This is a genomic window from Stenotrophomonas sp. CFBP8980 (assembly GCF_034046095.1).
In the GTDB taxonomy this organism is placed as follows: Bacteria; Pseudomonadota; Gammaproteobacteria; order Xanthomonadales; family Xanthomonadaceae; genus Stenotrophomonas; species Stenotrophomonas lacuserhaii.
In genome coordinates this window covers 1-56955 of record NZ_JAXCXF010000003.1, presented here as the reverse complement: position 1 = coordinate 56955, position 56955 = coordinate 1, and the positions used below count along the sequence as shown (strand labels likewise).

The 56955-nt window shown below is 66.4% G+C and carries 51 protein-coding genes and 1 rRNA gene (1 of these 52 only partly in view); 22 read left to right on the top strand and 30 right to left on the bottom strand.

Going from position 1 to position 56955, the window contains the following annotated elements; translation table 11 throughout:
- The 3 genes from scpC to SOM47_RS08720 all read left to right on the top strand — a co-directional run.
- Positions 1-477, top strand: partial view of a succinyl-CoA:acetate CoA-transferase ScpC gene (gene scpC / locus SOM47_RS08730; protein WP_320505351.1) — the 3' end only. 1038 nt of this gene lie to the left of the window's left edge; only the last 477 of its 1515 coding nucleotides appear in the window; the start codon falls outside the window, past its left edge; it ends in the stop codon at positions 475-477.
- 271 nt (positions 478-748) lie between these two features.
- The gene (locus SOM47_RS08725) at positions 749-1621 is read left to right on the top strand and encodes a hypothetical protein (RefSeq protein ID WP_320505350.1); all 873 of its coding nucleotides are present in this window, start codon (positions 749-751) and stop codon (positions 1619-1621) included.
- 128 nt (positions 1622-1749) lie between these two features.
- Positions 1750-2709 (top strand): hypothetical protein, encoded by a 960-nt coding sequence (locus tag SOM47_RS08720; protein WP_320505349.1) that lies wholly within the window; start codon positions 1750-1752, stop codon positions 2707-2709.
- Between the two features lie 241 nt (positions 2710-2950).
- On the opposite strand, the gene hglS is transcribed toward SOM47_RS08720, so the two are convergent.
- The 9 genes from hglS to SOM47_RS08675 all read right to left on the bottom strand — a co-directional run bounded on the left by hglS (position 2951) and on the right by SOM47_RS08675 (position 14008).
- Positions 2951-4315, bottom strand: a complete 1365-nt coding sequence (hglS, locus tag SOM47_RS08715; protein WP_320505348.1) for a 2-oxoadipate dioxygenase/decarboxylase HglS — start codon at positions 4313-4315, stop codon at positions 2951-2953.
- Positions 4316-4438: 123 nt separating this feature from the next.
- Positions 4439-4930: a hypothetical protein gene (locus tag SOM47_RS08710; RefSeq protein ID WP_320505347.1), complete on the bottom strand. Its 492-nt coding sequence runs from the start codon at positions 4928-4930 to the stop codon at positions 4439-4441.
- Between the two features lie 36 nt (positions 4931-4966).
- Positions 4967-5725: an HAD family hydrolase gene (locus SOM47_RS08705; RefSeq protein WP_320505346.1), complete on the bottom strand. Its 759-nt coding sequence runs from the start codon at positions 5723-5725 to the stop codon at positions 4967-4969.
- A 262-nt stretch (positions 5726-5987) separates the two neighbouring features.
- Positions 5988-6413, bottom strand: a complete 426-nt coding sequence (locus tag SOM47_RS08700) for an EF-hand domain-containing protein (protein ID WP_192084231.1) — start codon at positions 6411-6413, stop codon at positions 5988-5990.
- A gap of 219 nt (positions 6414-6632) precedes the next feature.
- A complete protein-coding gene (locus SOM47_RS08695) occupies positions 6633-7010 on the bottom strand; it encodes a hypothetical protein (protein ID WP_042613550.1) in 378 nt (125 codons plus the stop codon).
- Positions 7011-7044: 34 nt separating this feature from the next.
- A complete protein-coding gene (locus tag SOM47_RS08690) occupies positions 7045-7758 on the bottom strand; it encodes a M15 family metallopeptidase (protein WP_320505345.1) in 714 nt (237 codons plus the stop codon).
- Positions 7691-9223 (bottom strand): serine hydrolase, encoded by a 1533-nt coding sequence (locus SOM47_RS08685; RefSeq protein ID WP_414715783.1) that lies wholly within the window; start codon positions 9221-9223, stop codon positions 7691-7693. The genes SOM47_RS08690 and SOM47_RS08685 overlap by 68 nt, the downstream gene beginning before the upstream one ends.
- A gap of 216 nt (positions 9224-9439) precedes the next feature.
- Positions 9440-12466 carry a TonB-dependent receptor gene (locus SOM47_RS08680; RefSeq protein WP_320505344.1) on the bottom strand — a complete coding sequence of 1009 codons (3027 nt, stop codon included), beginning with the start codon at positions 12464-12466 and terminating at the stop codon, positions 9440-9442.
- 39 nt (positions 12467-12505) lie between these two features.
- Positions 12506-14008: a transglutaminase-like domain-containing protein gene (locus tag SOM47_RS08675; RefSeq protein ID WP_320505343.1), complete on the bottom strand. Its 1503-nt coding sequence runs from the start codon at positions 14006-14008 to the stop codon at positions 12506-12508.
- Between the two features lie 131 nt (positions 14009-14139).
- Here SOM47_RS08675 and SOM47_RS08670 point away from each other — a divergent pair, with 131 nt between their 5' ends.
- The 7 genes from SOM47_RS08670 to SOM47_RS08640 all read left to right on the top strand — a co-directional run bounded on the left by SOM47_RS08670 (position 14140) and on the right by SOM47_RS08640 (position 21617).
- Positions 14140-15591, top strand: a complete 1452-nt coding sequence (locus SOM47_RS08670; protein WP_320505342.1) for a C40 family peptidase — start codon at positions 14140-14142, stop codon at positions 15589-15591.
- On the top strand, positions 15591-16685 hold the full coding sequence (locus SOM47_RS08665) for a dipeptide epimerase (RefSeq protein ID WP_320505341.1): 1095 nt from the start codon (positions 15591-15593) through the stop codon (positions 16683-16685). Before SOM47_RS08670 ends, SOM47_RS08665 begins: the two co-directional genes overlap by 1 nt.
- 112 nt (positions 16686-16797) lie before the next feature.
- Positions 16798-17646, top strand: coding sequence for a MurR/RpiR family transcriptional regulator (locus SOM47_RS08660; protein WP_042613544.1), 849 nt, complete (start codon positions 16798-16800; stop codon positions 17644-17646).
- A gap of 12 nt (positions 17647-17658) precedes the next feature.
- Positions 17659-18522 carry a L,D-transpeptidase family protein gene (locus SOM47_RS08655; RefSeq protein ID WP_320505340.1) on the top strand — a complete coding sequence of 288 codons (864 nt, stop codon included), beginning with the start codon at positions 17659-17661 and terminating at the stop codon, positions 18520-18522.
- Complete coding sequence (locus tag SOM47_RS08650) at positions 18477-19820, top strand: APC family permease (RefSeq protein ID WP_414715782.1); 1344 nt, start codon at positions 18477-18479, stop codon at positions 19818-19820. Before SOM47_RS08655 ends, SOM47_RS08650 begins: the two co-directional genes overlap by 46 nt.
- 179 nt (positions 19821-19999) lie before the next feature.
- Positions 20000-20344: a hypothetical protein gene (locus SOM47_RS08645; RefSeq protein WP_320505339.1), complete on the top strand. Its 345-nt coding sequence runs from the start codon at positions 20000-20002 to the stop codon at positions 20342-20344.
- Between the two features lie 109 nt (positions 20345-20453).
- Positions 20454-21617, top strand: a complete 1164-nt coding sequence (locus tag SOM47_RS08640; protein WP_320505338.1) for a PQQ-dependent sugar dehydrogenase — start codon at positions 20454-20456, stop codon at positions 21615-21617.
- Positions 21618-21699: 82 nt separating this feature from the next.
- On the opposite strand, the gene SOM47_RS08635 is transcribed toward SOM47_RS08640, so the two are convergent.
- The 4 genes from SOM47_RS08635 to folB all read right to left on the bottom strand — a co-directional run bounded on the left by SOM47_RS08635 (position 21700) and on the right by folB (position 26493).
- The gene (locus tag SOM47_RS08635; RefSeq protein ID WP_042613551.1) at positions 21700-22341 is read right to left on the bottom strand and encodes a hypothetical protein; all 642 of its coding nucleotides are present in this window, start codon (positions 22339-22341) and stop codon (positions 21700-21702) included.
- 139 nt (positions 22342-22480) lie between these two features.
- Positions 22481-24655, bottom strand: a complete 2175-nt coding sequence (locus tag SOM47_RS08630) for a glycoside hydrolase family 3 N-terminal domain-containing protein (RefSeq protein ID WP_320505337.1) — start codon at positions 24653-24655, stop codon at positions 22481-22483.
- Between the two features lie 122 nt (positions 24656-24777).
- A complete protein-coding gene (locus SOM47_RS08625) occupies positions 24778-26073 on the bottom strand; it encodes a mechanosensitive ion channel family protein (protein ID WP_320505336.1) in 1296 nt (431 codons plus the stop codon).
- A gap of 63 nt (positions 26074-26136) precedes the next feature.
- Positions 26137-26493 (bottom strand): dihydroneopterin aldolase, encoded by a 357-nt coding sequence (folB, locus tag SOM47_RS08620; protein ID WP_042613538.1) that lies wholly within the window; start codon positions 26491-26493, stop codon positions 26137-26139.
- Positions 26494-26795: 302 nt separating this feature from the next.
- Between folB and SOM47_RS08615 the strand changes: the two genes are divergently transcribed.
- Positions 26796-27506: a hypothetical protein gene (locus SOM47_RS08615; RefSeq protein ID WP_320505335.1), complete on the top strand. Its 711-nt coding sequence runs from the start codon at positions 26796-26798 to the stop codon at positions 27504-27506.
- A gap of 7 nt (positions 27507-27513) precedes the next feature.
- Here the strand turns inward: SOM47_RS08615 and tsaD are convergent, their stop codons facing one another.
- The gene (tsaD, locus tag SOM47_RS08610) at positions 27514-28539 is read right to left on the bottom strand and encodes a tRNA (adenosine(37)-N6)-threonylcarbamoyltransferase complex transferase subunit TsaD (RefSeq protein WP_042613537.1); all 1026 of its coding nucleotides are present in this window, start codon (positions 28537-28539) and stop codon (positions 27514-27516) included.
- Between the two features lie 168 nt (positions 28540-28707).
- On the opposite strand from tsaD, the gene rpsU reads away from it, so the two are divergent.
- From rpsU to SOM47_RS08585, 5 genes are all read left to right on the top strand, one after another.
- Complete coding sequence (gene rpsU / locus SOM47_RS08605; protein WP_002808376.1) at positions 28708-28923, top strand: 30S ribosomal protein S21; 216 nt, start codon at positions 28708-28710, stop codon at positions 28921-28923.
- Between the two features lie 142 nt (positions 28924-29065).
- The gene (locus tag SOM47_RS08600) at positions 29066-29512 is read left to right on the top strand and encodes a GatB/YqeY domain-containing protein (RefSeq protein WP_042613536.1); all 447 of its coding nucleotides are present in this window, start codon (positions 29066-29068) and stop codon (positions 29510-29512) included.
- Between the two features lie 144 nt (positions 29513-29656).
- Positions 29657-30601, top strand: a complete 945-nt coding sequence (locus tag SOM47_RS08595) for a YihY/virulence factor BrkB family protein (RefSeq protein WP_042613535.1) — start codon at positions 29657-29659, stop codon at positions 30599-30601.
- A 57-nt stretch (positions 30602-30658) separates the two neighbouring features.
- A complete protein-coding gene (gene dnaG / locus SOM47_RS08590) occupies positions 30659-32398 on the top strand; it encodes a DNA primase (protein ID WP_320505334.1) in 1740 nt (579 codons plus the stop codon).
- A gap of 33 nt (positions 32399-32431) precedes the next feature.
- Entirely contained in the window at positions 32432-33403 is a 972-nt protein-coding gene (locus SOM47_RS08585) for a bile acid:sodium symporter family protein (protein WP_192084220.1), read from the top strand.
- A gap of 138 nt (positions 33404-33541) precedes the next feature.
- Here the strand turns inward: SOM47_RS08585 and SOM47_RS08580 are convergent, their stop codons facing one another.
- From SOM47_RS08580 to SOM47_RS08560, 5 genes are all read right to left on the bottom strand, one after another.
- Complete coding sequence (locus SOM47_RS08580; RefSeq protein ID WP_320505333.1) at positions 33542-34342, bottom strand: TraB/GumN family protein; 801 nt, start codon at positions 34340-34342, stop codon at positions 33542-33544.
- Positions 34343-34632: 290 nt separating this feature from the next.
- Positions 34633-35523, bottom strand: a complete 891-nt coding sequence (gene cyoE / locus SOM47_RS08575) for a heme o synthase (protein ID WP_192084219.1) — start codon at positions 35521-35523, stop codon at positions 34633-34635.
- Between the two features lie 4 nt (positions 35524-35527).
- Positions 35528-36691, bottom strand: coding sequence for a COX15/CtaA family protein (locus SOM47_RS08570; RefSeq protein WP_042611975.1), 1164 nt, complete (start codon positions 36689-36691; stop codon positions 35528-35530).
- 10 nt (positions 36692-36701) lie between these two features.
- Positions 36702-37277, bottom strand: a complete 576-nt coding sequence (locus tag SOM47_RS08565) for a redox-active disulfide-containing membrane protein (protein WP_320505332.1) — start codon at positions 37275-37277, stop codon at positions 36702-36704.
- A 173-nt stretch (positions 37278-37450) separates the two neighbouring features.
- Positions 37451-38158 (bottom strand): SURF1 family protein, encoded by a 708-nt coding sequence (locus SOM47_RS08560; RefSeq protein ID WP_320505331.1) that lies wholly within the window; start codon positions 38156-38158, stop codon positions 37451-37453.
- A gap of 57 nt (positions 38159-38215) precedes the next feature.
- Between SOM47_RS08560 and SOM47_RS08555 the strand changes: the two genes are divergently transcribed.
- Complete coding sequence (locus SOM47_RS08555; protein WP_042611977.1) at positions 38216-38434, top strand: twin transmembrane helix small protein; 219 nt, start codon at positions 38216-38218, stop codon at positions 38432-38434.
- Positions 38435-38451: 17 nt separating this feature from the next.
- On the opposite strand, the gene SOM47_RS08550 is transcribed toward SOM47_RS08555, so the two are convergent.
- The 5 genes from SOM47_RS08550 to coxB form a co-directional block, all read right to left on the bottom strand.
- Positions 38452-39327, bottom strand: coding sequence for a cytochrome c oxidase subunit 3 (locus SOM47_RS08550; protein ID WP_042611978.1), 876 nt, complete (start codon positions 39325-39327; stop codon positions 38452-38454).
- Between the two features lie 26 nt (positions 39328-39353).
- Positions 39354-39944, bottom strand: coding sequence for a cytochrome c oxidase assembly protein (locus tag SOM47_RS08545; protein ID WP_042611979.1), 591 nt, complete (start codon positions 39942-39944; stop codon positions 39354-39356).
- On the bottom strand, positions 39941-40075 hold the full coding sequence (locus SOM47_RS08540) for a hypothetical protein (RefSeq protein ID WP_265182981.1): 135 nt from the start codon (positions 40073-40075) through the stop codon (positions 39941-39943). Before SOM47_RS08540 ends, SOM47_RS08545 begins: the two co-directional genes overlap by 4 nt.
- 8 nt (positions 40076-40083) lie before the next feature.
- Positions 40084-41694: a cytochrome c oxidase subunit I gene (ctaD, locus tag SOM47_RS08535; protein ID WP_320505330.1), complete on the bottom strand. Its 1611-nt coding sequence runs from the start codon at positions 41692-41694 to the stop codon at positions 40084-40086.
- Between the two features lie 61 nt (positions 41695-41755).
- Positions 41756-42718, bottom strand: coding sequence for a cytochrome c oxidase subunit II (coxB, locus tag SOM47_RS08530; RefSeq protein ID WP_042611981.1), 963 nt, complete (start codon positions 42716-42718; stop codon positions 41756-41758).
- A 23-nt stretch (positions 42719-42741) separates the two neighbouring features.
- Between coxB and SOM47_RS08525 the strand changes: the two genes are divergently transcribed.
- Positions 42742-43101 (top strand): hypothetical protein, encoded by a 360-nt coding sequence (locus SOM47_RS08525; RefSeq protein WP_320505329.1) that lies wholly within the window; start codon positions 42742-42744, stop codon positions 43099-43101.
- Between the two features lie 35 nt (positions 43102-43136).
- On the top strand, positions 43137-46358 hold the full coding sequence (gene putA, locus SOM47_RS08520; protein WP_320505328.1) for a bifunctional proline dehydrogenase/L-glutamate gamma-semialdehyde dehydrogenase PutA: 3222 nt from the start codon (positions 43137-43139) through the stop codon (positions 46356-46358).
- 500 nt (positions 46359-46858) lie between these two features.
- Here the strand turns inward: putA and pnuC are convergent, their stop codons facing one another.
- The 3 genes from pnuC to SOM47_RS08505 form a co-directional block, all read right to left on the bottom strand.
- A complete protein-coding gene (pnuC, locus tag SOM47_RS08515) occupies positions 46859-47437 on the bottom strand; it encodes a nicotinamide riboside transporter PnuC (protein ID WP_320505327.1) in 579 nt (192 codons plus the stop codon).
- Positions 47438-47504: 67 nt separating this feature from the next.
- Positions 47505-48739, bottom strand: a protein-coding gene (locus tag SOM47_RS08510; RefSeq protein ID WP_320505326.1) for an IS3 family transposase whose coding sequence is annotated in 2 segments (ribosomal slippage) — positions 47505-48388 and positions 48388-48739 — 1236 coding nt in all. Because the reading frame shifts where the segments join, the coding sequence is not laid out codon by codon here.
- Between the two features lie 120 nt (positions 48740-48859).
- Entirely contained in the window at positions 48860-50203 is a 1344-nt protein-coding gene (locus tag SOM47_RS08505) for an outer membrane protein transport protein (protein ID WP_042615362.1), read from the bottom strand.
- 221 nt (positions 50204-50424) lie between these two features.
- Between SOM47_RS08505 and SOM47_RS08500 the strand changes: the two genes are divergently transcribed.
- Entirely contained in the window at positions 50425-51117 is a 693-nt protein-coding gene (locus SOM47_RS08500; protein ID WP_042615361.1) for a rhomboid family intramembrane serine protease, read from the top strand.
- Between the two features lie 161 nt (positions 51118-51278).
- On the opposite strand, the gene SOM47_RS08495 is transcribed toward SOM47_RS08500, so the two are convergent.
- The gene (locus SOM47_RS08495; RefSeq protein WP_320505325.1) at positions 51279-52724 is read right to left on the bottom strand and encodes a S41 family peptidase; all 1446 of its coding nucleotides are present in this window, start codon (positions 52722-52724) and stop codon (positions 51279-51281) included.
- Between the two features lie 125 nt (positions 52725-52849).
- Positions 52850-54169 carry a murein hydrolase activator EnvC family protein gene (locus tag SOM47_RS08490; protein WP_320505324.1) on the bottom strand — a complete coding sequence of 440 codons (1320 nt, stop codon included), beginning with the start codon at positions 54167-54169 and terminating at the stop codon, positions 52850-52852.
- 101 nt (positions 54170-54270) lie between these two features.
- Here SOM47_RS08490 and SOM47_RS08485 point away from each other — a divergent pair, with 101 nt between their 5' ends.
- Entirely contained in the window at positions 54271-54939 is a 669-nt protein-coding gene (locus SOM47_RS08485; protein ID WP_320505323.1) for a DUF4097 family beta strand repeat-containing protein, read from the top strand.
- A gap of 54 nt (positions 54940-54993) precedes the next feature.
- Positions 54994-56721, top strand: a complete 1728-nt coding sequence (locus SOM47_RS08480) for a M28 family metallopeptidase (protein WP_042615357.1) — start codon at positions 54994-54996, stop codon at positions 56719-56721.
- Between the two features lie 146 nt (positions 56722-56867).
- Here SOM47_RS08480 and rrf read toward each other — a convergent pair.
- A 5S ribosomal RNA gene (gene rrf, locus SOM47_RS08475) occupies positions 56868-56955 on the bottom strand; the annotation flags it as partial.

Here is a 56955-nt window from a genome sequence, read left to right as displayed (position 1 = left end):
AACCATCCGGAACTTGTGCGCCGCCTCGGCTGCATCGGCATGAACGGAATGATCGAAGCGGACCTGTACGGCAACGTCAATTCGACCCACGTGATGGGCACGCGGATCATGAACGGCATCGGCGGTTCCGGTGACTTCGCGCGCAACGGTTTCCTGTCGGCCTTCCTCAGCCCGTCCACTGCGAAGAACGGCAGCATTTCGGCCATCGTGCCGATGGTCAGCCATGTCGACCACACCGAGCACGATGTATCGGTGATCGTCACCGAACAGGGCCTGGCCGACCTGCGTGGGCTGACTCCGCGCAAGCGCGCGCAGGTGGTGATCGACAACTGCGCGCATCCGGATTTCCGTGCACAGCTGCAGGATTACTTCGACCGCGCCAGCCGGGACAGTTACGGCAAGCACACCCCACACCTGCTGCCCGAGGCGCTGAGCTGGCATCAGCGCTGGCTGGATACCGGCACGATGAAGGCCTGACGGCAGCACGGTGGGGCGAGCCTTTTCTGAAGGCGCGTCGCTGCGCGACCGGGTGGAATGAGGGTTTCCCCTCGTGGTCGCGCATCCCATGCATCCTGTCTGGTCAACCACTCTTCCGCACGCTCCGCCCGCCGTCGCCCTGGCCCAGGCCGCCCTACCTCATCGTCCGGCTGCGCCGTGTTCGGTGGTCAACCAGGAGGGGCCGGCGCGTCCTGCGGACGTAGCCGCGCATGCGGAACACCTGTGTGTCTACCAAGGCTTGCCGGCGGCCATGGACTGGCTTGCCCGGGCTCCTGGGCCGTACGACGCATGCGTGCGCGACACCGCGCTGCAGAGGCTGATCCTCAACATGGGCAGGGACTGGCAGTGGCGGGCGCTGGTGGTCAGGGACCTCCCTGCTGGGGCCGCGGCGCAGTGGGAGGTCCTGCGAGCGTATCGATGCGCGCTGGAATCCCTGGCCGAAGCAGTCAGTGCCACTGGATCAGATCGGCCCGGGATGCAGGGTTTCATCGAGCGAAGCCGGCAGCTGCGCAGCGCACTTGGCGACCTCGATGGCCCGTCACCGCCGAAGCGGCCGAGGGAGACCGCCAGCGATGGCGGCCCGGCGGGCCGCGCGATGCACGCAAGCGAGCTGCAGAGCACGCTCGACGAGTGGATGCATTGGCAACAACGCGCCTTCGGGGACGTTGTCCATGCTCTGCAACGCCAGGATACCGATGCGCTGCGGCCGTTATGGTCCGCCTACGCGTTGGATGATCACGCGCGTCATTCCCGCGAGCTGGCGCGTCGCATCCGGGCGTTGTTGATCATCGGCGACGCCGTGCGGCGCGATCCGGGCCAGCACTATCCCTTCCCACCCGCGTGCCACTACGACGGCGCCGTGGTCAACGCGCTGCGCGATGGAATGGACCCCGACGAAGTGCTCGCACGTTACCCGCTGGACCATCCCAGCCTGCGAACCTGGGTGCAGGCGAACGCAGGCAAACTGCGCGCTGGCCTGCCATTGCACGAGATGGATTCGATCTCCTGGCATGAGCTGGACGCCGTTGACGCGCTGCGGGCGCTGCAGGCGGTCGCCGGACCACCCGCTGCGAACGCACCCGCCCACCCGGTGTGCCAAACGCAGAACAGGCTGCAACGCTGACAGCAGACCTTCGCCGCCAAGCCATGAGCCCGGCATGTCGCGGCAGGGTGCAGGCGTGACGTTTTGCTGGAAGCATCGGTTGAGCGCACGCGGTCAACTACAAGGCCAGACCCAAGGACCCGCTCCGCATGCAGCCGATCCGCTCCGACGCCCCTTCCAGGATTGCAACGACGCCGCACGCTGCAACGATGACCCGCACGGAGCCGCGCCCGCGCTCCGTTGCCAACCTGGCCGCTTCCGCAGCGCCGGCGCTTCAGCCGGCGCTTGTCGAGGGCGGCGGTGACCGGCCGCTGGCCTTTGTTGCGCGTGTGGCCGATATGTGCCGCGAACAGGCGCTGTCCTGCGTGCTGGACCATATCGACCAGTGCGGAACGCAGGAAGCGTCCGTCGTGGCCGATGCGCTGCAGGCGGTGATCACCTCGCTGCCCGACGGATACGCCTGGAAACACCTGCGCCGGGATTGTGCCAATGCGCCGGCACCTCTGCCGTTTCGCAAGGTGCATCTGGATGATCCCACGCGCTTGCTGGAACAGGCCGCGTCGCTGCGCAGGCTGTCACAACAGGTCATCCGGGCACGCGAACAGGGCCACGAGCGCGAGGGCATGAGTGGCTTCACTTTGCGCGCCAAGTGGGTATTTCCACGGGTGGCTGCCGCCGAGGCAGGCTCGGACTACCGGGCGCTGCGTGATGAGATCGACGTGCTGATGCACTGGCCGAGCGCTGCGATTGGCGAGGTCCGGCATGCACTTGACCAGGATATGCCGGTCTGCTGCCATGATCTGTGGGCGCGTTACAACCTCGGCCAAGGCGGTCATGTGGCTGGCGAGGCACGATTGCACCTGTGGACGCTGCTGATCGGTGGCAAGGACAACCTCTATGCCCTCGCCTGCCAGGGCAAGGATCCGGCGATGTTCCATGGCCCGCTGATACAGGCGCTGCGCCAAGGCAAGCCTGCCGATGCCGTCTGCGAGGACTTCCATGTGACCCACACGGAACTGCGCGAATGGGTGCACCAAGTTGCGCCCGTGCTGGCCCGCAGGCAGCGACTCGACGCCTCACACGGGCTGCCGTTTCATCTCGGGATCTGAGCGGGCCGCGATGACCGCAGGCCTGAAGCGATCCTGAAGTGGCTGGCTCAACTGGCGGTGGGCCGCGCCTTCCGCCTTTGCAACCGATCCGCAACTGCGCGCGCGGGCCGGCGACGATTCGCTGGAATCGACCCGCATCGCCTTTGCACTGGACCTGGACAGCGTGCTGGCCATGGACGTCATGCTGGAGCTGCGCAGGGAAATCGCTTCGCCAGCGGCGCGCGGCGGCTCGCCGGCCGGCTCAGCCGCGCAGCGCGACCAGTGAATCCTGCTGCAGCTGCTCGTACAGCGCGAACTCGTCGTGCACCCGGGCGCCCAGCGCGGCTTCGAACGCTTCGCGGTTGGCATGCGCTGCATACGCGCGCTGTTCGCCCCCGCCCAGGTTGGACTGGAAGATGCCCGCCGCGCTGACCGGCAGGAAATCTTCGTAGATGATCGGATCGGCCGTGGCCAGGCCTTCGGCGATGAGCACTTCAGCCGGCAGTTCGGCCACGCGCTGCTGGGCTGCACGGCCGGCAGCGGTGAGCAGGTAACGGTAGTAGCCCAGCCCCTCCGCGCGCAGCGTGGCGTGGTCGTCCGGGAAGCCAGCGAAGGCCGCTTGCAAGCGCTGGCCATAGTCGCCGCCGGTGCTGCCGGCGCCTTCGGTTTCGCGTGCCTGCGCCAGCAACTGGTCGTACAACGCGCGGCCTTTCGGGGTCAACGCCAGGCCGCGCTGCTCGATCTCGCCGAAGCGCGCGGTGTGGGTACCGGCATCGCCGCCGCCGTCCTTGGGGAAATGCACGGCCTCTTCCAGCGCCTTGAAGCTGGTCTGCCGCAGCAGGATCGGGCAGCGGCGGCGCGGCGGGCCTTCGATGACTGCTTTGGCGGCCATGCCGCGTTCGATCATCGCGGCCTGCGCCGCATCGATGTCCAGCGTGCGCGGGGTGAGATGGTTGATGTGCGGGCCGCGGAAACTGACCACGTCGGCGATCAGCCGGTGCGCGTTGCCCAGCGCATGGTAGGTATCCAGCGCCACCGTGGCATCGCTGTGCCAGCGGAAGGTTTCCAGTGCTTCGTTGACGAAGCGCTCGGCGTCTGCGGCGTGCAGTCCCCCATCGCGCTCGGCCTGTTCGACCAGCGCCAGCGCGGCGTCGGTGAAGATGCGCCGACGAGCCAGGATCTGTGCCGCCTGTTCGCGCAACGCCGGGTCTTCGATCAGTTCCAGCCGCAGCAGCGAGGTGAACACCCGGAACGGATTGGCGGCCAGCGCTGTGCCATCGATCGGGCGGAACGCGGTGGAATGCACCGGCACGCCGGCCACGCTGAGATCGTAGTAGGCAACCGGGTACATGCCCATCACCGCGAACAGGCGGCGCAGGGTCGACAGTTCTTCAGCAGTGCCGACACGGATGGCGCCGTGGCGCTCTTCATCCAGCCGGCCGCGGCCGTCGTTGCGCTCCAGCTGCGCGGCCAGGGCGGTGTCTTCGGCCAGCACCTGCGCGTTGATCTGCGCGACCAGGTCGACCAGGTCGCCGTACAGCGGCACTTCGCTGCGGTACATGCGGGACATGGCCTGCGCGAACAGGCGGCGGATGGCATCGGGCGAAACGAATTCGGCAGCGCTCATGGGATACCCAGCAAGGAACACGGAACATGCGTTGGCTCGCATTGTCGCCGGGCCACCGCTGCTTTGGTAGCGCCGAGCCATGCTCGGCGGCGGTACCGGCAGCCCGCCGAGCGTGGCGCGGCGCTACCTGCCCAGCTGGCGGCGCAGCGTGGCATCCAGCGTGATCGGCCGATCCCAATGCCGGTAACTGGCCACGATGGCGTGGCGCAGCGCGCGCTTGTGCAGGTTGTCCGGTGGCACCGGCAAGGCCTCCACGGCCGCCTCCCAGCCGCCTTCGCGGTGCGCGCTGAACGCCCTCACCACCTGGCGGCAGCTGACCTGGATGGCCTTCGCCCAGAAACAGGCGAAGTACACATCGGCGGCGTGCCAGCCGTGGTTATTGACGAGCGCGGCGATATAGCCGCGATCCACGCCGCTGTAGCGCGCCACCTCGTCCAGGAAACTGTCCGGGTAACGCTCCGCGTAGTGGTTGATGTCCGCCAGCCAGGTATCGATCCACGCATCACCGGTATCCACCGCGTAGGTGGCCGATTTCTCCGCCGTCTGCTGGGCCGGCGCGATCGCGGGCACCAGCAGCAGGGACAGCAACAGCAGCGTTGTCAGCAGGCGGTTCATGCCGGGATTGTGACGCAGCGGGGCCGTGGTGTCAGGTCACGCACCGCGCGCGGCCGTCGCCTTGGCTTGGATGGCCTGCAGCGCGGCCGGCCAGTCCCAGGCCGTATCGGCGGTGACCATGCGCGGCTCGTCATCGGCCACGCCATGTTCGGTTTCGTGGGCCCAGGTAACGGCATACGGGGTATGCACGCCCCAACCGCCCAGCGTCACCACCGGTTCGATGTCCGAGCGCAGCGAGTTGCCGACCATCACGAACTGGTTGATCGGTAGATCGAACTCGGACAGCACGCGCGCGTAGGTTTCCGGATCCTTCTCCGACACGATCTCGATGCGGGGAAACAGGTCGTGCAGCTGGGCGACCTTGATCTTGGCCTCCTGGTGGAACAGGTCACCCTTGGTGATGAGTACCACCGGATGATCCTCGGCGATCTTCGCGACCGATTCGCGCACACCGTCGATCAGCTCCACGGGATGGCGCAGGGTGTCGTGGCCGATGTCCAGCATGCACTGGATGTGCTTCGCGCTGACCCGGCTGTCGGTGATCTCGATGGCCGCTTCGATCATCGACAGGGTCATCGCCTTGACGCCGTACCCGAAAACCGCAAGGTTGCGCCGCTGCACGTCCAGCAGATGCCGGGCAGTGCGGGTGTCGTGCACGTCGATGTAGTGCGAGAGCAGGTCGAGGTAATCCTGTTCGGCCTTGCGGTAGTAATCCTCGCTCTTCCACAGCGTATCGTCACCGTCAAAACCAACCAGGCCGATGGCGCTGCCGCGCCCGGGCGTGGATATGTTCATGCGTGAAGAATAACAGGGCGGCCCACGCACTGGCCTGCGTGGGCCGCCCTGGTGGGGTGTGCCGACCAAGGTCGGCACCTACGGGTCGGCACCTGCGGTAGCGCCGAAGGCGGCTTCAGGAGCCGCTGCCAACGTCGCCTGCGACGGCCCGCAGGGTTCCGGTCAGGACGACCGGCATAGCCATGCTCGGCGGCTTCTGATGCTGCCGCGCGGTGCGCTCGCCGAGCGTGGCTCGGCGCTACCGGGACCGCAGTCTCGGAACTTAGTTGCCCTGTGCGCCGGCGGCGCCCTGCTGGGCCTGCACGAAGGCCTTGTACTCATCGGCGGACAGCTCGCCATCCTTGTTGGTATCGGCCTGGTCGAACACCTGCGCCAGGCCGGCATTCACCTGTGCCTCGGTCTTGCTGATGGTGCCGTTGCCATCGGTATCGATGCTGGCCCAGGTCTGGCCGCCGCCGTTGGCTTGTGCTGCGGCCTGGCCAGCGGCATGCGTGGCCTGGTCTGCGGCGTTACCGGCTTCGGCTGCCTGGTTGCCGGCCGCAGCGGCCGCCTGCTGTGCCTGCACGGCCTGCGCCTGTGCAGTAGCCGCCTGATCCTGTGCGGCGCTCTGCGCCATGGCCGGAAGGGTAAACACACTGCCGGCGGCAACGAGGAGGGCGATCAGCGGCTTGCGGTTACGAAGAGTCATTGGGTGGTCTCCTTGGATGTGATGTTGCACGGCCATGTATTCCGTACGGGGCCTACGTTGGCAGCGTGCCGATGAACACAAATTGGGGCGCAGGTGGCCCTCACACGCGGCATTAACCACTACACGGCGCTCATCGACTACCGGCTTGGTTAGAAGCCGGTGAGCATGACGTAAGGTGCACATTCAGCGGCCCGGAATTTAACCCTCGCCAAACGAAAATCAGTCCGCGCCGTCCTGTTTTGCCGCTGACCGCGAACTGAACAAAAGCCATCCAAGGGCGACACCGGACAACGCGCCGATGATCTCCAGCACCACCCGGCTGCCCAGTTCGTTGGGATCGTGGATGGTGGAAAGATAGAGACGCGCGTAGAACGGCGATTCCATCCGCACGATGCCCATGTAGAACAGCTTCCACATGTCGATGCCGGCGGAGATGACCACCGCGATCCCGCTGGCCCAGCCCAGTGCGTGGCCGTGGGCCCAGCGCAGCGCACGGGCAATGTGGTGGAACAGGAAATACACCAGCAGGCCGACCAGCAGCGCGATGCCAGCGGCTTCCAGGGTGCCGAGCAGGCCAAAATGGAGGGGAAGGTTCATGGCCACAGTGTAATGGCCGGGCACCCCGCGCGAATCAGTCCACCGGCACGTCGTAGGCGGTGCGCGGATCCGGCTCGGGCTGGAAGGTGTAATGCCACCATTCCTGCGCATAGTTGACGAACCCTGCGGCGGCCATCGCCTGCAACAGGCGCTGCCGGTTGGCCTGCTGCAACGGGGTGAGTCCATCGGCAGCGGTATGCGCACGCTTGCCGAAGAAGTCGAAGTCGGTGCCCATGTCCAACGGCGTGCAGCGCCCGGCCTCGCACTGCATCAGGCCCACGTCCACGGTGGCCGCACGACTGTGGCCGGAGCGCTCGGCGATGTAGCCTTCGGCGAACAGGCGGGACTTGTCCACGTCCGGGTACTGCGTGGCCCTGCGCGAGGTTTCGTGTGGATCCCGTGCCCATGCCACGAAGGCCTGCACCGAACGCACCGGGCGGTAGCAATCATGCACCTGCAACGCATGGCCCTGGCTGCGCAGCGTGCGCTCCACCCCGGCCAGGGCATCAGCTACCGGCGGCAGGAGATAGCAGGCAGGTGCCGCGTAGCCGGGCACCGGGCGGGCGGTGAAGTTGTTGCCAGTGGCGTAGCGGATATCCAGCGCGATGCCGGGTGACAGCGTGCGGATCTCCACCAGCCCGGCTTCGGCAGCGCTGCGCGCGGGCGAAACGGTGGGCGCTTCAGCGGCGCGTGCGCTCGTTGCCAGGGCAATCGCCAGTACGAGTGAAGTGCAGGTCCTGGTAGTCATAGCTGAAGTCGATATCCGGGTCGATGGCGCGCAGTTCCAACGTCGGGACGGGTGCAGCAGTGGGCTGCAGCCACGCCTGGGCGGCCGCTTCCAGCTTATCCCAGCGCAGCACCCAGCGCGTCCCCAACTGCAGCACGTCGGCCTGCAGGCGCGGCGATTTGTCCACACTGAAACGCAGCCGACCCTGCATGGGGCAAAGTGAGGCCTGACCGAGCCACGGGTCGCGGTAGCGCCCCTGCATGGCGTGCAGTGCGGTTGCCGGCGCGGGCGCGGTGCTGCGGGTATCCGGCAGCGGATCGGCCTCTGTCGGTGATGGCGCGCGTGCCTGCGCCAGCTGGTCCAGCCAGCCGTCCACGCCGGATGTGCTTTCCGGTGCGGTGTAGTGTTTCAAGGCAGCCTGCATGAGCGCGGTGCGTGCGTCTTCGCCTTCCCCGTTGATCAGCAGCACGACGCCGACCTTGCGCTCGGGCAGCAGCGCCAGCGAGGAATACATGCCGGACAGCGTGCCGGTATGCGCCACCTTCCACTGCCCGTCCAGGTCGGAAAGGCGCCAGCCGTAGCCGTAGCCGGCGAAGTGCGCGTTGTCCCAGCGCCGTTGCCGCTCGCCCAGGGGCATCGGCATCTGCAGCGTCCACAGCTGGCGGCGCTGTTCGCTGCCCAGCCAGTCCGGCACCAACGCCGGATCCAGCAGCACCTGCATCCAGCGCAGCATGTCGTTCAAGGAACAGCGGATGCCGCCGGCGGCCATCGACGGTGAATCCGGACTGGTATCGCCGTCCACGGCAACGACCACGTTGTGTCCCTCGCGACGTACGTGGGGCTGGGCGATGTTGCCGACCGCTACGGTGGACCATTCGCCTACCTGGCAACGCGACAACCCGAGCGGGATGAACACCTGTTCGCGCATCAGCTGGTCGTACGGCTTTCCACCGGCTGCCGCCGCCACTTCGCCGGCCACCACGTACATCAGGTTGTCGTAGGCATAGCTGCTGCGGAAGCTGGTGACCGGCTTGAGATGCGCCAGCCCGGCGATGATATCGGCGCGGGTAAATCGATTGGGCTCGGGCCACAGCATCAGGTCGCCGGCACCCAGTCCGAGTCCGCTGTTGTGGATCAGCAGGTCGCGTACCTGCATCTGTTCGCCCACCCAGGGATCGAACATGGTGAACGAAGGCAGGTGGCGGCGGACCGGGTCATCCCAGCGCAGCTTTCCCTGTTCCACCAGGCGGGCGAGCAGGGCGGCGGTCATTGCCTTGCTGTTGGAGGCGATCTTGAACAGGGTTTCGTCGTCGATGCGCGCGTCCGGGGTGTCGCCGCGCATGCCTTCGGCGCGGCGGTAAACCACGTTGCCGTCTTCCACCACGCCCATCGCAATGCCGGGCAACTGCTCGCGCTGCACCGTGCGTTCGAGCATGGCGTCGAACGGGGACGCTGCCAGGGCAAACAGCAGCAGGGGTGCGTACATGACGGGCAACCTCGGAAAGGCGGGCGTGTGAGGTAGCGCCGAAGGCAGCGGCAGGAGCCGCTGCCAACGTCGCTTGCGACGGCCCGCAGGGTGCCGGTCAGGACGACCGGCATCGCCTTGCTCGGCGAGCGCAGCGGGAGCAGCAACAGCGTGACGACCAACGGTCGTCACCCACCAGGGGCAAAAGCGGGACGGCCAGCGGCCGTCACTACCGGGTCAGAAGTTCCAGGCCACCACCAGTTGTGCGTAGCGCGGTGCCTGCCAGCGGGTGCCGGTTTTGAACGTGGCTTCGCGATAGACACCCGGTTGGCTTTCGTAGCGCTGGTGCACGTTGATCACGGTCTGGTTGTTGAACAGGTTGTAGACCGACAACCGCGCGCTCAGGTCGATGCCGTCCACCGGCAGGCGCCAGGTCACGTTGGCGCCCATGGTCCAGGTCCACGGCAGGTTGCCGAACGCACCGCGGGCGGTGGGCTCGAATACCCGCTGGTCGTAGGTGCCGGTGCAGTTGGCCACGCACAGCCAGCCGGTGCCGCCCCCGCTGCCCTCGCTGGAGGTGCTGCCGCCGGCCACGGTGTCGCCCGGCCACATCACGCCGAAGGCAGTGATCGGGCCGCCGGACTGCACCTGCAGCGTACTGCCGAAGGACCACTGCTCGTTCAACGCATAGGCCGCGCGGAACTTGAACTGGTGGCGGAAATCGTTGAACAGCGCGCCGTAGCGCTCGTTGTTGGAAGGATGGTCCCAGTGCTGGACCATGCCGGTGTCGCCGTAGTTGGTGTCCGAGTTCACCGGGCCTTCGAAGTTGCCCTCGCTCTTGGACCACAGGTAGGACGCGTTGAACATCCACTTCTCGTCCCACGCGCGGTCCAGCTGGAACTCCAGCGCCTTGTAGGTGCGCTTGGGCTTGGAGTAGCCCACTACTTCGCCGCTGCCGCCCTTGCGGTAGCCGCTGTTGGCGGTGTCGATGGTGATCCAGCCTTCCTCGGCGCAGCCGATGCTGGAATCGCCCCAGATGGTCAGGCTTTCGCCGGGATTGGCGATCGGCCACAGCGTGCTGCCGGTCGGGCCGCACGGGGTATGGTTCAGGCGCATGTCATCCAGCGCGCGGGTCATCCGGCGGTAGGTGCCGTTGACGCCCCACGACCAGGCTTGGTTGATCATGGTCTGGAAGCCGAGGATGTACTCGTCCTGGTAGACCGCCTTCAGGTCCTTGTCCACGCTCTGCCGCAGATCGGCCGCGCCGGTGTTCATGCGGGTATCGGTGGGACCGACCTGCTGGCCGATCACCGGCGCCATGTACGGCGCACCGGTGACCGGATTGCTCTGCTGCTGCCAGCCGTTGAGCACGTAGTAGCTGTATTCGTCAGTGAGCCCACCGGCGAAGTTGACGTTGATGTTGTTGGTCACCGGCAGGTAGTAGCGGCCCGCATTGCCGAACAGCTTGGTGCTGCCGTCGCCCTTGATGTCCCAGGCAAAGCCCACGCGCGGGGCGATCAGGTCGTCCATCTTGATGAAGGCATCGCCATCGGCGGTGCGGTTCTCGAAGCGGTCCCAGCGCACGCCCAGGTTCAACATCAGGGTGGAGGTGATGTTCCAGATATCTTCCAGGTAGAAGGCGTTTGCTTCGGTTTCGAAGGTGCCGCCGGACACGCGGTTGCGCGCGCGCAGCATCTGGTTGACCCCCGCCGGTACGTAGGCGTTGGCGCCGTCCCAGACTTCATCGCCGGGCCGCGCCGCGTACGCGGTGTAGGTCATCTGGCTCGGCCCCGGATAGCGCGTGGACTGGTCGGTGGTCATCAGTTCGCGATCCACGCCGAAGCGCAGCAGGTGGCGGCCCAGCGCCCATTCGAAATCCAGCCGCGCGGCGTCGCGGGTGTCATCGCGCTCGGCGATGGCAGTGCCGGTGGGGTGGCAGCCGGCGCGCAGGCCATTCAGCTGACCCAGGTACGGCGCATAGGTGGCATCGGTGAACACGGCATCGCAGTACAGGTCCAGCGTGGAGTTGGAGAACGCCCGCTGGTTGTTCTGGCCGACCATCGCCTTGGCGGTGAAGCTTTCGCCGAAGCGGCCGGTATAGGTCGCCGACCAGTTCTTGCCGCCGCCATCGGTCAGCGTGTCACCGCCCCACTGGCCCAGCGTCTGCGTGTCCCAGTTGTAACCGGACGAGGCCTGCGTGGTCTCGGTTTCGTCGGAGAACGCGAGCAGTTCCAGGGTGTGGTTGTCGGTGATGTTCCAATCCAGCTTTGCCCCCCAGAAATCATCGTCGCCGGTGTTGTCGAACCAGGTGCGGCCATCGGAGGAGGTGTTGTTGCCATCTGTATCGCGCTTTTCATACATCGCGAAAAGGAACAGTCTGTCCTTCACCAGCGCGCCGGAACCCCAGACGTTGGTCTTGGTGAACGAGGTGGCGTCGGTGCTGGCGTAGGAGTGCGGCGAGCCATCGCGATGGAAATGATCGCGGGCGGCCGAGCGCCACGCATTCGGTTCGAAGGTGACTTCTGCACCGCCTTCGAACTCGTTGCTGCCCGAGCGGGTGACGGCGTTGATCACACCGCCGGTGGAGCGGCCGAACTCCACCGAGTATCCGCCGGTCTTGACCTGGAATTCCTGGAAGAAGCCGAACGGTGCGCTGGAGAAGCCACGCCGGGTGTACATGTCGGTGACGTTCAGGCCGTTGATGTAGACCGCGTTCTCGGCCACGGAGGAGCCGGCGAAGGACAGCCCGCCGAACGAGGAATTGCCGCCCACCACGCCCGGTGCCAGCAGGGCCACCGCGGACAGGTCCTGCGCCACCGGCAGCCGCGAGATTTCCTGGCGGTTGACGTTGAAGGAGGTCTCGGTGGAGTACACGTCTACCCGGTTGATCACCCGCGAGCCGACCACCTGCAGCGCATCCAGGTTGACCACGCCACCACTGCTGGCCAGGTTCACCGTGGTGGTGCCACCGACGGCCACGCTGACGCTGACCGGCTCGCCCAGGGCGGCACCGTCGCGGCTCAGCTGCAGGGTGTAGTCACCGACCGGCAGCTGGCCGAGCCGATAGCTGCCATCACTGCCGGCAGTGGCCGAGCGGGTCAGCCCGGTACCGCGGTTGACCACGGTGACCAGGTCACCGGCGGTGGCCCGGCCGGCGACTGCGCCGGAAACATTCTGCGCCGTTGCGATGCTGGGCACGATCATGCCCAGGCACGCGCCCAGGGCGACGGTCAACGCCGCCCGCTTGATATTGATTGCCTTCATCCCCTGCTCTCTCCTGCAGAAATTGAACGGTGTGGTTGACTAGGGTGTCGCGCTGGGTTTGCCGCCTGCAGGCCGTACCGTCCACTGGAACTGGTCGTCCCACTGGTCGAAATACAGGTTGCCGCCTGCCCACTCGGCCTCGCCGCGCTGCGAGTCCACCGTTTCCGAGCGGAAGTGCTGTTTGGCCGGCACGAAGGCCTGGCCGAAATCATCGTTGAAGGCGATCCGGTAGCCGTCGATGCCGCCGAGATAGAAGTCGCGCAGTGCTGGCTGATCGCTGTCCAGCGCACCGGTGGTGACGTCCATCGGCAGCCATCCGTAGGGCGCCAGGTACACCGCGCCCCAGTCGTGCAGGTTGCTGTAGCCGGTCACGTTGTCGGAGAACACGCGGCCGGACTGCCAGCGCGCGGGAATGCCGTTCATGCGCAGCAGGGTGATCAGCAGCAGGGTCTGCTGGCCGCAGTCGGCGTGGCCGGCCTGCAGCGCGTAGTCGCTGATGTTGCTGATCGTGGAATATTCGCGCGCGCCGGCCCAGGGGATCTGGTCGACTGCGCTGTACAGCAGGCGCACCACTTCATACGGCCGCGTCTCACCCTGCAGCACGCGTTCGGAAAACGCGCGCAGTGCCGGGCTGAAGCGCACATGCGGTGGCTGCTCGGCCAGATACGGCGCCAGCGCCGGCTGGTCTGGCGTGGGCTGCACTGCGGCGGGATCGATGGCGGTGTGGCGGGCACTGATGGTAAGGGCGTAGCGGATCTGGAAACGGGTCGGCTGCCCGGCCACGGCCGGCGCTTCCAGATAGGCCGTGCGCTGCAGCGTGCTGGCCGGGGCCAGCTGCGCGCCGGACGGTGAACTGCCGATCCACTGCAGCTGCTCCTGCTGGCCGGGAATCTCGCGCGGGTAGGGAATCCAGGCGCGCACCGTTTCGCCGGCCGGCACCGCATCGGCCTTCACCACCAGTGACTGGGTGACCTCCACGCGTTGCGGCAGCACCGAATCCTTGCCAGTGCGTTCGGCGGCGGCCACTACCCGCGCGTGATACGGCGTCAGCGTTTCGTATGGACCATCGGCCGGCATCGGGGCATCGACACGGCGGCGTGCGCGGGCCTCGCTGCTGAGCCGGAACAGGTTGGACGGGGCACGGTTGAAGTACCGCCGCTCGCCATCGATTTCCAAATGCTCCAACAGTCCCTGCTCGTCCCAGCGCGCGAACTCGTCATCGCGCAGATCGGGGATCCAGTGGCGCAGTTTTTCCTTGGCCGCGGTTTCATCCAGGCTGAAGTCCAGGCGGATGCGCCGCATGCGCTCCTTCTGGAAGGCGGATGGTGCTTGGCGTGCCGCGCCCGGATGGCTTGCGAGCCAGGCGTCCAGATGGGTGCCCGCCTCGGCGAATCTCCCCTGGTCGATCATCGCAATCACCGCGTCCTCGGACACCGAACCGGGTATCGGCGTGGTCGCATCCGTTGCAGGCTGCGCCCACGCCATCGCCGCGCACAGGCAGGCAGCAGCAGGCAGCAACAGTTTGCGAACGACGGTATCCACAGCGACACTTCCCCAGCGCGGGTGGTAACAGCTGTGTAACACGCAGGGGATACCCGGTCAATAATTTATTCTTGCGTTCCGCTGCGAAAGGAATAACTATTCCAGCAGCTTTCAATGAGGGTAATCGCCACATGCTCCTGGCTTCCCGCCCCACACGCCGTGCCCTGATGCTGGCCGTGTGCCTGGCCTTCGGCAGCAGCGCCGCATCGGCGCTCACGCGCGCGCCAGCCGCCACGCCGGATCCCGGCCCCGCCCTGCCTTATGTCATCGGCCTGCACGAGGCCTACCTGACGCCGCAGTACTGGGCCGCGCGGCTGCCTGGTGCCGATGCGCTGATCCTGGACCGCGCGCAGATCGCCGCGCAGAACGCGCGCATGCGCGCCGAAGACCCGCACATCCAGGACATCGCGGCATTGCCCGCATCGCTGCCCGCCGCTGCGCTGCGCGAATCGATCACCGCGCTGTCGCGCTGGCCGGCGCGCACGCTGTACGACGCCCACGGCGCCGCGATCCCCGCCGGCCAGCGCGCGGATATCGAAGCCAACCTGGCATTGGACGCACTGCCCGCCGCCACCACGCCGCAGTACGGGCTGGTGGTGCATCGCGCGGCGCTGCGCACCTTCCCGACCCGGCAGCGTGTCTTCAGCAGCCCCGAGAACGCCGACATCGACCGCTTCCAGGAATCGGCGCTGTTCCCCGGCGACAAGGTCGCGGTGGTCCACCGCAGCGCCGACGGGGCATGGCTGTTCGTGCACAGCGAGCGCTACAGCGCGTGGATCGAAGCACAGTACGTGGCCACCGGCTCCAAGCAGACGGTGCTGGGTTACGGCGCGACGGGTCCGTACCGGGTGATCACCGGCGCGGTGGCGCATACCGCGTTCACGCCCGAAGAGCCGCGCGTTTCGCGCCTGCAGCTGGACATGGGCCTGCGCCTGCCGGTGCTGGCGCAGTGGTCGCCGGCACAGACGGTCAACGGCCAGCAGGCGCATGCCAGCTGGGTGGTGCAGCTGCCCGTGCGCGAAGCCGATGGTGCGCTGAGCCTGGTGCCCGCGCTGTTGCCGCGTTCGCAGGACAGCAGCGCCGATTACCTGCCGCTGACCCCGCGCACCCTGCTGACCCAGGCCTACAAGTTCCTTGGCGAGCGCTACGGTTGGGGCCACGACTACGACACCCGCGACTGCAGCGGCTTCGTTTCGGAGATCTACCGCAGTGCCGGCGTGCTGCTGCCGCGCAATACCAGCGCGCAGGGCATCAGCCCGGCGCTGGACCGGATCGCCTTCACCGACAAGGACACCGCCGCCCGCCGCGACCGCGCCGTGGCTGAGTTGCAGGTGGGCGACCTGGTCTACATCCCGGGCCACGTGATGATGGCCATCGGCCATGTAGACGGCCGCACCTGGGTGATCCATGACACCGCCGGTGGCAGCTGGAAAGGCGAGGACGGCACCCGCATCCAGGCGCACCTCAACGGCGTGTCGGTCACTCCCCTGGAACCGATGATGGCCAGCGATGACCTGCGCTACATCGACCGCATCACCAACATCCAGCGGGTCCGCCCGCAGCGCACGCCCCGGACCCCTTGATGAAGATCACCGATATCGAACTGGGCATGCTGCGCGTGCCCTTGAAGACGCCGTTCAAGACCGCGCTGCGCACCGTGGACACCGTCGAGGACGTGGTGGTGATGGTCCGCACCGACACCGGCCACACCGGCTACGGCGAGGCGGCGGCGACTGCGGTGATCACCGGCGACACGCACGGGTCGATCATCGAAGCGATCCGCCACTTCATCAAACCGCGGCTGGTCGGCCAGGACTTGGCCAACCTCAACCGCCTGTGTGGGCTGGTGCAGTCCTCGATGGAACGCAACAGCAGCGCCAAGGCGGCGGTGGAAATCGCCCTGTACGACCTGTGGGCGCAGCTGCACGGCGCACCGCTGTACCAGATGCTGGGCGGTGGCGATCCCGTGATCACCACCGACATCACCATCAGCGTGGATTACATCGACAAGATGGTGGCCGATTCGCTGTCCGCGCTGGATCGCGGATTCGAGTCGCTGAAGATCAAGGTCGGCAAGGACATCGGCCTGGACATCGAACGGGTCAAGGCCATCCATGCGGCAGTGGAAGGCCGCGCGCTGCTGCGGCTGGATGCCAACCAGGGCTGGACCGCCAAGCAGGCGGTGCATGCGATGCGTGCGCTGGAGGAGGCCGGGGTGGTGCTGGAGCTGCTCGAGCAGCCGGTCAAGGCCGCCGACATCGCCGGCCTGAAGTACGTCACCGACCGGGTCAACACGCCGGTGATGGCCGATGAAAGTGTGTTCAATCCAAGCCAGGTGATCGACCTGATCCAGCAGCGCGCTGCGGACATCGTCAACATCAAGTTGATGAAGACCGGCGGGCTGTCCAACGCGATCCGCATCGCCGACATCGCCGCCATCCACGGCGTGCCGTGCATGATCGGCTGCATGATCGAATCCAGCATCAGCGTGGCCGCCGCCGTGCATCTGGCCGTGGCCAAGAGCGATGTGATCACCAAGGTGGACCTGGATGGGCCGTCGCTGGGCCAGTTCGACCCGGTCAGCGGCGGGGTGACGTTCAACGAATCGGAAATCAGCATCAGTGACGCGCCGGGGCTGGGCATCACCGAGGTGCGTGGGCTGGAGATGCTCGCTTGAGTGCTGCTCGTGCCCGTAGCGCCGAGCCATGCTCGGCGGAAAACCGCGCGATGTCCTGCCGAAAGTCCGCCGACCATGGCGCGGCGCTACCGTGCACGCCGGATGCTGCTGCATGCCGCCGCTGCTGAAGATCCGCGCCGAGCGCGGGCAGATGTCGGCGATCGAGCGCCGCATCGCCGATTTCATCCTTGAAAACGCGCACCTGCTGCGCGATTACTCCTCCCAGCAGTTGGCCAGCGCCCTGGGTATCAGCCAGTCCAGCGTGGTCAAGTTCGCGCAGAAGCTGGGTTTCAAGGGCTATCCGGACCTGAAGTTCTCCATCGGCCAGGACGTGGCGCGCAGTGGTGCCGCACCGTCCTCAGCGCCTGCGGTCGCCGAAGGGCGGGATGGTTACCTGCGCATTGCCCAGGCCCTGCAGGCCAGCAAGGCGGCTGCCGAAGACGAAACGCGTGCGGCCAATCCGCAGGCCGACGTGGAGCGGATCGTCGCCCTGGTCGATGCTGCGCCGAAGCTTTTCGTGTACGGGCTGGGCGACGATGGCCTGTACGCACGCGAGTTCGCGATGCGGCTTTCCCTGCTGGGCATGCTGGTGGTGCACCATGCCGACCCGATCCTGATGCTGGCCAACCTGTCTGCCGCACGCCCCGGTGACGTGATGCTGGTGTTCTCCGAGTTCGGCAAGCTGCCGCAGCTGTCGATGCTGTCGCGGCAGTTCCAGGACCTCGGCGGCAAGGTGGTCTCCATTACACGCCACACCGCCAACCCGCTGCGCGCGCATGCCGATGCCTCGCTGGCGGTATGCGCCGAGGACCGTGCGCCGCACATGGCACAGGTGCTGTACCGTGCTTCCTTGCAGTCCCTGCTGGATTTTGTTTTCGTGCTGTTGTGCGACGCCAATCCGGATCGCAACCGCCAGCTGGCGGTGAACCTGGAACGCATCGAACACCTGCTGGATACCTGACCGGAGCCGCCCATGAAGTCGCTGTTGCGTTGCCTTGCCGTTGCAGCCCTGTCACTGGCCGGTCCGGCGTGGGCAGCCAGCCCGCTGGACGGTGCCGGGCAGGTGGTGGTGGTCACCAGTGAAGGCTGGGACAGCACGCACGGACGCCTGCAGGCATTCACCCGCAGCGGCAGTGGCTGGAAGCCGGAAGGCGCCGCGTTCGACGTGGCCCTGGGCCGCAACGGCAGCGCCTGGGGCATCGGCCTGCATCCGGCTACGTCAGCAGATGCGGCGTCGGTGGGTAACGTGGCTTCGGCGGGTGACGACCGTTGGTCGTCACCCACCGCATCTGAAGCACCCGCCTCCGGCCAGGCCACCAGCGGCCCGCGCAAGCGCGAAGGCGATGGCCGCAGCCCGGCCGGCGTGTTCGCGCTGGGCACCGCGTTCGGCTACGCCGCGCAGGCCGACACCGCCCTGCCGTGGCAGCCGATGCAGGAAAGCAGCTACTGCATGGACGTGCCGGACTCGCCGTACTACAACCGCATCGTCGATGCCGAACGGGTCGGCGCCGAGGCGGTGGAGGGTTCGACTGAACCGATGCGTCTGGACCTGCACAACGAGGGCGATGTGCGCTACCAGCAGGGCTTCGTCATCAACCACAACCCGCGCAACGTGCCGGGCCAGGGCAGCTGCATCTTCGCCCACCTGTGGCGCAGGGAAGGTGAGGCCACCGCTGGCTGCACCGCGATGACCGCCGCGCATATGCAACAGCTGCTGGCGTGGCTGGATGCGCGCCAGGGCCCGTTGTTCGTGCTGCTGCCGCGCGCCGAATACGTGCGCCTGCAGCACGCATGGCAGCTGCCGGCCCTGGCCGCCGCCCACGGCCCCACACCGTGAGCGCGCCGGACACCCAACCCACGCCCAGCCTGCAGCGTGCGGTCAGCCGCTGGCAGATCGTCGGCCTGTCCATCAACGATGTGATCGGCAGCGGCATCTACCTGCTGCCGGCCGCGACGGTGCTGCTGCTTGGCCCCTTCAGCCTGTGGGGCGTGCTTGCTGCCGGCGTCGTGGTCGCGCTGCTGGTACTGTGCTACGCACAGGCCGCCAGCTACTTCGACGAACCCGGCGGCAGCTACCTGTATGCGCGCGAGGCATTCGGCCGCTTCGCCGGGTTCGAGATCGGCTGGATGATCTGGCTGACCCGCATCAGTTCGGCAGCGGCACTGAGCAACGCGCTGGCCGATGCGGTGGCGCGCTTCTGGCCGCTGGCCGGCAGCGGCGGCGGGCGGATCGCGGTGATCGTGTTGTCGCTTGCCTTCCTGACCGGTGTGAACATCATCGGCGTGCGCTCGGCGGCGCGTACCGGCGTGGTGCTGGTGATCGGCAAGTTGGTGCCGCTGCTGCTGTTCGTGGCCATCGGCGCGTTCTACATTGATCCGCAGCTGGCCTTCTCCGGGCAGCGTCCGGACCCGCATGACCTGCAGCGCATGGGCGAGGCGGCGTTGTTGCTGCTGTACGCCTACGCCGGCTTCGAGAACATTCCCGCCGCCGCGGGCGAGTACCGCAATCCCCGGCGTGACATCCCGTTCGCGCTGATCACCATGATCATCACCGTCACCGTGATCTACGCCGCGGTGCAGATCGTGGCGCAGGGCACCCTGCCCGGCCTGGCCGGCTCGGCCACGCCACTGGCCGATGCCGCCGCAGGCTTCGGCGGGGAGGCACTGGCGCTGATCCTGACCGTGGGCGCGACGATCTCCATCCTGGGCACCAACAGCAACACGATGATGATGGGGCCCCGCTTCCTGTACGCCCTGGCCGCCGATGGCTACGGCCCGAAAGTGCTGGCACACGTGCACCCGCGCTTCCGCACCCCGGCCGCAGCGATCCTGTGCCAGGGGATCATCTCGCTGCTGCTGGCGCTGAGTGGTTCGTTCGTGCAGTTGGCGCTGCTGTCGATGACCACGCGGCTGTTCGCTTACATCGGCACGGCTGCCGCGGTGCTGGTGCTGGCCAAGCGCTATGCCGACCGCCCAGGCGCATTGAAGCTGCCCGGCGGCCCCCTGATCCCGGTGCTGGCGCTGGTGCTGTGCCTGGCGCTGTTTGCCAGCGCCAGCTGGGCGAACATCCTGGCTGCGCTGGCCGCATTCGCGGTGGGCGCGGTGATCTACCTTTTCCCGCGCAAGGACAGTTGATGCCGCGCTGGCCTGCGTAGTGTCGAGCTTGCTCGACGCCCGCAGCGGCCTTTGTCGAGCAAGCTCGACACTACGCAGGCGGATCGGCTCTACGCTGCGCTCACGCGCCGGGCCCGGGCCGTTAACCGGCCGGTCGTCAGGATGGAACCTCATCCAACGACCACAGACGGAGCTGACGAATGAGCCCCGATTACCAGATCCCCGGCCGTGTGCCGGAAGATGGCGTACAGCGCGAAGCCTTTGCCGACTATTGGCGCGAACGCTACCCGAGCGAACCCTACTACGACGCCAGCTCGTCCTTCGAGGACTATGAACCGGCCTACCGGTTGGGGCACCAGTCCCGCGCGCAGGATGTCATCCGCGCGTATGAGGAAGTCGAACGCGAGCTGCAGACGCGCTGGGCCGCCGAACGCGGCGAGAGCCGGTTGGAATGGCTGCAGGCACAGCATGCTGTAAAGCGCGGCTGGGAAGATGCGCTGCTCGCCGATCCGCGGCTGGACAAGGGTCCGACGCGCGGCATCTGATTCTTCTCCATGCTGCAGCGTCCCCTCATGCAAGGGGACGCTGCGGCGTGCACGGTCGCAATGGTATACAGAGGGGGTTGGCCATCCGCATCCCCGCCTGGAGATACCCATGACCCGTAAGTTGCTTCTCACCCTGGCCATCGGCCTGACCCCGATGCTTGCCACCACTGCCTGCGGCGCCGCCAGTCCAGAGGCTGCCGCGCCCGCTGTCGCCGCTCCGGCACAGAAATCCTTCAGCGCGTTCAACGCCACCGAATTCGCCACGTTCGACGAACCCTGGGCAATGACCTTCCTGCCCGACGGCAGTGTGCTGGTCACCGAGAAGGCCGGTCGACTGCAGCACCTGGATCTCACCAGCAGGGCCAAGCATGAAATCACCGGCGGCCCGAAGGTCGCCTATGGCGGCCAAGGTGGTTTCGGTGACGTGGTGCTGCATCCGGACTTCGCCAGCAATCAGCTGGTGTACCTGAGCTACGCCGAAGAAGGCAGCAACAACACGCGCGGTGCCGCCGTGGCGCGCGCAAAGCTGGTGCTCGCTGCCGATGGTGCCGGCACGCTACAGGATCTTTCAGTGATCTGGCGGCAGGACGCGAAGGTCAGCGGCAACGGTCACTACGGCCACCGCATCGCCTTCGGTCCAGACGGCAAGTTGTGGATCACCTCCAGCGAGCGGCAGAAGTTCGACCCGGCACAGGACATGGCCAGCAACCTCGGCAAGCTGATCCGCCTCAACGACGATGGCTCGGTGCCGGCTGACAATCCGTTTGCTTCGCAGGGGGACGTAGCCGCGCAGGTGTGGTCGCTGGGCCACCGCAACATGCTGGGCATCGCCTTTGATGCCAACAACAAGCTGTGGGTACACGAGATGGGCCCGGCTGGCGGCGATGAGTTGAACCTGATCACCCGCGGCGGGAACTACGGTTACCCGATCGTCTCCAATGGCGATCATTACGATGGTCGGTCGATTCCCGACCATTCCACCCGTCCCGAATTCGCCACGCCGAAGGTTACCTGGAACCCGGTGATTTCGCCGGCCGGCTTCATCATCTACAGCGGCGACCTGTTCCCGCAGTGGAAGGGCAGCGGCTTCATCGGCGGACTGTCATCGCAGGCGCTGGTGCGGGTGAGCTTCGACGGCGACAGCGCGCGCGAAGCCGAACGCTTCGACATGGGCGCACGCATCCGCGAAGTCGAACAGGGTCCGGATGGCGCGGTGTGGGTTCTGGAAGACGGCAAGAACGGCAAGCTGCTGAAGCTGACCCCGAAGGGTTGACCCCGGGTAGTGACGGCCGCTGGCCGTCATGCCTCGGTGGCAGCGGCTCCTGCCGCTGCCTTCGGCGCTACCCGCATACCGGTCATTCCTGCAGGGCGACGACCTTGACTTCGGTGCGGCTGCAGGCCTTGTCCAGGCACGTCCCATTCAACCAGGCCTGGCCGTTGCCGATCATCACGCCCTGCTGGTTGGCAAACACGGTATCGAAGGACTGCGCGCTGATCGCACGCGCCACCGGCGCGGTGACGATGCGCTCGTAATCGCGCTGGAAGGTCGCCGCGTCGGGCACCTCGCGCTTGCTGCCGCCGGTATCCACGCGCAGCGGATAGCGCATCAGCGCGGCCACGGCGGCGCGGTCATCGCCAGCGATCCCCTGCTGCAACGCCTTGAACACGGTTTCGTACTGGTCGGCATCGCCAAGCACGCGCTCGATCCGCCCGCGCGCATCGCCATCACCCGCTGCGGCGGTATCGGCCGGTGCGTTCGGGCCGGATTCGGCCGGCGGCGCCTGGTCGGCATCAGCCGGCACGAACGGCGCGCTCGACGCGTTCGGCGACGGTGCCACGATCAGGTCATCCCGCGTTTCGGTCGGGCCCGCAGCGGCTGACATCGGCGCAGGTGCCGCCTCGGCAGGCGCGGCAGGCGCATCGGCCTGCGAACAGGCGACCAGCCAGAACGGGCTCGCCAGCAACAGCGGCAACTTCAATGAACGGGACAGGCGCATGCACGACTCCGGCAGGAACGAAGGCATCCAGCCTAGCCCGGCCAACGTGAGCCGGACATGCATGTCACGTGCAGGGACGCTGCGCCAAGCCGTGGCAGCGACAGCCCCCGCATCCGGACAGGCCGGACGCGTCACTCACTCAGCCAGCCAGCAGCTCGAACTGCACCGGTGAACCACTGATCGCCGATGCGCACACCCACAGATCGAACAGGCCCGCCTCGGCACGCAGCACGCCATCGCGCCCGGTGAAGGCCAGCTGCGAACGGTGCAGGGTGAAGCTCACTTCGGTGGACTCGCCCGGCTGCAGCATCACCTTGCGGAATTCCTTCAGTTCACGCACCGGCCGCACGCGGCTTGCCACGCGGTCGTGGATGTACAGCTGCACTACTTCTTCGCCGGCCACGCTGCCGGTGTTGGTCAGCGTGGTGGTGATGGTCAGCGTGTCATCCCAGCCGATCTTGGCACTGCTCAGCTGCGGCACGCCGTAGGCGAAGCTGGTGTAGCTGATGCCGTGGCCGAACGCATACAGCGGCTCGTTGGGGATCTCGCGCCAGCGCGCCTTGAATTCGGACATGGTCGGCAGCTCCGGACGCCCGGTGCGCGGATGATTGTAGAAGTACGGCTGCTGCCCGGACACCTGCGGGAAGCTCACCGGCAGGCGCGCGGACGGGTTGTAATCGCCGAACAGCACATCGGCCACGGCGTGCCCGGTCTGGGTGCCCAGGTACCAGGTGATCGCCACGGCCTGCGCATTGCGCACCGCGCCCTGCAGGGCCAGCGCGCGACCATTGCGCAGCAGCACCACCATCGGCTTGCCGGCCATCGCGACCGCTTCGGCCAGCGCCTGCTGGGCAGGCGGCAAGGTGATTTCCACGCGCGACTGCGCTTCGCCGCTGTAACGCTGCGGCTCGCCCAGTGCCAGCACGACCACATCGGCGCGCAGTGCGGCGGCCACGGCCGCTTCGATGCCACCGGCAATGCCGCTTTCCAGCTCGCAGCCCGGCACCACTTCCAGCAGCGTTTCATCGCCGATGGCCGCGCGTACGCCGGTTTCCAGGTCGACGTAACGGCTCTTGTCGCCGAACAGCGTCCAGCAGCCTTCGATGTTCTCGCGGTCCTGCACGAACGGGCCGATCAGCGCGATCTTCTGCCCGTCGCGGCGCAGCGGCAGCGCCGACTGTTCGTTCTTCAGCAGCACGATGGAGCGTCGAGCCGCGTCGCGCGACAGGTCGTCATGCGCGGCGATATGCGAATCGTCGGCTTCACGTGCCGGATCCAGCGAGCGGTACGGATCATCGAACAGGCCGATGGTTTCCTTGAGCCACAGGATGCGGCGCACGCCTTCGTCCAACACCGCCATCGGCACTTCGCCACTTTCCACCAGGCCGGGCAGATGTTCGGCATAGAAGCCGCTCTGCATGCTCAGGTCCAGGCCGGCGGTGAACGCCTTGGCGGTGGCGTCGCGGTCATCGGCGGCATAGCCGTGGGCGACCAGTTCCATGTCCGCGGTGTAATCGGAAATGACAACGCCGGGGAAGTTCCACTCACCGCGCAGGATGTCGGTCAGCAGTTCGGCGTTGGCACTGGCCGGCACGCCGTTGATGTCGTTGAAGGAGGACATCACAGTGACCGCGCCGGCATCGAAGGCGGCCTTGAACGGCGGCAGGTGCACGTCGCGCAGGGTCTGCGGGGAGATGTCCACCATGTTGTATTCCATGCCGGCCATCACCGCGCCGTAGGCGGCGAAATGCTTGGGCGTGGCCAGCAGCGCGTCGTGCGCACGCAGGTCATCGCCCTGGAAGCCGCGAACGCGGGCAGCGGCGAACGCACAGCCCAGCACCACGTCTTCACCGGCACCTTCCGCGCCACGGCCCCAGCGCTGGTCGCGGGCGATATCCACGGCCGGTGCGTAGGTCCAGTGCAGGCCGGCTGCGGTCGCTTCCACGGCGGTGGCACGTGCGGTGCGGCGCGCCAGTTCGGGTTCGAAGCTGGCCGCTTCGCCCAGCGGGATCGGGAACACGGTACGCATGCCATGGATGACATCGGCGGCCAGGATCACCGGGATGCCGAGGCGGCTTTCTTCGATCGCCACCTGCTGGATGCGGCGGCCCAGCTCCGCGCCGACGCCGTTGAACAGCGAGCCGACCTTGCCGTCACGCACCTGCTGCAGCACCTGGTCGGCGTTGCTGACGTTGGCTTCCGGGTTCACGTCCGGGGCAAAGGGACGAACCATGTCGGCGAACACGCCCAGCTGACCGACCTTTTCTTCCACGGTCATCTGCGCAATGAGGGATTCGATACGTTCGGAAGCCACCGGGTGTCCTTGATGTAAACGTTTTCAGTGCCGGCATTCTAAAGGTACCGGGCACAAAAGTGCGCATCTTCTGCGTTCATGTTTTCCGTCCGCGCTGCTTGCGACGGCGCGGCGGGGTCAGCTTAAAGCATGCCGGGGGTGGGGGTGGCAGGCGGTTGCTGGGCACGTTCGGCCCGCACGTCCATCAGCATGGCGTCGCTGGAGGCCTGGAACACGCGCAGCCCGAACGCCGGCAGGATCGCCAGCAGGTGGTCGAAGATGTCCGACTGCACGCCTTCGTATTCGCCCCAGGCGGTGCTGCGGGTGAAGCAGTACAGCTCCAGCGGCAGGCCTTCGGTGGTGGGCTGCAGCTGGCGTACCAGCAGGGTCATGTCGGGGTTGATGCCGGGGTGGCTGCCGAGGTAGCGCTCCACGTAGGCCCGGAAGGTACCCAGGTTGGTGACGCGCCGGCTGTTGATGTCGCCCGCTCCGCGGGCGCGCAGTTCGGCGTTCCACTGCCCCAGTTCGGTGTCCTTGTCACGCAGGTAATCAGCCAACAGGGCAAACTGGCCGACCTGTGCCCGTGCCTGGTCATCCATGAAACCGACGCTGTGCTGGTCCAGGAACAGCGCGCGCTTGATCCGGCGGCCACCGGACTCCTGCATGCCGCGCCAGTTCTTGAACGATTCGGTGACCAGCTTCTTGGTCGGGATGGTGGTGATGGTCTTGTCGAAGTTCTGCACCGTGACGGTGTGCAGGGCGATGTCGATGACATCGCCGTCGGCATTCTGGCTGGGCATTTCGATCCAGTCACCCAGGCGGATCCGGCCATCCCCGCTGATCTGCACGCTGGCCACCAGCGAAAGGATGGTGTCCTGGAAAATCAACATCAGCACCGCCGTGGCCGCGCCCAGGCCAGTGACCAGGTAACGCAGTTCCACACCGGCGAGCGTGGCCACGATCGCCAGCCCGGCAATCGCGAAAATGACGATCTTGGCGACCTGCAGGTAGCCCTTGATCGGCTTGTTGCGCGCGTCTGGCCGGCGTTCGTACAGATCGTTTGCGGCGTCCAGTGCATGCGACAGCGCCATCGAGACGGTCAGGATGGCCCAGGCCTGGCAGGCCGCGACGATGAACGCCACCAGCCCGACCGGCAGGTCCGGCACGTAGGCGATGCCGGAGGCGATGACCTGGCTGGGCACCACGTTCGACAGGCGTGAGATCACCCGCATTACATTGCTGCCGCGGCCGGAATCGGCCCCCGGCAGGCGCGCGAGCAGGCGGCGCAGGCCACGCAGCAGGATGCGCTTGGTGACCCAGTTGGCCAGCGCGGCGGCGATCACCAGTGCCGACAGCATCAGTGCGAGATAGGCACCGGGATACGGCGCCAACGAATCCTGCAGGCTGTCCAGCCAGTTCACCACCACTACTGCATCCACGACCAGGTTGCCTCCGCTTTCTTCTGTCTGTCTGGGTTGCCGACCGGAATCGGCGCTATGGGATCAAGGGGCCCGTTGCCGTTCGATGATCACGCCGACCGAGCGCGCACCGCGCACCGCGCCAGGCTTGCTGAGCTTCAGCCGCAGCCACTGCACGTCGAATTCCTGCAGCACGATCTCCGCGCAGCGCTCGGCCAGGGTTTCCACCAGGCCGAAGTCCGACGCCCGCACGTACTCCTGCAGCCGGTTGCTGACGGCCTTGTAGTTCAGCGTGTGCTCGATGTCGTCGGTGGCGGCCGGACGACGGTTGTCGAAGCCCATTTCCAGGTCGAATACCAGCGTCTGGCGGATCCGTCGTTCCCAGTCGTAGATACCGATCAGGGCGTCGATCTCCAGCCCTTCGATGAATACCTTGTCCATGATGCCTGCCGCACGAAAGAGGCCGTCATGGTAACGGGACCCGCCGCGAGGTGCAGGGACGTGGGATGAACAACGGGGCCTGGGAAAAACAGAGGGCCCTGCTAGCGGGCCCTCTGGTACTGCCATTGTCCCCGGGGGGGACCGAGGTTTTCGGTCGCGATTCCCGGCGGCTCGTTGGGAAATCCTAAGCCCGGCCTGCCTGCGCTTCAATAGCCAAATACGACGGCACCAGACCGACCACCAGAATGCGGCGATTACTGACCGACAGTCCTACCCTGCCCTGATGGATGACCTGGATTCTCATGGGCAGATTGATCGCACCGCCTTTCGTGCCCTTCCAGCCCATGCGCAGACAGATTGATCTGGAGCGACTCGTTTCGAAGGCGCGATGGTCGACCTACCTGCACGCAGCTGCGATGGCGGATACGTGCCCGACATTGCTCTATCTGTGGAACATGCGTCTTTGTGGCGCGTTGCTCATGCCACTGCATCTGGTGGAAATTCTTGTGCGGAATGCAGCTGCGGAAGCACTCGGGGCTCAGCACGGCCCCACGTGGCCGCACAGTGACGCCTTTCGCCGGCGACTACCGCAGGTCCATAGCGGGTACTGCGCCGGTACCGAGCTGGAGAAGGCGGTTCGCCGCTCCGCGCGGGTAGACGACGTAGTGGCTGGCCTCAGCTTTGCTTTCTGGCATCAGCTGTTTACCCGGCGGTTCGATCAGAGCCTGTGGATGACCGGATTCAGTCGAGTATTCCCCCATGCGCTACCGCTACCTTCGCATGCACTGCGCGCTGCTGCGTACGCGGACCTGTCACGCCTGCGCCAGCTCCGCAACCGGATCGCCCATCACGAGCCCATCTTCCACCGGGATATCAGGGCGGACCTCGCCGCAGCGACACGGATCATCCATTCCCGCAGTCCCTCCACTCTGGACTGGTTGCTGCACCACGAAGGTGCCACCTCGCTGCTCGCCACTTCACCGCTGGAGGGAAAGATCGCTCCCCCGCTGTAGCGGCCCATCACACCGCCGGTAGCGTCGCCATGTCCCAGCGCGGGGTAACGTCCACGCGCGGCGGATTGTGCTGGCCGGCCTGCAGCCGCAGTGCACCGGCAAAGGCGATCATCGCGCCGTTGTCGGTGCACAGCGCCGGGCGCGGGAAGCATGCCCTGCCACCCAGTTTGGCGGCCATTTCCTGCAGCCGCACGCGCAGGCGCCTGTTCGCGCCCACACCGCCGGCCACCACGATCACATTGGTGCCGGCCGCTTCCAGCGCGCGTCCACATTTGATCACCAACGTCTCCACTACGGCATCTTCGAAGCCGCGTGCGATGTCGGCGCGGGTCTGCTCGCTCTGATCGCTGTCGCGCCAGGCCAGCAGCACCTGGGTCTTCAGCCCGGAGAAGCTGAAATCCAGCCCGGGGCGGTCGGTCATCGGGCGCGAGAAACGGTAGGCGCCCGGGCGGCCCTGTTCGGCCAGCGCGGCCAACTGCGGGCCCCCCGGATACGGCAGGCCCATCATCTTGGCGGTCTTGTCGAAGGCTTCGCCGGCGGCATCGTCCAGCGTCTCGCCCAGCAGCCGGTACTGGCCGATGGCCTCCACCGCCACCAGCTGGGTATGCCCGCCAGACACCAGCAGGGCCACGAACGGCGCCTGCGGCGGGTCGTCTTCCATCAGCGGTGCCAGCAGGTGGCCTTCCATGTGGTGCACGCCCACGGCCGGCACTTCCAGCGCCCAGGCCAGCGAACGCGCCACCCCGGCGCCCACCAGCAGCGCGCCGACCAGACCGGGACCGGCGGTATAGGCCACCCCGTCGATGTCGCCGACGGTCATGCCAGCTTCGTCCAGCGTCTGCCGGATCAGTGGCAACAACTTGCGCACATGGTCACGGCTGGCCAGTTCCGGCACCACCCCACCGTATTCGGCGTGCAGCGCGATCTGGCTGTACACCGCATGGGCGCGCAGGGCTTCAATGCCGGTGAGGTCGGTGTCATACACCGCCACGCCGGTCTCATCGCACGATGATTCAATACCAAGGACTCGCATGTGGTGTATTATGCGCCCCCTGCGTGCTCCTCAGGGGCGATGCAGGCCCTTGAGATGCAAGAAAACCGGCCCGTATTCAGGCCGGGATGCTTGCAGTTTGTCGAAGCGCCGCTATAATGTGCGGCTCGCCGGGTATAGACCCGGTTCTACACAGTGTCCGGAGATTCCATGCCCAGCGTCAAAGTCCGCGAGAACGAACCTTTTGAGTTTGCTCTTCGCCGCTTCAAGCGCACTTGCGAAAAGGCCGGTGTGCTGGCCGAAACCCGTAAGCGCGAGTTCTACGAAAAGCCGACCCAGGAACGTAAGCGCAAGGCTGCTGCTGCAGTGAAGCGTCAGCTGCGCCGTTCGTCGCGCGACGTTACCAAGCGTCAGCGCCTGTACTGATCGGACGCACTCATGGCGACAGGTTCTGCCTGTCGCGGTGGGGAAGAAGCCGGCACGCGCAAGCGTCGCCGGCTTTTTGCGTTCCCGGGCTGCCGCCACGGCGCCCCCTAATTAGCCTGACCCACGACATACGAGGTGCCCGATGAGCATGAAGCTGAAGCTGACCGACGACATGAAGGCCGCCATGAAGAGCGGCGACAAGCACACCCTGGGCGTGGTCCGCCTGATCAAGGCCGCCGTCCAGCAGAAGGAAGTAGACGAGCGCATCGAACTGGACGACACCGCCGTGATCGCCGTGCTGGACAAGATGGTCAAGCAGCGCAAGGACTCGATCAGCCAGTACGAAGCGGCCAACCGTGAAGACCTGGCGCAGATCGAGCGCGACGAAATGGTCGTGATCGAGCGGTACCTGCCGGCCAAGATGGGCGAAGCCGATATCATCGCCGCCATCCAGGCCGCCGTAGCGGAGACCGGCGCGACCAGCCCGGCCGACATCGGCAAGCTGATGGGCGCACTGAAGCCGAAGGTCGCCGGCAAGGCCGACATGGGCCTGGTGTCCAAGCTGGTCAAGCAGCAGCTCGCAGGCTGACGCGAACACCTGCCCCGGTAGCGCCGAGCCACGCTCGGCGGACCGCGTCAGACCGCCTTGAAGCAAAGCCGCCGGGCGCCTCCCGGCGCCACCCTGCCCCACGCTTCACCCATTCTTCGACCTGCGGCTGGTAAAACAGCCCGCATGCCAGATCCGAATACCCCCGCCACCGCGCAGCCGCACAGCGCCGTCCCCGGTCCATTGCGCAAGTACGTGGACCGGCTCAACCGCAGCTTCCCGATGGCAGTGCTCAACCGCTTCATCGAAGTGGACGTGCTGAGCCAGGCCGCCGCCGTGTCCTTCTACGCCCTGCTGTCGATGGCACCGCTGCTGGTGCTGCTGTTGTGGCTGACCGCATCACTGTACCCGCCAGCCCAGCAGGCGCTGGTCGAGCAGATCGGCACCGCCGCCGGCAACAGCGTGGCGGTGGTCGCTGAAACCGTGTTGAAGAACGCCGACCAGCAACCCAGCATCGGCTCGCTTGCCGGTATCTGGAGCACCCTGCTGCTGTTCATCGGTGCCACGGCGGTGTTCGCCCAGTTGCAGGGCGCGCTCAACCTGATCTTCCGCACCAGCGGCGAGCGCCTGGACGGGCTGGCCGCCTGGCTGCGCAAACGCGTGTTCTCCTTCGGCGTGGTACTGGCACTGGGCCTGCTGCTGGTGGTGTCGATGACCGCCACCACCATGCTGCAGGTGGCCTTTGCGCAGCTGCCTTCGCTGCTGCCGGCGCTGGGTTACATCAGCACGCTGCTGCTGTATACGGTGGCCTTCGCCTTCATGTACCACTATCTGCCGGACCGGCGCGTGGCGTGGCGCCAGGCCTTCATCGGCGGCGCCATCACCTCGGCGCTGTTCGCCCTCGGCCGCTATGGGATCGGCGTGTACATCGCACAGGTCGCACCGGGCAGCGCGTACGGTTCGATGGGCGCACTGGTGATCTCGCTGGTCTGGATCTACTACGCCATGGTGGTGTTCTTCGTCGGTGCGCTGATGACCTCGGTGATCGACGAACGCCTGCGCGCGCAGAACCACCTGGCTGCAGCCGGCATCGTGCCGCCCAAGCCGGGCGCGGCCGCCGGCAACGGGTAAACTAGGCAGACTTCCCGTTCGCCCGCACTGCCTTCCGGCGGTGCCCTGCCGGTTGCCATGGCCCGCATTCCAGACGCTTTCATCGACGACCTGCTGGCCCGCTCCGACATCGTCGAGGTGGTGGGCAGCCGCGTGCCGCTGAAGCGCCAGGGCAAGGAATACGCGGCGCGTTGCCCGTTCCATGACGAACGCTCGGCCTCGTTCACCGTATCGCCCACCAAGCAGTTCTATCACTGCTTCGGCTGCGGCGCGCACGGCACCGCGATCAGCTTCCTGATGAACTACGACCGCCTCGAATTCCTCGATGCGGTGGACGAACTGGCCAAGCGGGTCGGCATGGAAGTGCCGCGCAGCGAGAACCCGCGCAGTGCGCAGCAGCAGGACGAAGGCCGCGAACTGTATTCGGCGCTGGATGCGGCCGCGCGCTTCTTCCAGAAGAACCTGGAAGACAGCGAGAAGGCCCGCACCTACCTGGACGGCCGCGGCGTGGACGAAGCCAACCGCACGCGTTTCCAGATCGGCTATGCGCCGGATGGCTACAGCGGGCTGCGCGATGCGCTGGGCAAGGACGAGCGGCGGATGAAGCTGCTCGACCGTGCCGGCCTGTTCTCCAAGAACGATCGCGGCCATGTCTACGACAAGTTCCGCGACCGGGTGATGTTCCCGATCTTCGACCGCCGCGGCCGGGTGATCGCCTTCGGCGGCCGCGTGTTCGAGAAGGACGACGGCCCGAAGTACCTCAACTCACCGGAAACCGCGCTGTTCCACAAGGGACGCGAACTGTATGGCCTATGGCAGGTGCGCCAGGCCAACCAGAAGATCGAGCGGTTGATCGTGGTCGAAGGCTACATGGACGTGGTGTCGCTGTTCCAGTTCGGGGTCACCCAGGCGGTGGCCACGCTGGGCACGGCGACCACGCCGGACCATGCCGAGCTGCTGTTCCGCAACGCGCCGGACGTGTTCTTCTGCTTCGATGGCGATGCGGCCGGCCGGCGCGCCGGCTGGAAGGCGCTGGAATCGGTGCTGCCGCGCATGAAGGATGGCCGCCAGGCCTTCTTCCTGTTCCTGCCCGATGGCGAGGACCCCGACACCATCGTGCGCAAGGAAGGCGCCGAAGCCTTCGATGAGCGCCTGAAACAGGCCACGCCGCTGTCGCAGTTCTTCTTCGACGAGCTGACCCGCGAGATCAACCTCGGTACGCTGGATGGCAAGGCCCGGCTGGCCGAGCGTGCGAAGCCGATGCTGGCGCAGATTCCCGATGGTGCCTTCGGTGACCTGATGAAGCAGCAGCTGGGCGTGCTGACCGGGCTGGGCGGCAGCCCCGCGCAGCGTCCGCAGCAGGGCCCGCGGGCGACGTCGGGCCGCCCGGTCACGCCGGTGGCGAAACGCAGCCTGGTCCGCGCGGCGATCGCGATCCTGCTGCAGCAGCCCTCGCTGGCGATGTCACTGGGCGGGCAGCACCATTTCCACGGCCTGCGCCTGCCTGGCGTCGAGCTGCTGCTGGAGCTGCTGGCGCTGGTCGAACAACGCCCGGACATCAGCACCGGCGCGCTGCTGGAACACTTCGACGGCCGCGAGGAGCAGGCGTCGCTGCATACACTGGCGGCGCAGACGCTGGCCGGCGACGAAGCAAAGTGGACCGAAGAGCTGCACGATGCGGTGGGCCAACTGGAAAAGCAGCTGCTGTTCCAGCGCATCGAAGACCTTAACGCCAAGCAGCGACAACACGGCTTGGACGATACTGACAAATTCGAAATGCGCGAGCTGCTGAAGGCCCGCGCCAGCCTGCGCATCTGATCGCGTGGGCGCCTGCCAAGGAGCCTGCCTGACATGACACGCTGGTGGTCGCGACTGCGACCGGACAACTTCACCCTTGCCCTGCTGGGCACCGTGCTGCTGGCCTCGTTGCTGCCGATGACCGGCCCCGCCGCGCTGGTACTGGACGATGTCACCAACGTGGCGATCGGCCTGCTGTTCTTCCTGCACGGCGCGCGCCTGCCGCGTGAAGCGGTGATCGGTGGCCTGCTGCACTGGCGCCTGCACCTGCTGATCCTGGCCTGCACCTTCGTGCTGTTCCCCCTGCTGGGCCTGCTGCTCCATCCGTTGTCCGGCTGGCTGCTCACGCCGGAGCTGTACCTGGGCGTGCTGTTCCTGTGCACCCTGCCCTCCACGGTCCAGTCGTCCATCGCGTTCACTTCGATGGCGCGCGGCAATGTGCCGGCGGCGGTGTGCAGCGCATCGCTGTCGTCCATCCTCGGTGTGTTCCTGACGCCGCTGCTGCTGACCGCGCTGGCCGGCACCCAGGGCGGCATCCACAATCCGCTGCAGGCCATCGGCGGCATCATGCTGCAGCTGCTGGTGCCGTTCGTAGCCGGCCACCTGCTGCGTCCGTGGATCGCCGGTTGGGTGGAACGCCAGCGCGCGCTGCTGCGCTACACCGACCAGGCCACCATCCTGCTGGTGGTGTATTCGGCATTCGGTGCGGCCGTGACCGAAGGTCTGTGGTCGAAGACCCCGCTGATCTCGCTGGCCGCGGTCGCGGTGGTGGCGGCGGTACTGCTGGGCATCGCGATGCCGCTGATCACGCTGGCCGCACGCAAGCTGCATTTCAGCCGCGAAGACGAGATCGCGATCGTGTTCTGCGGCTCCAAGAAAAGCCTCGCCACCGGCATCCCGATCGCCAAGGTGTTGTTCGCCGGCGGCAGCCTCGGCGCGATCGTGCTGCCGGTGATGATCTACCACCAGATCCAGCTGATCGTGTGCGGGGTCATCGCCCAGCGCTACGCCAAAGAAGCGCGGTAAGCCGGTAAGCCGGTAACCCGGTAGCGCCGAGCCATGCTCGGCGGCTTTCTGCAGCGGCGCCTGAACCACCCCGCCGAGCATGGCTCGGCGCTACCAAGGTGGCTGGCTCCACGCGCGGGTAGTGACGGCCGCTGGCAGTCAATCGAACAAGCGCGCCACGCTGAACTTCGGCATCCACACGATCAAGTCGTACATGCGGTCTTCGGCCGTTTCCACGCGCGGTGGGCGCGCCGGCCGTGCACGTAGCGGAAGCGCCTGGCAGCGCTGCATGCACGCCCAGAACTGCCCCTCCAGTGCCTCCAGCCTGACACTGTAGAGATCGAGATCCACGAGCTGCGAAGCCATCGGTCGCTGTTGCATTTCCGCCGGTGCATCTGCCGGACGCCTGCGCATCGCGTGCACGTTGCCAGCCAGCACCACCAGCCGAGCGTGGCTCGGGGCTTCATGATGCAGGCGGCGAAGCGCTTTGGCCTGTGCATCGTCGCGCGACTGGTTACCGTGCTCGCTGATGTCTTCGTCATAGCCAAGCACCTTCACGTCGCGATGCTGCTTCGCAAGCACACGCATGGCTTCGATCAATTCCAACATGTCGCGACTGCGACGCCCGTCGTGCTGGTCATCAGTCACTTTCCAGAACTGACGGGCCTGCAGCACGCGGCGCGCTTCGGTATCGCCGTCCGAATCCAGATAGGCCTGCAGCGACGCATTTTCGCCACGCGGCATCTCCAGCGCGAGTACCAGCGGGGTACCGTCACGGCTGTAATCATCAGCCAACTGCGCAACAAGGAGAGGCGTCTCGCGCGTGCCGTGGTACTCGCCCAGCACCAGCAGGCGATGAGCGCCGGCGTGCTCACGGATCTGCGCGGCAAGTGTTTCATCGGCCAATGCGGGGCTGGCCATCAGCAAAAGGCTCAGCAACGCGGTGCAGACAATTCGCATCCATCGGTACATCCACCACCTCGCATCCTTCGGGTCGTCCTGCGAAGGGTGGCGGCGTGGTGCATCAGATTCAAGGGAAATGCGGTAGCGGGATATCCGCGAAGAGCGTGACGACCAACGGTCGTCACCCACCAGGAGCAGATCATCGTGCGCCGGTAGCGCCGAGCCATGCTCGGCGGCTTTCTGCATCGGCGCCTGAAACATCCCGCCGAGCGTGGCTCGGCGCTACCAAGGCGGCTGGCTCCACGCGCGGGTAGTGAGGGTCGCTGGCCGTCAATCCCGACCAGGCGTTACAGCCAGGGCAGGATCCAGTGGTCCACCAGCAGGAAGGCGAACAGCGCCATCAGGTAGACCACCGACCAGTTGAACATCTTCATCGAGAACAGTTCATCCGGCGGGTCCTGCATGCGCCAGGCGTACCAGAGGAACACGGCATTCAATACGATCGCCCCGCCCAGGTAGAACGGTCCGCTCATGCCAACCACGTAGGGCAGCACGCAGATGATCGCCAGCACGATCGAATACGCCAAGATCTGCTTGCGGGTGTGCACCACGCCGTGGGTGACCGGCAGCATCGGGATCTTCGCCTTGGCGTAGTCTTCGCGGCGGAAGATCGCCAGCGCCCAGAAGTGCGGCGGTGTCCAGATGAAGATGATCAGCACCAGCAGCGCCGAATACCACCAGTCCGCCGAGGTCTGCATCCCGGTGACCGCGGCCCAGCCGAGCATCGGCGGCATCGCGCCGGCCAGTCCGCCGATGACGATGTTCTGCGAGGTGGCACGCTTGAGGTAGACGGTGTAGATCACCGCATAGCCGATCAGCGAGGCGAAGGTGAGGATGGCGGTGATGACGTTGACCCACACCACCAGGATCGTCATGGACAGCACGATCAGCACGCCGGCAAAAGCCAGCACCTGCCACGGCTTGACCTTGCCGACCACCAGCGGGCGCCACGAGGTGCGCGCCATCTGCGCATCGATCTTGGCATCCAGCAGCTGGTTGATCGCCGCCGCGGCGGAGGCCGACAGCCAGATGCCGAGGAAGCCGAGCGCGCCAAGGCGCACCTGCTCCCAACTGGGTACGCCGGGGATCGCGAGGACCATGCCGACCAGCGCGGTGAATATGATGAGGGCAACGACCTTGGGCTTGGTCAGGTCCCAGTACTGACGATAAGTGGCCATGGCGTCAGTCCGGTGCCCGCAGGCGGGCCAGCAGGCTGACCATCACGAACAGCAGCAGCACCGCCCCGCCGTTGTGCAGCACCGCCACCGGCAGCGGCAGTGCCATCTTGACGTTGGCGATGCCCAGGCTGATCTGTGCGATGAGGCCGATGATCAACGCCACGGCCCAGCCGCGCATGCTCGGCGTCCGGAACAAACGCACGCCCAGCCACAGCAGGTACGCCGCCACTACGATGGCGAACATGCGGTGGCCCATCTGGATGGCGATGCGCGAAGCGCCATCGAGGATGCCGCCTTCGTAATCCACGCCGATGCCGCGCCACAGGGTGAAGCCTTCGGCGAAGTTCTGCTGCGGCCACCACTGGTTGGCACAACGCGGGAAGTTGTCCAGCGACAGGCTGCCGCCACCACAGGCCAGCGCGGCGTAGTTGGCGCTGACCCAGCCGCCCAGTGCGATCTGCACGGTCAGCACGGCGACGCCGATGCGCAGCAGCCATTTCAGCTTCGGTGCTTCGGCCAGGGTGATCGGCAGGTGGGTCGCGCGCCAGGCCATCCAGGCCAGCATCGCGAACATCAGCATGCCGCCCAGCAGGTGGCCCATCACCACGATCGGCTTGAGCAGCCAGGTGACGGTCCACATGCCCAGCAGCGCCTGGAAGATCACCACGGCCAGGGTCAACACGGCGGCGCGTGCGAGGTCGCTGTTGCTCCAGCGGAACGCGGCAACCAGCAGGATCACCTCGCCGAGCAGCGCCAGCACACTGGCGGTGGCATGCCAGCCCAGCATGTACAGCGGGATGCCTGCGGCCACCAGCACGCAGGCGGTGACTACCGCGGTGCTGCCGAAACGACGTCGACGCGTGGCCAGCAGGGCCAGGGCGAGGATCTCGATGCCGAGCGCGCCGGCCAGGAAGCGATGCACCTGTTCGCGCCACGCCTTGTGCGTTTCCAGCGGGCGGATGTCCGCGGCCGGATGGCCGATGGTTTCTTCCACGTGCTGCGGCCAGGTGGCCTGCCCATAGCAGGTCGGCCAGTCAGGGCAGCTCAGGCCGGCATCGGACAGGCGCACGAAGGCACCGAACAGGATGGTGCTCGCGGTCATGATCATCGCGAACCACGCCAGGCGGTGGAAATTACGCTGCAGCGCCGGACGCGCGGAAAGGCTCATCAAACAAGGCTCACTTCAGTTTCAGCAACGTGGACAGGTCCTTGCGCAGGCCACCGAGGTCGGTGCCGGGCGCATGGCGCATGATCACGAAGCCGTTCGGATCGACGATGTAGACCGGCACGCCGGCCGGGTCGTCGACACCGGGCAATGCAGCGCGCAGTGCCGGCGAAGGTGCCAGCGCGCGCAGTGCAGGGGTTCCAGCCAGGGGCGCCGGCGGCGTTCCCAGCCAAAGGATCTCTACATTATCGGCGTTATGGCCGAACAGCTGCCACACCTTGGCCAGTCCCTGCGACAAAGTGACGCACTGTTCGGCGCACGCGGCGGGCGGTGCGACCAGGATGCGCCAGATCTTTTCCTCGCCCTTCCAGGCATAGGGCGCGCCGCTCGCCAACAGGGGCGGCTGCAGGCGCAGGTCCACCGGCGGCTGCAGCAGCTGGCCGACGTTCTTGTGGGCCGCCGGCTGCCAGCCGGAAAAGCGCAGCACGCCAGCCAGCGCCATCGCGCCGAAGAACAGGACGAACAGCAGCACCAGAGTCCGGCGACCCTTGCCGCGCCCGGTGTCCTGCGGTGACGTAGCAGCATTCATGGGCAGCATTTTCTCATGTTGGGAAGGGGTGTGCCGGTGGGTTGTGGTGGGTTCGGTGGGTGACGACCGTTGCGCGTCACGCTTCTGCTCCGGGCAAGAGCGTGACGACCAACGGTCGTCACCCACCCAGGACGAGCGGTCGTCACCTACGGATTGACGGCCAGCGGCCGTCACTACCGCCGGCGGCGGCGCCATTCCAGCACCAGCGCCACCACCAGCACGGTCAGGGCCAGGCCGAACCATTGCACGGCATAGCCCAGGTGGCGCTGCGGCGGCAGCGTATTGGGCAGCAGGTCGAGGTCGCGCTCGTCGCCGAACGGCAGCGCCGGATCCAGCCGCAGTACGCGCGCAGGCAGGCCAGGCAGGCCCAGCAGGGGCGCCAGCGCGCCGGCCTGCAGTCGACTGGCCAGCCAGCGCTGCGGGCCCGCCGGGGTCGTCACCGGTCCCAGTGCCAGCCCCGGTGCCGGCGCGGGCGCCAGCAGCCCGCGTACGGCCACCGGCGAGGGCGGCGGTGCTACGTCGGGCAGCGCGCGATCGGCCGGCAGCGGACGCCAGCCCAGGTCCACCAGCAGCACCACGCCATCATCGCTGCGAAACGGACGGTAGACCTTCACCCCGGCGCGGCCCTCGCGCATCTGGTTGTCCAGCAGCACGAGCCCCGACAGGAAGCGGCCGTGGTCGACGATGCCGTGCACGGGGCCGGCAGCGTCCAGCGCGCGCGACAGGGTAGTGGGAGGTTGCGCGGTCGCCACGGCCTGCGCCTGCAACAGCGCCTGCTTCTGCTGCATGCGCTGCAGCTGCCAGTAGCCGAGCAGGCAGAACACCGTCATCGCCACCAGGGCCAACACCCAGCCCAGCGACCGCGTGTGCCGTCGCATCATGACAAACGGCCGCAAACGCGGTCAGATAGGAGCATCCGCCCCGCCATCGAGCCGCGCATGAACGATTCGCTGAAGACCCTGCTGGTGATCGCGTTCCTCATCGTCATCGTCTGGAACCTGGGCGCCGGCCTGTACTACCTGCTGGTGGATCGGGGACAGACCAAGCGCACCGTCAATGCGCTGACCCGGCGCATCGCGGTGTCGGTGGCGCTGATCCTGCTCGTGGTCATCGGCATCTGGGGCGGCTGGATCCAGCCGCACGGCATCGCCCGCTGAAGCAATCGTTACGTGGATCAAAGCACGTAGACGAACAGGAACAGCATCAGCCACACCACGTCGACGAAGTGCCAGTACCACGCCGCCGCTTCGAAGCCGAAATGGTTGTCGCGGGTGAAGTGGCCCTTGGCCGCGCGCAGCCACATCACCGCCAGCATGATCGTGCCCAGCAGCACGTGCGCGCCGTGGAAGCCGGTCAGCATGAAGAACGTGGAACCGTAGATGCCCGAGCCGAGGGTGAGGTTGAGCTCGGTGTAGGCGTGGATGTACTCCTCCGCCTGCAGGGTCAGGAACACCAGTCCCAGCACCACGGTGATGCCCAGCCAGGTCAGCAGCTGGCGGCGATGGCCGGCCTTCAGTGCGTGGTGGGCGATGGTCAGGGTGACGCCGGAGGTCAGCAGGATCAGCGTATTGATCAGCGGCAGGCCCCACGCCGGGATGGTCTGGAACTGGCCGCCGATCGCCGCTGGGCCGTTGGTCGGCCAGCCGGCCGAATAACCACCCCACAGCAGCTCGTTGGTCATCACCCCGTCGCCCTCGCCGCCCAGCCATGGCAGCCCCAGCGCACGGGTATAGAACAGCGCACCGAAGAAGGCGCCGAAGAACATCACTTCGGAGAAGATGAACCACACCATCCCCATCCGGAACGAACCATCCACCTGCTGGTTGTAGTGGCCGGCCTGCGATTCACGAACCACGTCGCTGAACCACCAGAACAGGGTCAGCACCAGCATCGCCAGCCCGGTGAAGAAACTCCACTTGCCCCATGTTGCGTCGTTGAGCCAACTGGCCACGCCGACCATGGTCACCATCATCGCGATGGAGCCGATGAACGGCCATCGGCTGTGGGTCGGCACGTAATACGCGTTGGCGTCGGAAGGAAGCTGGGCCATGGTCGTTGTCCGGTTCAGTGGCGCGCTCAGGGCGCGGCGTGCGCATCGGCCGGCACGCTGGCCGGTGCAAGGCGCGCGGAGAGCGCGTCGTTCTTGTAGAAGGTGTAGGACAGGGTGATGGTGCGGATCTCCGGCGGCAGCGAGGGATCAACGATGAAGCGCACCGGCATGTCGCGCTTCTCTCCGGCCTGCAGGGTCTGTGCGGTGAAGCAGAAGCATTCGGTCTTGCTGAAATAGCCCGAGGCGCGCGCCGGCGCCACCGACGGTACGGCGCTGCCGACGATGGCGACCTTGCCATCGTTGCGCGCGAAATACAGCGCTTCGTTGAGCTCGCCGGGCACCACGTCCATGGTCAGCTGTTCGGGATGGAAGGCCCACGGCAACTGCGAGTTCACTCCGCCATCGAACTCCACCCGCACGGTGCGCTTGCCGGCCGCGGCGCCGGCGCTGGCCTGTGCCCCGGGCCCGCGTTCCAGGCGCACGCCGAACACCTTTTCACAGGCGATGCGGTACAGCGGCACCAGCGAGAACGTCAGCAGGAACACCGCCACCGCCACGCCGATCAGGCGCGGCAGGCCGGCATGCCGGGACGGGGCGGTGGCCTGCGGGGCGTTCATCGGCCGATCACCCCGCTTAGGATGAAGCCGACATACACCGCCACCGCTACCGCGCCCACCCACACGGCGGTGCGGCGTGCGCGCTGGCGGCGCAGGGCGATGTCAGCCGATGATGGGTTCGCATCATGCATGTCGCACCTCAGTGACTGATGTCATCGTGGGCCAGGTCGCCCGGGCGGATCACCGGCGGGGTGGTGAAGGTATGCGCCGGCGCCGGTGACGGCACCGTCCATTCCAGCCCACGCGCGCCTTCCCAACTGCGCGCTTCGGCCTTTTCCCCGTTGCGCAGCGAGGCCAGCAGGATCGCGGCCATCATGAACGGGGTGGCGAACATGCCGAACGCACCGATCGAGCTGATCAGGTTCCAGTCGGCGAAGGCCACGCTGTAATCCGGGATGCGCCGCGGCATGCCGGCCAGGCCGAGGAAATGCTGGGGGAAGAACAGCAGGTTGACGAACACGATGGACCACCAGAAGTGGAACTTCGCCCATTTCTCGCTGTACATGCGCCCGGTCCACTTCGGCCACCAGTAGTACACCGCCGCGATCAGCGCGAACACCGCACCGGTGACCAGCACGTAGTGGAAATGCGCGACCACGAAGTAGGTGTCGTGGTACTGGAAATCAGCCGCGACGATGGCCAGCATCAGGCCGGAGAAACCGCCGATGGTGAACAGGATGACGAAGGCGACCGACCACAGCATCGGCGCTTCGAAAGTGAGCGAACCGCGCCACATGGTGCTGACCCAGTTGAATACCTTCACCCCGGTCGGGATGGAGATCAGCATGGTGGCGAACATGAAGTAGATCTCGCCACCCAGCGGCATGCCCACGGTGAACATGTGGTGGGCCCAGACGATGAACGACAGGAAGGCGATCGCCGCGGTGGCGTAGACCATCGCCTGGTAGCCGAACAGCGGCTTGCGGCTGAAGGTGGGGATGATTTCGCTGACCACGCCGAACGCCGGCAGGATCATGATGTACACCTCCGGGTGCCCGAAGAACCAGAAGATGTGCTGGAACATCACCGGGTCACCGCCACCGGCGGCGTTGAAGAAACTGGTGCCGAAGAACTTGTCGGTCAGCAGCATGGTGACCGCGCCGGCCAGCACCGGCATCACCGCGATCAGCAGGAAGGCGGTGATCAGCCAGGCCCAGCAGAAGATCGGCATCTTCAGCAGGTCGATGCCCGGCGCGCGCATGTTGAGCACGGTGGCGATGATGTTGATCGCGCCCATGATGGAACTGATGCCGGCCACGTGGATGGCGAGCACGGTGAAGGCCACGTTGTAGCCCCCCTGCAGCGACAGCGGCGGGTACAGGGTCCAGCCACCGGCCGGTGCGCCACCGGGCAGGAACAGGGTCAGCAGCAGCATGCCGAAGGCCACCGGCAGCAGCCAGAAGGACCAGTTGTTCATGCGCGGCAGCGCCATGTCCGGCGCGCCGATCTGCAGCGGGATCATCCAGTTGGCCAAGCCGACGAAGGCCGGCATCACCCCGCCGAAGATCATCACCAGCGCATGCATGGTGGTCATCTGGTTGAAGAATTCCGGCTTGACGAACTGCAGGCCGGGCTGTGCCAGTTCGGTGCGGATGACCACGCTCATCGCCGCGCCGATGATGAACATGACGAAGCTGAAAAGCAGGTACAGCGTGCCGATGTCCTTGTGGTTGGTGCTGAACAGCCAGCGCTGGAAAAAGCCCTGCGCATGACCGTGGTGTTCGTCGTGCCCAACTGCCGAGTGCGCCATTGCAAAACACCTCTCAGATCGATTTGTCACAGTGGCCGCGATGCGGCCACGGGCGGTTGGGTCAGGCGTCGGTGGTGGGCGCCGGGGCCGGTGCAGCAGCAGGCTCGGCCGGGGTTACCGGTTGCCGTGGCGCGGTGCCGTCGCCGGGCGGCGTGGCGGTCTCCGGCGCATTCGGCGTGGCAGGCGCGGCAGCAGGCGCCGGCTTCTTCTGCGCCAGCCACTGCTTGAAGTCTTCCTTGGACACCGCTTCGACCACGATCGGCATGAAGCCGTGGTCCTTGCCGCACAGTTCAGCGCACTGCCCGCGGTAGACGCCCGGGGTGTCGATGCTGGTCCAGGCCTCGTTGATGAAGCCCGGGATCGCGTCCTGCTTCCAGCCCAGCGCCGGCACCCACCAGGCGTGGATCACGTCGTCGGACGTGATGACGAAGCGCACCTTGGTATCGACCGGCAGCACCAGCCGGTTGTCGACGTCGAGCAGGTAATGCGGATTGCTTTCGCGGGTGGGCACTTTGCCGCTCTGGCGCACGCGGTCGGACTCGCGGTCCAGCCGGCTGGTGAAGTCCACGCCCTCGCCCAGGTACTCATAGCGCCACATCCACTGGTAGCCGGTGACCTTGACGGTCATCTCGGCATCGCGGGTATCGTACATCTTGATCAGGTTGGCGGTGGCCGGCCAGGCCATCACCACCAGGATCACCACCGGGATCACTGTCCAGATGATTTCGGCCTTGGTGTTGTGGCTGAAGGTGGCGGCGACCGCGCCCTTGGACTTGCGGAACTTGAAGATGGCGTAGGCCATCGCACCGAACACGATCACGCCGATGACCGTGACCACGATCAGCGAGAGCATGTTCGATTCCCAGGCCAGTCGCGAGGTCTGGGTGACCCCCCGGCCCATGTTCAACTGCCATGGCTTGGGATCGGCGGACTGCGCCCATCCCATTGCCGGAAATGCCATTCCGGCCGCCACCGTGGCGATCCCGGACACACACCTGCCGCCCCACGCGCTGCTTTGCTTCATTGCCTAGACCCTTGACGTCATCGGTGACCGCCATCGCTGGCGGCGAGCAAGCTTTCAAGCTGGTCCCGGGCCTCAAGCGTCCGTGGGGGACACTGTCGCCGCTGCGTATTCAGATCCCCTGCAGCGCGTTCGGCGCCCTGATCCTGTCGCAGCCGCGTTCCTGCCGCGGGCTACGTCTCGATGGTAGCCCTGCCCTCTCGACACTTACAAGGTCCATTCACGGTAAATACGATGCTGCAGCACAGCAATGTGCCGTCAGCCGATTTGCCGAATTTGGCACATTTTTTCCTGAACGCTCGCATCCAGCTGAATCCTTTACGGGGCGGTGCTATCCGGAATGCTCAAAGGGGCCGGTGAGGGACTATCCGCAGGCCAAAAAATGATTAAAATCGCCAAGTTTTCCACTGGCCGGACCGGCATGAACGCACCTACTCTTTCGCCCGCTGCCCCCGGCTCCGCGCCGCCGGCCAACGTGCTGCTGTCGCCGGAACTGCCGGCATCTCCCTCCGCTTTCCGTCAGGCCATCACCGATGCCTGGTTGAAGGACGAGGCGGCCCACGTGACCGAACTGCTGGCACAGGCCCGCCTGCCGGCCGATGAACAGGCGCAGGTGCAGGCGCTGGCCGCCGACCTGGTGGCCCGCGTGCGCGTGCGCGCCAAGGACCAGGGGGCGATCGAAGCCTTCATGCGCCAGTACGACCTGGGCAGCGAGGAAGGCGTGCTGCTGATGTGCGTGGCCGAAGCGCTGCTGCGCATCCCGGACCAGGACACCGCCGACAAGCTGATCCGCGACAAGCTGGCCGATGCGGACTGGAAGAAGCACATGGGCGGCAGCGACTCGGTGCTGGTCAACGCCTCCACCTGGGGCCTGATGCTGACCGGCAAGCTGGTACAGATCAACGACCTCACCCGTGCCGACGTGCCGGGCGCGTTCAAGCGCCTGATGGGCCGCGTGGGCGAGCCGGTGATCCGCCTGGCCGTGCGCCAGGCGATGAAGATCATGGGCCATCAGTTCGTCATGGGCCGCACCATCGGCGAGGCGCTGGAGCGTTCGCACAAGGGTGACAACGCCAGCTACCGCTATTCGTTCGACATGCTCGGCGAAGGCGCGCTGACCATGAAGGATGCCCTGCGTTACCTGGAGGACTACCGCCGCGCGATCCATGCCATCGGCGGCGACCACAAGGCACATGGTGGCCGCCCGGATGGCGACGTCAATAATGCCCCTGGCATCTCGATCAAGCTGTCCGCGCTGTACCCGCGCTACGAGCACGCCAAGCGCGCCCGCGTGCTGCACGACCTGGTGCCCGGCGTGCTGGAGCTGGCGCAGCTGGCGAAAAGCTACGGCATCGGCTGCACGGTGGACGCTGAAGAAGCCGACCGCCTGGAGCTGTCGCTGGACATCATCGATGCGGTGTTTTCCGATGCCTCGCTGACCGGCTGGGATGGCTTCGGCGTGGTGGTGCAGGCGTACCAGAAGCGCACCCCGTACACGATCGATTTCCTCGCCGACATGGCCCGCCGCAACGGCCGTCGCCTGCAGGTACGGCTGGTCAAGGGCGCGTACTGGGACGCGGAGATCAAGCGCGCGCAGATCGAAGGCTATCCGGGCTACCCGGTGTTCACCCGCAAGCAGAACACCGACGTGTCCTATCTGGCCTGCGCCAAGCGCCTGTTCGGCCATGGCGACGCGATCTATCCGATGTTCGCTACCCACAACGCGCACACCATCGCGGCGATCCGCAGCATCGCCAAGGGCGGTGTGTACGAGCACCAGAAGCTGCACGGCATGGGCGATGACCTGTACGCCGAAGTGGTGCCGGCCGATCGCCTTGGCCTGCCGTGCCGCGTCTACGCGCCGGTCGGTTCGCACGAGGACCTGCTGCCTTACCTGGTGCGTCGCCTGCTGGAAAACGGCGCCAACTCCAGCTTCGTCAACCGCATCACCGACGACCGCGTGGCGATTGCCGAGCTGGTCCGCGATCCGGTGGAAATGGTGGGTTCCTTCGCCTCCATCCCGCACCCCAAGATCCCGCTGCCGGTCGACCTGCTGCGCAGCCAGAACCACCACAGGACCAATTCCATGGGCATCAACCTCGCCAACGACAACGCACTGCGCGACCTTGCCGGGCAGCTCAACCGTGCCGTGAAAGCATGGCATGCCACCCCGCTGGTGCCCGGTGCCAACCTGACCGGCCCGACGCTGCCGGTGACCAATCCGGCCGACAACCGCCAGGTGGTGGGCCAGTGGCAGGCGGCCGACGATGTGACCGTGCAGAAGGCCCTGACCAACGCGGTTGCAGCGCAGCCCGCCTGGAACCGTACCCCCGCTGCCAGCCGCGCGGCGATCCTGGAACACGCCGCCGACCAGCTGGAAGCGCGCATCGCCGAGTTCATGGCGCTGTGCGTGAAGGAAGCCGGCAAGAGCCTGCCCGACGGCGTGGCCGAAGTGCGCGAAGCGGTCGACTTCCTGCGCTACTACGCCAAGCAGGCACGCGAGCAGTTCGCGCATGCTGAAAAGCTGCCCAGCCCGACCGGTGAATCCAACGAACTGCAGCTGCATGGCCGCGGCGTGTTCGTGTGCATCAGCCCGTGGAACTTCCCGCTGGCGATCTTCCTGGGCCAGGTCGCCGCGGCGCTGGCGGCGGGCAACAGCGTGATCGCCAAGCCGGCCGAACAGACCAACCTGATCGGCTACTACGCGGTGAAGCTGCTGCTGGATGCGGGCGTGCCGGAAGGCGTGCTGCAGTTCCTGCCGGGCGACGGTGCCACTGTCGGTGCGGCGTTGACCGCCGACCCGCGCGTGGCCGGCGTGGCCTTCACCGGGTCCACTGATACCGCCCGTGCGATCAACCGCGCGATGGCCGCACGCGATGCCGCGATCGGTGTGCTGATCGCCGAGACCGGCGGCCAGAACGCCTTCATCGCCGATTCGTCGGCCTTGCCGGAACAGCTGGTCAAGGATGCGATCGGTTCGGCGTTCACTTCGGCCGGCCAGCGTTGTTCGGCCGCGCGCGTGCTGTTCGTGCAGGACGACATCGCCGACAAGGTGATGACCATGCTGGCCGGCGCGATGAAGGAACTGAAGGTCGGCGACCCGGGCGAACTGTCCACCGACGTCGGCCCGGTGATCGATGCCGACGCGCTGCAGATCCTGCAGGACCATGCCGTGCGCATGGACGCCGAAGCCCGCCTGATCGCCGCGGCCACGCTCGGCGATGACGCCGCGCACGGCACCTTCTTCGCGCCGCGTGCGTACGAACTGAAGGACCTGGGCCAGCTGCACAGGGAGATCTTCGGACCGGTGCTGCACGTGATCCGCTGGAAGGGCGACCAGCTGCAGGCGGTGATCGACCAGATCAACGCGACCGGTTACGGCCTGACCCTGGGCGTGCATTCGCGCATCGATGAGACCGTGGACCGCATCACCCACGGCATCCAGGTCGGCAACGTGTACGTCAACCGCAACCAGATCGGTGCGGTGGTGGGTGTGCAGCCGTTCGGTGGCCAGGGCCTGTCCGGCACCGGCCCGAAGGCGGGCGGCCCGCACTACCTGCTGCGTTTCGCCACCGAGAAAACCGTCACGGTGAACACCACCGCGGCCGGCGGCAACGCCTCGCTGCTTACGTTGGGCGATTGATTTTTTTCGCCGTGCTGCGGGTGTGGATTTCTGCGGCTGGGTGGTGCGGGTAGATTGCAGGGGACACGCCGCAAGTACGTCCCTGTAGGCTCGCTTTTCGCATCCATGCGAAAAGACGGTCCCCTGCAACCTACCCGCCCCACCCCTGACAGCTTCCCGCGGCCGCCAGCGTGTTGGGAAGAAAGGAGCCGGGTTGTCGCGTGTGGCCTGGCGCCATCGGTAGCGCCGAGCCATGCTCGGCGGAAACCATCAGAGCCCCTTTCTGCCGATATCCGCCGACCATGGGTCGGCGCTACCGAAGGTTCCAAGGCCCCCATGGACCTGTCGAAGGGGGGGCGGGGTGGCTGTGCAGGACCGTCTTTTCGCATGGATGCGAAAAGCGAGCCTCCATGGACGGATTCACGGCGTGTCCTGCACAGCCACCCCGCCCCGCCAACGCAACAGCCCTGCAGCTTTTGACGTTGACGTTGACGTTGACTGCGCTTCTGACCGTGCGCGCGTCAGCGCGCAGCCAGCATCAACCGCCGCCAGTGCAGCAGCGCGACGATCGCGTTGATCCAGTAGCCGACGTACAGCAGCGCCGTCAGCTGCAGGCCCCCTGCGTAGTAAAGCGGCACCGCCAGGGTGTTCACCAGCAACCACACCCACCAGCATTCCAGCTTGCGCCGCATCATCATCACCTGGCCGACCATGCTCAGCAGCAGGATGCCCGCGTCCACGTAAGGCGCCTGTCCGTCCGTATGGCGGCTGAGCATCCAGCCATAGCCCCACGTGCCCCCGACTACCAGCACGACCAGCCATGGCCACGCAGCCGCGTGCAGGCGGGTGATCGGCAGCGGCGCGCCCTGGTTGCCACGCAGCCACTGCCACCAGCCCAGTGCACCGACGGCGATGAAGAACCCCTGCAGCGCCACCTGCCCGTACAACCGCGCCTGCAGGAACACCGCAGCGAACAGCAACCCGGCAATGATGCTCATCCACCAGCCATGCACGCTGTTGCGCCCGGCCAGCAGTATCGAGGCGGCCGCCGCGACGTTGGCGGCGATTTCAAGCTGGAACGCGGGGTCTGAAAAATCCATTGGCCATTGTAGTGTTGACCCGTCCTGCCATAGGTTGACACCTATGGGGTGGATGATCCGGCCGTCGTCAGGCGGCCAAGGACGCCCGGTGCATCGCATCGGGCGTCTGCATTTTAAGGGACAGGTGGGGGCGCTCGGCGTTGTAGATCTCCACTGCCTCAGCCACCATCTGCCGCGCCTGTCCCAGGTCCCGTGGGCGACGGAGCAGAAACTCGCATTTGAGGATCCCGTTGATCCGCTCTGCCAGAGCGTTCTGATAGCAATCGTAGCCGTCGGTCATGGAGCAGGTCAGGCCGTGCTTGGCATGTATCTTCTGATAGTTGTCCGAGCAGTACTGGATGCCCCGATCCGAATGGTGGATCAGCCGTTGCCTCGTTCTCCGGGTTTTCAGGGCCATCTCCAATGCCTGCGCGGTATGTTCGGTCTGCAGCGTCTCATTCACGCTCCAGCCTACGATCTTGCGTGACCACGCATCGGTAACAAGGCTCAGGTAAACGAACTTCCCATCTGTTGGTAGATAGGTGATGTCAGCCACCCACACCTGTTCGCAGCCGCTGGGAACGATGCACCCTTCACCGGATTTGAGCAGATTGGGGTGCTTGCGGAAGCGATGATGGCTATCGGTCGTCTTGTGATACGCGCGACGCTGGGGCACCAGCAAGCGCGCTTCTCGGAGCACGTCAAATAAACGATCGCGCCCCAGAGCGATCCCCGCCGCCTGCAGCTTCGGCTCAATCAGATGGTGCAGCTTGCGCGTACCGACCCGAGGCTGGCGCGCGCGGCAGTCGCTCACCAGCGACAGTGCAGTAGCATCAGCAGCGTCTCGCCGCTGATGGCGGTGCCCGGCCTGATAGAACGCCTGCCGACTGATGCCGAAATGGCGGCAAGCCCTTGCCACGCTTACGCCTTTGAGGCGCCCTTGCGTGAGGACTTGCCGGAAGGCTTTTTTACGATTTTTACCCCGTAATCCTCTTTGAGGACATCCACGATGGCCTCGAACAGCTGCGCCTTCTCGTTTGCCTCCCGCAACTGGACCTGCAGGGCCTTGATCTGTTGTTCCGGCGTTAGCGGCTTGGCCGCCCCGGCTTTGGGGACAGTGCTCATGGGAGGCAATGATGCCCCAGCTGACCAATCCTGCCGACCATGCCGACGAAGCCAGGAAAGCACCGTGCTGCGCCCTTGGATCCCATAACGCTCCTGGGCCTTTTTGTAGGTCAGCTCCCCGCGCTCGACCTGGTCTACCACCGACAACTTGAAGGCCAGCGAGTAATCCCGTTGGCTGCGCCTGATTGTTGATTTCATTGAACATTCCTTTTCCAGAGGGAAAAGGTGTCAACCCAATTCAGGACGGGTCATGTGCAAAGAAAAAGCCCCGCTTGCGCGGGGCTTTCCGGTCCTGCTGTCACACGTTGCCGCGTGGAATCAGAACTTGTACTGCATCGACGCCGCCAGCACGTCGCCGCGGACCTTGTACTTGCCGGTCAGCGAGTTGCCCTGGTTGTTGGTGCCCGGCTGCACGAACACGTTCGGATCGCTGGTCAGCAGGTGGGTGTAGCCGAAGTTGTATTCGACGTTGTCCGACGGGGCCCAGCCCAAGCCGATCGACAGCCACTTGCGGCTGGTATCCGGCACGCGCACGTCGCGGTGGGCGTCGGTGGTCGGGGTCTGGTCCAGGGCCACGCCACCACGCAGGGTAACGGTGTCGCTCAGCTTGAAGTCGGTACCCAGCGACACGAAGGTGGTATCGCGGTAGCCGAATTCCAGCACCGAATCGGGCTGGGCCGAAGCGTAGTCGATGGTCACCTGGTCGAACGCGGTCGACCATGCAGTACGGGTGACATCACCCATCACGGTCCAGCGGTCGTTGATGTTGTGGGTCACGCTCAGCGTGGCCGACGCCGGCAGGGTCACCGTGGCCTTGCCGCTGGTGGTCACGAAGCGGCCCGGCTGGGCAACGGCCAGCACGGCAGCGGCGTTGGACGGCACGTCGAAGGTAGCGTCGCCGCCGGTAATCTTGTGCTCGACCTTGGAACGGTAGCTGATGCCGATGTGGGTGTTCTCATCCGGGCTGAACAGGCCGCCGACGGTCCAGCCGACCGCGTTGTTGTCGCCTTCCACGGTCAGCTTGCCATCGGCGCTGCCCGGGGCGAAGCCCGGTACGCGGGACTGCGCCAACGCGGTGCCGAAGTCGATGTTGTTGCTCAGTTCGATGGTCAGGTGCTCGACGAACACGGACGCGCCGAAGGACACATACGGGTTGACGTCATAGGACATCGCAAAGCCAAGGTCGATCGCCTTCAGGTCGGTCTTCAGGCCGCTGTAACGACCCACCCAGCCGTCGTCGTAGTCGGTCTTGAAGCCGAACGGTGCGGTCAGCGACACGCCGAAGTGGGCCTTTTCGCCGATCGGCATGTGGAAGTAACCGGCCGGGACCGGCGCGATCATGCCGGCGTCGCCGCCGTCACCACCGGTCTGCGGGGCGCCGGTCGGCTTGCGGCCGGCACCTTCGAACTCGGCCTTGAAGCTGATCGCGCTCAGGTCACCCTGGATCACGCGGCCATCGAGCTGGCGCATGCCAGCCGGGTTGGCGGCGATGATCGAGGCATCACCCTCGGCGCTGCCCGAACCAGCGAAGGCGCGGCCGAGGCCCTTGGCACTCTTTTCCGCCAGCTGGAACGCGGCTGCGTTCGCATCGGTGGCGGCCAGTACGCCGGCAATGCCGACGGCCAGCATCGTAATGCGGGCAAAAGTAGAAGCGGTTTGCATCGTTTTATCTCTCCGGAAAGCGGTTGTTTGCTCTGCATGCGCCTGCGTCCCGCCGGGGCCATGGCCCTGCGGGACGCGCCGGATTCCCCTCCCGACATACGACGCCGTATGCGAGTATTACCCAGACGTGTTAATGAAACAATAACAGATAGGGTGCATTGTCAGCTTGAAAACTGAATGCGCAGACCTCCGCCATCGGCTGTCGAGATACCCTAGCCCCCATGTTCCTGTCGCTGCCCTCCCGTCGCAAAGCCGCCTTCCGCTGGGCAACTCCGTTGTTGTTTGCGACAGTCTGGCTGGCTTTCCTCTGGTCGATCTCGCGTCCCCACGAAGCCCGCAACAGCCTGTGGATGGATTGGGGCGCCCTTTCAGCTGGCCTCATGCGGCCGCTGGACTGGTGGGCCACCCTGCAGGACGGCAGCGTGCTGCGGCTGTTCACCGCGCTGTTCCTGCATGCCGACTGGTCGCACCTGCTCGGCAACCTGGTGTTCCTGCTGATCTTCGGGCTACCGGCCGAGCGCGTGCTGGGGCCTTGGCGGCTGATCCTGCTGTTCCTGTTTGGCGGGGCCTTCTCCAACCTGGTGGCGATCTACACCATGGGCACGCCGGACCAGATCATCATCGGGGCAAGCGGCGCGGTATCGGCATTGATCGGGACCTACTTGGCGCTGTTCCCGGGCGCGCGGCTGGGGGTGGTGATTCCGTTGGGCCTGTTCCTGGAGTTCGTCCGCGCACCGGCCTACCTGCTGATCGGCTTCTGGGCGGTGCTGCAGGTGGTGTTTGCGCATATCGGCCCGAGCTTCGGCATGGTGGCCTGGTGGGCGCATATCGCCGGCTTCGGCTTCGGGGTGGTGTACGGCGTGTATGTGCGCGCCGCGATCGCCCGCCGGCTGCGCAAGCGCCAAGGCTTCTGAGCCGCTTCCGGTAGTGACGGCCGCTGGCCGTCCTGTCTTTTCCGTCCGCTGCGCTCGCCGAGCACGGCTCGGCGCTACCAGGCGCAGCCATCGGTAGCGACGGCCGCTGGCCGTCCTGCCTGGGTGGGTGACGACCGTTGGTCGTCACGCCTTTGCCGCGATCAGGGCTTGGTCGGCGGTTCCGTCGGCTTGGCTTCCGGCTTGGCTTCCGGCTTGGCTTCCGGCTTCGCTGCGGCCTTGTCCGCTGCCGCCTTGGCCGCTTCGGCCTTCAACCGCGTGGCGACCGAACCCGGTGCCTTCAACTCGGCCAGTGCGTCGTTGATCGGGCCGTCGCCCGGCAGTACGTCGCCGGCCTGGTAGCCTTCCTCGCCTTCGCCATCCCCATGCAGATGGCCCGGCAGGGTCGCTTCGCTGAAGTCGGACAGGCTCGCCGGCAGGGCGTCTTCGCCTTCCACCGGTGCCGGCTTGAGCTCCACTTCCGGCACGATTCCGGTCGCCTGGATCGACTTGCCGCTGGGGGTGAAATAACGCGCGGTGGTCAGCTTGACCGAATCGCCGTTGTCCAGCGGCAGCACGGTCTGCACCGAGCCCTTGCCGAAGGTCCGGCTGCCGATCACCCGCGCACGCTGGTTGTCGCGCAGGGCGCCGGCCAGCACTTCCGATGCGCTGGCCGAACCGGCGTCCACCAGCACCACCACCGGAGCGCCCTTCAACAGGTCGCCAGGCGTGGCATCGAAGCGCGCATCGCTGATGCTTATGCGGCCGCGCGTGCTGACGATGTTGCCTTTCTCGATCAGGTCGTCGGCCACCTGCACCGCGGCGGTCAGCAGGCCACCGGGATTGCTGCGCAGGTCCAGCACCAGGCCCTTGAGCTGGCCACCGGCCTGCTTGGACAACTGGCGCGCATGCTTCTGGAAATCAGCTGCGGTGTCGGCCTGGAAGGTGCTCAGGCGGATGTAGCCGTAGCCGGGTTCCAGCATGCGGCTGCGCACGCTGGTCACGCGGATGGTTTCGCGCGCCAGGCTGACATCGAACGGCTTGGGCTTGCCGTCGCGCACGATGGTCAACACCACCTTGCTGCCGGCCGGGCCACGCAGCGGTTCGCTGGCCTGGATGGCGCTGATCGGCTTGCCGTCGATGGCGATGATCAGGTCGCCGGCGAGGATGCCGGCGCGTGCGGCCGGGGTATCGTCGATCGGCGAGATGATCTTCAGGCTGGCATTGTCCGGCTGCTGCTGCAGCTCCACGCCGATGCCTTCGTAAGCGCCGTTGGCCTGCTCGTCGAAGGCTTCGGCGTCTTCCTTGTCGAAGTAGGTGCTGTGCGGATCCAGGTCCAGCAGCAGGCCGCGCACCGCGTCCTGCATCAGCTTCTTGTCGTCGACCGGGTCCACGTAGGCCGCTCGCACCGCGTTGTACACCGCCACGAAGCGCCGGATCTCCTCCAGCGGCACTTTCGACGTAGCCGCTTCTTCATTGCTTGCCGCGGTGGACGGCTTGGCGTCGGCGGGGACTTCGGCAGGGGCGGCCGCGGCGGGTTCGGCCTGCTGGGCCAGCGCCAAGGAAGGCATCATGGCCAGCAGCAGGGTGGCGGTTCGGGCTACACGCATGAAGCACTCCTGGGGTCGAATTCGAATGCTCCGGTGAAGTGCGCGCACGACCGATGCAGGTCCCGATTATGCGTCAGGTACCGGTAAATTCCCGTTGAATGTACGGCGACCTCGCGCGCGACGGTTCAGCGACGCTGCAACCAGCTGTCCGGGTTCACCGGCTGGCCGCCACGGCGCAGTTCGAAGTACAGCGCGGTGACGCCCTGCCCGCCGGAATTGCCGACCTTGGCCAGCGGATCGCCCCGCTTCACCGCAGCGCCGGCATCCTTGAGCAGGGTGTCGTTGTGCGCGTACAGGCTCATGTAGCCATTGCCGTGGTCCACGATCAGGATCATCCCGTAGCCGGTCATCCAGTCGGAGAACACCACGGTACCATCGGCCACGGCGGTGACCGTGCTACCGGCAGCCGCGCCGATCAGCACGCCGCTGCTGGTGCGCCCGTCAGGCAGTTTGCCGCCGTAGCGGGCCAGCAGGTTGCCGGTCAACGGCCAGCCCAGGCCCCCCACCCGCGGTGCCGGTGCGGCGGCGGCCACCGGCGGTACCTTGGTGGCGCGCGGCGGCGGCGGCGGACGGCCTTCGGCCACCGCGCGATCTGCGGCGGCCTTTTCTGCTGCTCTTTCGGCGGCGCGTTCGGCGGCCGCGCGCCGGGCCGCGGCACGCCGCTCGGCTTCAGCACGTGCGGCGGCGGCACGCAGGTTGGCCAGCAGGGTTTCCAGCGCCTTCGCGTCCTGGCCCAGGGCCTTTTCGCGTTCGCTGCGGTCCTTGAACTGTTGGTCCAGCGCGGCGACGGCCTGCTCGCGCTGGCGACGGTCGCTGGCCAGCGCGGTGGCCTGCTGCTTCTGCTGCTGGCGGGTGGACTGCAGCTGCTGCTGGCGTTGCCCGATCTGCGCCTGCAGCGTGTCCAGTTCCTTCAGGTCACTGGTGATGTCATGGATGCGCTGGCTGCGCTCGCGCTGCAGGTAGCGGTGGTAGGCCAGCGAGCGGTTGCCGTCGGCCACGGTGTCCTGTGACAGCAGCAGCTTCAACGGCGCGTGGTTGCCCAGCCGGTAGGCTCCGTTGAGCAGGCCGGCCAGTTCCGTGCGCTGCTTCTGCAGCCCACCCTGCAGCGCAACGCGGCGTTTTTCCAGGTCGGCCAGGGCGGTGTTCTGCGCCTGCAGTGCCGCTTCGGTCTCTGCCAGGGTGCGGCCGGTGCGCGCAACTTTTTCGTCCATCTCACGCAGCTGCCGGCTGGCCTGGCCGCGCTGGTTGTCCAGCTGCCTGCGCTCCTGCGCAACGCCCTTCAGTTCGGTACGCAGCTTCTGCAGCTTGCGCTCCGCTTCGCGGGTGGACTGGGCACCGGCGGGCAGCGCCGGCAGCAGGGCAGCGGCGAGGGCCAGCAGCACCCCGCCCGCCAGCACGGGCCAGCGGGTGTTAGCGATGCGTGAGGGAAAAGCAGTGTCGCGCAAGGGCGTTCCAGTGACTTCAGGCAGATGCGGTTTCCAAGGCAACATGGTGACATCTTTGCCGGGCGGCCGGCCAGCCGCATGTGACTGACAAGGAACCTCTCATGAAAGCCTCATCCCTGACCCTGGCGCTCGCTTTCGCACTCGCCGCGGCCGCCAGTCCGGCCGTGGCACAGGAAGACATCAGCAAGGTCAACGGCAGCATCAGCGCCGAATCGGGCCAGCGCTACGGTGACCTGGATACGGTCAACGGCAGCATCCGGGTAGACGACGGCGTGGAAACCGGCGACATCGAAACCGTCAACGGCAGCATCAAGGTCGGCGATGGCGCGCGCACCGGCAGCATTTCCACCGTCAACGGCGGCGTGCGGCTGGCGGGCGGGGTGATCGCACGCGGCAACGTGGAGACGGTCAACGGCAGCATCTTCGCCGACCGCCGCAGCCAGATCGAGGGCAGCGTGGAGACCGTCAACGGTGGCATCGGCCTGGTCGAAACCCGGCTTGCCGGTGACATCGAGACCGTCAACGGAGACGTCACCGTCGGCGTCGGTTCGGTGGTCAACGGGGGTATCCACATCAAGAAGCCCAGCTTCAGCATTTCGTTGACGCCGAACCGCAAGCCGCGGGTGATCATCGGCCCCAATGCGGTGGTCAACGGCGCGCTGCAGTTCGAACGCGAGGTGGTGCTGTACGTGCACCGCAGTGCCATGACCGGCACGGTGACCGGCGCCACCCCGGTGGCGTTCGACACCGATACCGCCCCGGAAAACTGATTCCATGCCAGGCCTGCGCCTGCAGGCCGGCTCCCCTCCCTGCAGGACCTGATGATGCCCCGTAAATTACTGCTCTGCCTCGCCCTCTCCGCGGCACTGACCGCCTGCAAGGGCGAAGACGCCGCTCCGGCGGCCACCGCCCCGGCCGCCGACGCCAGCCCCGCCACCGCGCCGGCCAGCACCCATGCGTTCTCTCCTGAGATCAACGCCGCTGACTTCGCCGAACTGGTCAAGACGCTGGCCTCGGACGAATTCGAGGGCCGCGCGCCCGGCAGCAAGGGCGAAGAACTGACCGTCAACTACATCCGCGACCAGATGCAGCGGATCGGCCTGCAGCCCGGCAACGGCGACAGCTGGTTCCAGGACGTGGCGATGACCGAGACCACGGCTGACGAAACCACCTCGCTGAAGATCGACCAGGCAGGCAAGGCCAGCGAGCTGAAGTTCGGCACCGACATGGTGGTAGGCACCCGCACCGGTCAGACCGAAGTGAAGGTGGACGGCAGTGACATCGTGTTCGTGGGCTACGGCGTGGACGCTCCGGAGCAGCAGTGGAACGACTACGCCGGACAGGACTGGAAGGGCAAGACGGTGGTGATGTTCGTCAACGATCCGGGCTTCCACGTCGACGATGCGAAGCTGTTCGATGGCAAGCGCATGACCTACTACGGCCGCTGGACGTACAAGTTCGAAGAAGCCGCACGCAAGGGTGCGGCCGCCGCGCTGATCGTGCACGACACCGCCGGCGCGTCGTATGGCTGGGACGTGGTCAAGAATTCCTGGGCCGGCCCCCAGTACGACCTGCCGGCCAAGAATGATCCGGAAGCCCGCCTGCCGGTGCAGGGCTGGCTGAGTGCGGATGCCGCCAAGGCGCTGTTTGCCGGTGCCGGGCTGGACTTGGCGCAGGCCTACAAGGATGCCAACAAGCGCGGCTTCAAGCCGGTGCCGCTGAACGCCAAGCTGTCGGTGGACCTGAAGAGCACCACCGCCGAGAAGACCTCGCGCAACGTGGTGGGCGTGCTGCCGGGCAGCAGCCGCGCCGATGAAGCCGTGCTCTACATGGCGCACTGGGACCACCTGGGCAAGCATGAGGGTGAAGCGGACGACAACATCTACAACGGTGCGGTGGACAACGCCACCGGCGTGGCCGGCATCCTGGAAGTGGCCGACGCGATGATGCACCAGGATCCGAAGCCGGCCCGTTCGGCGGTGTTCCTGGCGGTAACGCTGGAAGAATCGGGCCTGCTGGGCTCCAAGTACTACGTGGCCCATCCGACCTTCCCGCTGGACAAGATCGCCGGTGTGATCAACATCGATGCGATGTCGGTGGCCGGCCGTGCCAAGGACATGACGGTGACCGGTTTCGGTAGTTCCGAGCTGGAAGACATCCTCAAACCGCTGGCCGTAGCGCAGGGGCGGACGCTGCATGGTGAGTCGGCAGTGCAGAGCGGGTTCTACTTCCGTTCCGATCACTTCAACTTCGCGAAGGCGGGTGTGCCGGCGCTGTATGCCGATGGCGGCGAAGACCTGCTGGAAGGCGGCGTGGAAGCGGGCCGCAAGGCCGGTGAAGACTACGGCCGCAATCGTTACCACGGCCCGAAGGATGAGTTCGACGCGGCGACCTGGAAGCTGGACGGCACCATCGAAGACCTGCAGTTGCTGCACGGTGTGGGCAAGGAACTGGCCGCCGGCGATCGCTGGCCGAACTGGTACGAAGGCAACCCGTTCAAGGCGGCGCGCGACGAAATGATGAAGGGCAAGGCCGCTCCGGCAGGCAAGTAAGCGCCGGGTTGGCTGATGTGTAGCTGCGGCGCCCTTCGGGGCGCCGTTTTTTTTGCGGCTTTGACGGCCGGCGGCCGTCACTACCGGGCGTGCGTACCGGGCATGAAAAAACCCCGCTGCGTGAGCAGCGGGGTTTCTGGTTTGAACCCTGGCGATGACCTACTCTCGCATGGCTTGAGCCACACTACCATCGGCGCAGCTGCGTTTCACTTCCGAGTTCGGGATGGGATCGGG

Excerpts from the sequence above, each read along its gene's own strand:
- SOM47_RS08500 (WP_042615361.1), top strand. The coding sequence starts at position 50,425 with ATGTTCCTGTCGCTGCCCTCCCGTCGCAAAGCCGCCTTCCGCTGGGCA.
- SOM47_RS08710 (WP_320505347.1), bottom strand. The coding sequence starts at position 4,930 with ATGAACCGCCTGCTGACAACGCTGCTGTTGCTGTCCCTGCTGCTGGTG.
- SOM47_RS08585 (WP_192084220.1), top strand. The coding sequence starts at position 32,432 with ATGACACGCTGGTGGTCGCGACTGCGACCGGACAACTTCACCCTTGCC.
- SOM47_RS08565 (WP_320505332.1), bottom strand. The coding sequence starts at position 37,277 with ATGAATGCTGCTACGTCACCGCAGGACACCGGGCGCGGCAAGGGTCGC.
- ctaD (WP_320505330.1), bottom strand. The coding sequence starts at position 41,694 with ATGGCGCACTCGGCAGTTGGGCACGACGAACACCACGGTCATGCGCAG.
- folB (WP_042613538.1), bottom strand. The coding sequence starts at position 26,493 with ATGGACAAGGTATTCATCGAAGGGCTGGAGATCGACGCCCTGATCGGT.
- SOM47_RS08725 (WP_320505350.1), top strand. The coding sequence starts at position 749 with ATGGACTGGCTTGCCCGGGCTCCTGGGCCGTACGACGCATGCGTGCGC.
- tsaD (WP_042613537.1), bottom strand. The coding sequence starts at position 28,539 with ATGCGAGTCCTTGGTATTGAATCATCGTGCGATGAGACCGGCGTGGCG.
- cyoE (WP_192084219.1), bottom strand. The coding sequence starts at position 35,523 with ATGGCCACTTATCGTCAGTACTGGGACCTGACCAAGCCCAAGGTCGTT.
- SOM47_RS08695 (WP_042613550.1), bottom strand. The coding sequence starts at position 7,010 with ATGAACCTTCCCCTCCATTTTGGCCTGCTCGGCACCCTGGAAGCCGCT.
- SOM47_RS08685 (WP_414715783.1), bottom strand. The coding sequence starts at position 9,223 with ATGTACGCACCCCTGCTGCTGTTTGCCCTGGCAGCGTCCCCGTTCGAC.
- SOM47_RS08655 (WP_320505340.1), top strand. The coding sequence starts at position 17,659 with ATGAAGTCGCTGTTGCGTTGCCTTGCCGTTGCAGCCCTGTCACTGGCC.
- SOM47_RS08720 (WP_320505349.1), top strand. The coding sequence starts at position 1,750 with ATGCAGCCGATCCGCTCCGACGCCCCTTCCAGGATTGCAACGACGCCG.
- SOM47_RS08705 (WP_320505346.1), bottom strand. The coding sequence starts at position 5,725 with ATGAACATATCCACGCCCGGGCGCGGCAGCGCCATCGGCCTGGTTGGT.
- rpsU (WP_002808376.1), top strand. The coding sequence starts at position 28,708 with ATGCCCAGCGTCAAAGTCCGCGAGAACGAACCTTTTGAGTTTGCTCTT.
- putA (WP_320505328.1), top strand. The coding sequence starts at position 43,137 with ATGAACGCACCTACTCTTTCGCCCGCTGCCCCCGGCTCCGCGCCGCCG.
- SOM47_RS08545 (WP_042611979.1), bottom strand. The coding sequence starts at position 39,944 with ATGAACGCCCCGCAGGCCACCGCCCCGTCCCGGCATGCCGGCCTGCCG.
- SOM47_RS08650 (WP_414715782.1), top strand. The coding sequence starts at position 18,477 with ATGGCAGCTGCCGGCCCTGGCCGCCGCCCACGGCCCCACACCGTGAGC.
- SOM47_RS08540 (WP_265182981.1), bottom strand. The coding sequence starts at position 40,075 with ATGCATGATGCGAACCCATCATCGGCTGACATCGCCCTGCGCCGCCAG.
- hglS (WP_320505348.1), bottom strand. The coding sequence starts at position 4,315 with ATGAGCGCTGCCGAATTCGTTTCGCCCGATGCCATCCGCCGCCTGTTC.
- SOM47_RS08600 (WP_042613536.1), top strand. The coding sequence starts at position 29,066 with ATGAGCATGAAGCTGAAGCTGACCGACGACATGAAGGCCGCCATGAAG.
- SOM47_RS08595 (WP_042613535.1), top strand. The coding sequence starts at position 29,657 with ATGCCAGATCCGAATACCCCCGCCACCGCGCAGCCGCACAGCGCCGTC.
- SOM47_RS08570 (WP_042611975.1), bottom strand. The coding sequence starts at position 36,691 with ATGAGCCTTTCCGCGCGTCCGGCGCTGCAGCGTAATTTCCACCGCCTG.
- SOM47_RS08485 (WP_320505323.1), top strand. The coding sequence starts at position 54,271 with ATGAAAGCCTCATCCCTGACCCTGGCGCTCGCTTTCGCACTCGCCGCG.
- SOM47_RS08660 (WP_042613544.1), top strand. The coding sequence starts at position 16,798 with ATGCCGCCGCTGCTGAAGATCCGCGCCGAGCGCGGGCAGATGTCGGCG.
- SOM47_RS08690 (WP_320505345.1), bottom strand. The coding sequence starts at position 7,758 with ATGACTACCAGGACCTGCACTTCACTCGTACTGGCGATTGCCCTGGCA.
- coxB (WP_042611981.1), bottom strand. The coding sequence starts at position 42,718 with ATGAAGCAAAGCAGCGCGTGGGGCGGCAGGTGTGTGTCCGGGATCGCC.
- dnaG (WP_320505334.1), top strand. The coding sequence starts at position 30,659 with ATGGCCCGCATTCCAGACGCTTTCATCGACGACCTGCTGGCCCGCTCC.
- SOM47_RS08680 (WP_320505344.1), bottom strand. The coding sequence starts at position 12,466 with ATGAAGGCAATCAATATCAAGCGGGCGGCGTTGACCGTCGCCCTGGGC.
- SOM47_RS08560 (WP_320505331.1), bottom strand. The coding sequence starts at position 38,158 with ATGATGCGACGGCACACGCGGTCGCTGGGCTGGGTGTTGGCCCTGGTG.
- SOM47_RS08635 (WP_042613551.1), bottom strand. The coding sequence starts at position 22,341 with ATGCGCCTGTCCCGTTCATTGAAGTTGCCGCTGTTGCTGGCGAGCCCG.
- SOM47_RS08580 (WP_320505333.1), bottom strand. The coding sequence starts at position 34,342 with ATGCGAATTGTCTGCACCGCGTTGCTGAGCCTTTTGCTGATGGCCAGC.
- SOM47_RS08665 (WP_320505341.1), top strand. The coding sequence starts at position 15,591 with ATGAAGATCACCGATATCGAACTGGGCATGCTGCGCGTGCCCTTGAAG.
- SOM47_RS08670 (WP_320505342.1), top strand. The coding sequence starts at position 14,140 with ATGCTCCTGGCTTCCCGCCCCACACGCCGTGCCCTGATGCTGGCCGTG.
- pnuC (WP_320505327.1), bottom strand. The coding sequence starts at position 47,437 with ATGGATTTTTCAGACCCCGCGTTCCAGCTTGAAATCGCCGCCAACGTC.
- SOM47_RS08505 (WP_042615362.1), bottom strand. The coding sequence starts at position 50,203 with ATGCAAACCGCTTCTACTTTTGCCCGCATTACGATGCTGGCCGTCGGC.
- SOM47_RS08700 (WP_192084231.1), bottom strand. The coding sequence starts at position 6,413 with ATGACTCTTCGTAACCGCAAGCCGCTGATCGCCCTCCTCGTTGCCGCC.
- SOM47_RS08640 (WP_320505338.1), top strand. The coding sequence starts at position 20,454 with ATGACCCGTAAGTTGCTTCTCACCCTGGCCATCGGCCTGACCCCGATG.
- SOM47_RS08495 (WP_320505325.1), bottom strand. The coding sequence starts at position 52,724 with ATGCGTGTAGCCCGAACCGCCACCCTGCTGCTGGCCATGATGCCTTCC.
- SOM47_RS08550 (WP_042611978.1), bottom strand. The coding sequence starts at position 39,327 with ATGGCCCAGCTTCCTTCCGACGCCAACGCGTATTACGTGCCGACCCAC.
- SOM47_RS08555 (WP_042611977.1), top strand. The coding sequence starts at position 38,216 with ATGAACGATTCGCTGAAGACCCTGCTGGTGATCGCGTTCCTCATCGTC.
- SOM47_RS08645 (WP_320505339.1), top strand. The coding sequence starts at position 20,000 with ATGAGCCCCGATTACCAGATCCCCGGCCGTGTGCCGGAAGATGGCGTA.
- SOM47_RS08480 (WP_042615357.1), top strand. The coding sequence starts at position 54,994 with ATGCCCCGTAAATTACTGCTCTGCCTCGCCCTCTCCGCGGCACTGACC.
- SOM47_RS08615 (WP_320505335.1), top strand. The coding sequence starts at position 26,796 with ATGGGCAGATTGATCGCACCGCCTTTCGTGCCCTTCCAGCCCATGCGC.